The 41,438-nt window shown below is 54.1% G+C and carries 40 protein-coding genes and 2 tRNA genes; 14 read left to right on the plus strand and 28 right to left on the minus strand.

The genetic code is table 11. The features are described from left to right. Positions 1 to 363: 363 nt before the first annotated feature. From C4520_11205 to C4520_11240, 8 genes are all read right to left on the minus strand, one after another. Positions 364 to 1,545 carry a type II secretion system F family protein gene (locus C4520_11205; GenBank protein RJP20529.1) on the minus strand — a complete coding sequence of 394 codons (1,182 nt, stop codon included), beginning with the start codon at positions 1,543 to 1,545 and terminating at the stop codon, positions 364 to 366. A 67-nt stretch (positions 1,546 to 1,612) separates the two neighbouring features. Then, entirely contained in the window at positions 1,613 to 3,166 is a 1,554-nt protein-coding gene (locus C4520_11210; GenBank protein RJP20530.1) for a type II/IV secretion system protein, read from the minus strand. A gap of 28 nt (positions 3,167 to 3,194) precedes the next feature. Next, positions 3,195 to 4,610, minus strand: a complete 1,416-nt coding sequence (locus C4520_11215) for a type II/IV secretion system protein (protein RJP20531.1) — start codon at positions 4,608 to 4,610, stop codon at positions 3,195 to 3,197. After that, positions 4,549 to 5,415, minus strand: a complete 867-nt coding sequence (locus C4520_11220) for a hypothetical protein (protein ID RJP20532.1) — start codon at positions 5,413 to 5,415, stop codon at positions 4,549 to 4,551. The genes C4520_11215 and C4520_11220 overlap by 62 nt, the downstream gene beginning before the upstream one ends. Next, a complete protein-coding gene (locus C4520_11225; protein ID RJP20533.1) occupies positions 5,416 to 6,132 on the minus strand; it encodes a prepilin-type N-terminal cleavage/methylation domain-containing protein in 717 nt (238 codons plus the stop codon). It lies immediately after the preceding gene. Further along, positions 6,132 to 6,710 carry a hypothetical protein gene (locus C4520_11230; protein ID RJP20534.1) on the minus strand — a complete coding sequence of 193 codons (579 nt, stop codon included), beginning with the start codon at positions 6,708 to 6,710 and terminating at the stop codon, positions 6,132 to 6,134. Before C4520_11230 ends, C4520_11225 begins: the two co-directional genes overlap by 1 nt. Before the next feature lie 46 nt (positions 6,711 to 6,756). Further along, a complete protein-coding gene (locus tag C4520_11235; GenBank protein ID RJP20535.1) occupies positions 6,757 to 7,746 on the minus strand; it encodes a GAF domain-containing protein in 990 nt (329 codons plus the stop codon). Further along, positions 7,746 to 7,988, minus strand: a complete 243-nt coding sequence (locus tag C4520_11240; protein RJP20536.1) for a hypothetical protein — start codon at positions 7,986 to 7,988, stop codon at positions 7,746 to 7,748. The genes C4520_11235 and C4520_11240 overlap by 1 nt, the downstream gene beginning before the upstream one ends. A gap of 156 nt (positions 7,989 to 8,144) precedes the next feature. Between C4520_11240 and aroF the strand changes: the two genes are divergently transcribed. From aroF to C4520_11300, 12 genes are all read left to right on the plus strand, one after another. Beyond that, complete coding sequence (aroF, locus tag C4520_11245) at positions 8,145 to 9,164, plus strand: 3-deoxy-7-phosphoheptulonate synthase (GenBank protein ID RJP20537.1); 1,020 nt, start codon at positions 8,145 to 8,147, stop codon at positions 9,162 to 9,164. A 7-nt stretch (positions 9,165 to 9,171) separates the two neighbouring features. Then, complete coding sequence (gene scpB, locus C4520_11250) at positions 9,172 to 9,825, plus strand: SMC-Scp complex subunit ScpB (protein ID RJP20538.1); 654 nt, start codon at positions 9,172 to 9,174, stop codon at positions 9,823 to 9,825. Beyond that, entirely contained in the window at positions 9,822 to 10,541 is a 720-nt protein-coding gene (locus C4520_11255; GenBank protein RJP20539.1) for an rRNA pseudouridine synthase, read from the plus strand. The genes scpB and C4520_11255 overlap by 4 nt, the downstream gene beginning before the upstream one ends. A 117-nt stretch (positions 10,542 to 10,658) precedes the next feature. Beyond that, on the plus strand, positions 10,659 to 10,931 hold the full coding sequence (locus C4520_11260) for a hypothetical protein (protein RJP20540.1): 273 nt from the start codon (positions 10,659 to 10,661) through the stop codon (positions 10,929 to 10,931). Between the two features lie 126 nt (positions 10,932 to 11,057). Next, positions 11,058 to 11,133 (plus strand) — tRNA-Gln (locus C4520_11265). 44 nt (positions 11,134 to 11,177) lie between these two features. Then, positions 11,178 to 11,253: transfer RNA gene (locus C4520_11270), tRNA-Glu, on the plus strand. 106 nt (positions 11,254 to 11,359) lie between these two features. After that, positions 11,360 to 11,671, plus strand: coding sequence for a 50S ribosomal protein L21 (rplU, locus tag C4520_11275; protein ID RJP20541.1), 312 nt, complete (start codon positions 11,360 to 11,362; stop codon positions 11,669 to 11,671). 71 nt (positions 11,672 to 11,742) lie between these two features. Next, entirely contained in the window at positions 11,743 to 12,003 is a 261-nt protein-coding gene (locus C4520_11280; protein RJP20542.1) for a 50S ribosomal protein L27, read from the plus strand. Between the two features lie 76 nt (positions 12,004 to 12,079). Beyond that, positions 12,080 to 13,348, plus strand: coding sequence for a GTPase ObgE (gene obgE / locus C4520_11285; protein RJP20567.1), 1,269 nt, complete (start codon positions 12,080 to 12,082; stop codon positions 13,346 to 13,348). Further along, positions 13,335 to 14,486, plus strand: a complete 1,152-nt coding sequence (gene proB, locus C4520_11290; GenBank protein RJP20568.1) for a glutamate 5-kinase — start codon at positions 13,335 to 13,337, stop codon at positions 14,484 to 14,486. Before obgE ends, proB begins: the two co-directional genes overlap by 14 nt. Next, positions 14,483 to 15,748 (plus strand): glutamate-5-semialdehyde dehydrogenase, encoded by a 1,266-nt coding sequence (locus C4520_11295; protein RJP20543.1) that lies wholly within the window; start codon positions 14,483 to 14,485, stop codon positions 15,746 to 15,748. Before proB ends, C4520_11295 begins: the two co-directional genes overlap by 4 nt. Positions 15,749 to 15,855: 107 nt before the next feature. Then, a complete protein-coding gene (locus C4520_11300; protein ID RJP20544.1) occupies positions 15,856 to 16,872 on the plus strand; it encodes a GNAT family N-acetyltransferase in 1,017 nt (338 codons plus the stop codon). Positions 16,873 to 16,901: 29 nt separating this feature from the next. Here the strand turns inward: C4520_11300 and C4520_11305 are convergent, their stop codons facing one another. Beyond that, positions 16,902 to 17,678 (minus strand): glucose 1-dehydrogenase, encoded by a 777-nt coding sequence (locus tag C4520_11305; protein ID RJP20545.1) that lies wholly within the window; start codon positions 17,676 to 17,678, stop codon positions 16,902 to 16,904. Between the two features lie 312 nt (positions 17,679 to 17,990). On the opposite strand from C4520_11305, the gene C4520_11310 reads away from it, so the two are divergent. Next, on the plus strand, positions 17,991 to 21,332 hold the full coding sequence (locus C4520_11310; GenBank protein ID RJP20546.1) for a PAS domain S-box protein: 3,342 nt from the start codon (positions 17,991 to 17,993) through the stop codon (positions 21,330 to 21,332). On the opposite strand, the gene C4520_11315 is transcribed toward C4520_11310, so the two are convergent. From C4520_11315 to C4520_11405, 19 genes are all read right to left on the minus strand, one after another. Continuing rightward, positions 21,321 to 22,310 carry a TGS domain-containing protein gene (locus C4520_11315; protein RJP20547.1) on the minus strand — a complete coding sequence of 330 codons (990 nt, stop codon included), beginning with the start codon at positions 22,308 to 22,310 and terminating at the stop codon, positions 21,321 to 21,323. The genes C4520_11310 and C4520_11315 overlap by 12 nt on opposite strands. A 100-nt stretch (positions 22,311 to 22,410) precedes the next feature. Then, entirely contained in the window at positions 22,411 to 24,534 is a 2,124-nt protein-coding gene (locus tag C4520_11320) for a glycosyltransferase (GenBank protein ID RJP20548.1), read from the minus strand. Next, on the minus strand, positions 24,465 to 25,445 hold the full coding sequence (locus C4520_11325; GenBank protein RJP20549.1) for a glycosyltransferase family 2 protein: 981 nt from the start codon (positions 25,443 to 25,445) through the stop codon (positions 24,465 to 24,467). The genes C4520_11320 and C4520_11325 overlap by 70 nt, the downstream gene beginning before the upstream one ends. A 95-nt stretch (positions 25,446 to 25,540) precedes the next feature. Further along, on the minus strand, positions 25,541 to 26,350 hold the full coding sequence (locus tag C4520_11330) for a class I SAM-dependent methyltransferase (GenBank protein ID RJP20550.1): 810 nt from the start codon (positions 26,348 to 26,350) through the stop codon (positions 25,541 to 25,543). Positions 26,351 to 26,359: 9 nt separating this feature from the next. After that, positions 26,360 to 27,394: a glycosyltransferase gene (locus C4520_11335; GenBank protein ID RJP20551.1), complete on the minus strand. Its 1,035-nt coding sequence runs from the start codon at positions 27,392 to 27,394 to the stop codon at positions 26,360 to 26,362. 45 nt (positions 27,395 to 27,439) lie between these two features. After that, positions 27,440 to 28,462 carry a glycosyltransferase gene (locus C4520_11340; protein ID RJP20552.1) on the minus strand — a complete coding sequence of 341 codons (1,023 nt, stop codon included), beginning with the start codon at positions 28,460 to 28,462 and terminating at the stop codon, positions 27,440 to 27,442. Next, positions 28,459 to 29,526 (minus strand): glycosyltransferase, encoded by a 1,068-nt coding sequence (locus tag C4520_11345; protein RJP20553.1) that lies wholly within the window; start codon positions 29,524 to 29,526, stop codon positions 28,459 to 28,461. Before C4520_11345 ends, C4520_11340 begins: the two co-directional genes overlap by 4 nt. Positions 29,527 to 29,530: 4 nt before the next feature. Further along, a complete protein-coding gene (locus C4520_11350) occupies positions 29,531 to 30,700 on the minus strand; it encodes a glycosyltransferase (protein RJP20554.1) in 1,170 nt (389 codons plus the stop codon). Then, a complete protein-coding gene (locus tag C4520_11355; protein ID RJP20555.1) occupies positions 30,583 to 31,197 on the minus strand; it encodes a class I SAM-dependent methyltransferase in 615 nt (204 codons plus the stop codon). Before C4520_11355 ends, C4520_11350 begins: the two co-directional genes overlap by 118 nt. Positions 31,198 to 31,247: 50 nt before the next feature. Further along, positions 31,248 to 32,180 carry a class I SAM-dependent methyltransferase gene (locus C4520_11360; GenBank protein RJP20556.1) on the minus strand — a complete coding sequence of 311 codons (933 nt, stop codon included), beginning with the start codon at positions 32,178 to 32,180 and terminating at the stop codon, positions 31,248 to 31,250. Positions 32,181 to 32,229: 49 nt separating this feature from the next. After that, positions 32,230 to 32,922 carry a class I SAM-dependent methyltransferase gene (locus C4520_11365; protein RJP20557.1) on the minus strand — a complete coding sequence of 231 codons (693 nt, stop codon included), beginning with the start codon at positions 32,920 to 32,922 and terminating at the stop codon, positions 32,230 to 32,232. Then, positions 32,919 to 34,163 (minus strand): glycosyltransferase family 1 protein, encoded by a 1,245-nt coding sequence (locus C4520_11370; protein RJP20558.1) that lies wholly within the window; start codon positions 34,161 to 34,163, stop codon positions 32,919 to 32,921. Before C4520_11370 ends, C4520_11365 begins: the two co-directional genes overlap by 4 nt. Next, on the minus strand, positions 34,160 to 35,407 hold the full coding sequence (locus tag C4520_11375; protein RJP20559.1) for a glycosyltransferase: 1,248 nt from the start codon (positions 35,405 to 35,407) through the stop codon (positions 34,160 to 34,162). Before C4520_11375 ends, C4520_11370 begins: the two co-directional genes overlap by 4 nt. Then, a complete protein-coding gene (gene asnB, locus C4520_11380) occupies positions 35,337 to 37,271 on the minus strand; it encodes an asparagine synthase (glutamine-hydrolyzing) (protein RJP20560.1) in 1,935 nt (644 codons plus the stop codon). Before asnB ends, C4520_11375 begins: the two co-directional genes overlap by 71 nt. Before the next feature lie 30 nt (positions 37,272 to 37,301). Then, the gene (locus C4520_11385; protein ID RJP20561.1) at positions 37,302 to 38,585 is read right to left on the minus strand and encodes an ABC transporter ATP-binding protein; all 1,284 of its coding nucleotides are present in this window, start codon (positions 38,583 to 38,585) and stop codon (positions 37,302 to 37,304) included. 43 nt (positions 38,586 to 38,628) lie between these two features. Beyond that, positions 38,629 to 39,030 carry a HEPN domain-containing protein gene (locus tag C4520_11390; protein RJP20562.1) on the minus strand — a complete coding sequence of 134 codons (402 nt, stop codon included), beginning with the start codon at positions 39,028 to 39,030 and terminating at the stop codon, positions 38,629 to 38,631. Next, positions 39,020 to 39,358 (minus strand): nucleotidyltransferase domain-containing protein, encoded by a 339-nt coding sequence (locus tag C4520_11395; GenBank protein RJP20563.1) that lies wholly within the window; start codon positions 39,356 to 39,358, stop codon positions 39,020 to 39,022. The genes C4520_11390 and C4520_11395 overlap by 11 nt, the downstream gene beginning before the upstream one ends. Next, positions 39,355 to 40,209, minus strand: coding sequence for a hypothetical protein (locus tag C4520_11400; GenBank protein RJP20564.1), 855 nt, complete (start codon positions 40,207 to 40,209; stop codon positions 39,355 to 39,357). Before C4520_11400 ends, C4520_11395 begins: the two co-directional genes overlap by 4 nt. A 240-nt stretch (positions 40,210 to 40,449) precedes the next feature. Further along, positions 40,450 to 41,037, minus strand: coding sequence for a winged helix-turn-helix transcriptional regulator (locus tag C4520_11405; GenBank protein ID RJP20565.1), 588 nt, complete (start codon positions 41,035 to 41,037; stop codon positions 40,450 to 40,452). 144 nt (positions 41,038 to 41,181) lie between these two features. Here C4520_11405 and C4520_11410 point away from each other — a divergent pair, with 144 nt between their 5' ends. Then, positions 41,182 to 41,409 carry a hypothetical protein gene (locus tag C4520_11410; protein RJP20566.1) on the plus strand — a complete coding sequence of 76 codons (228 nt, stop codon included), beginning with the start codon at positions 41,182 to 41,184 and terminating at the stop codon, positions 41,407 to 41,409. The last annotated feature ends 29 nt before the right edge of the window (positions 41,410 to 41,438 follow it).

Here is a 41,438-nt window from a genome sequence, read left to right on the forward strand (position 1 = left end):
GCGGTTTCATAAAAGATCACCTCCTCTCATACTGTATTATTATTATATAACAGATTCGGAGAAATGTCAAGTGCTTTTTTTGATCGCGACTTTGCTCAACAAATCTGCTGGTGGGATTACTTAAGGCAACTCAAGAACTTATGTGGGAATTCCCCACCCGGTTTGCGGAATCGCTGGCGCGGTGCGGAAGGCGTTATCGGTCGCGCAAGGATTGAAGAACCATGGGGGAATAAGCTCTGCGTGCCCGGCTCGCCGCGGCGGAATTCGTCGCTTCCTCTGGCGCCTCCAACACAAGAGGCCCCAATAATACGGGTCTCCCGGCCCGTTCCCCCTCCTTTGGGGTCGCTCAGTCGAGCACGCTCTTCAACCGGCGATGGAGGTTATCTGGTCGATCAGCGAAACGTACGGCCAGAAGAAGGAGAGCGTCAGGAACAGAACCACAATACCAAGACCGAGGATCATGACAGGCTCGATCAGCGAGCGCAAGGTATTTACCGCCGTTTCGACCTCTTTTTCGAAGATCTGCGACATTTGCCGGGAAACTTTCTCAAGGGAGCCCGACTCTTCTCCCGTTGCAAGCATGTCGGTGACGAGGGCCGGCACCACCTTTGAGCGGCGCAACGGCTTTTCCAGGCCCTCGCCACGCTCGATGGACTCGCGCACCTGCTGGAGGTCTTTGGCGAATGCGGTGTTTCCCACTGCCTCTTTCGTCAAGTCCAGCGTTTCGAGGATGGAGATGCCGGCGTTCAGCAGCGTGGCGAATGTTTGGGTGAAGTCGGCAACCACTTTTTTCGTCATCACCTCTCCGAAAACCGGCGCGCGCAGCTTGAAGTAATCGATCTGGAACCTTCCGGCCGGCGTTTTTCCGTACGAGATCACCAGCGCCGTCACGCCGACGACAAGGATCAGCCACAGCCACCACAGGTTCACCAGCCCATGTGAGAACGCAAGCGCCACTCTGGTAATAGCGGGAAGCTGAATGTCGAAAGAGCTGAACATGGACTCGAATTCCGGTATCACGACCACCAGGAAGAGAGTCAGAATCGCAAGACTCGCAATCAAGATAACAAAAGGATAAGCCACCGCCGATTGCACTTGTTTCCGCATGAAAGCCTTTTTTTCTCGATACTCGGCCAGATGCGTCATGATTTCGGTCAGCGTTCCCGATGTTTCGCCGGCCCGAATTATGCTGACAAACAAGTGGTTGAAATATCTCGGATGATGGGAGAGGGATTGCCAAAGCGTGTTTCCGGCTTCTATGTTATCGGCTACATCTTTTAGTACGGCGCCAAGGTTCTTATTGGAGGTCCGCATGGCGAGCGTGTTCATCGCGCGGAGCAGCGGGACCCCCGCCTCGAGCAGCATGACCAACTGGCGCAGGAACGACGTTATCTGCTCTTCAGGAACGCGCCGCCCGGCAAGCGAGATGCTTCCGATCCGCGCTAAAACGGATGGCGGAGCCGCTGCTTTGGCTGGCTCGCCCTCAAGTTTGAGGCCGACATCGTCGCTCTGAGTTCTTCCGAGATTGACTTTTTGTTCTGACATCGCTGAATTTCCCCCCTCACGGTAACGTTTACTAAATCTCTACACCAGCGAATGGGATACCTCGCCGTCAGGCGCCGAGTGCCCGCAGCACTTCTTCCACGGTGGTTACCCCTGCGGCTACTTTTTGGGCGCCGCGATCTCTCATGAATTTTACCTTTTCGTCCGCGCTTGTTCGCGCAATTTCATCCACGGAGGCGCCAGCCACTATTTTCGCCTTTATTTCGTCGTCAATTTTCAGCACTTCGAAAAGTCCGACCCGGCCATAAAAGCCGGTATGGTTGCAATGCGGACAGCCTTTTCCTCGGTAAAACGGACCGGCCGCCTCGAGCAGTTGTAATTCCGACAGCAGTTCCCGCGGCGGCTCATAGACCTCTTTACAGTGCACGCAGTTGGTGCGCACCAGTCGCTGTGCGATAACCACGTTCAGAGCGCTGGCAATCATGAACGACTTGATCCCCATGTGCCGCATCGCGGTGATGGTCTCCAGCGCGTTGTTCGTGTGCATGGTACTGAGCACCCGGTGTCCGGTAACGGCGGCGCGAACGGCGATATGCGCCGAATCATCGTCACGTATTTCTCCGATCATCAGCGTATCGATGTCCAACCGCAAAGCTCCGCGCAGCACGCGTTCGTACGACAGATCAGACGCTTTGCTGACCTGCACCTGGTTGACCCCTTTCAACTGAAACTCGACGGGGTCTTCGATCGTCACGATATTCTCGCTGAAATTGTTAAGGCTATTCAGAACCGCATACAACGTAGTCGTTTTGCCCGAGCCCATCGGACCGGTAACCAGCAGCATTCCGCCCTTTCGCTTTACGAATCGGTCGATGACGCGTTGATCGGCCGGATCCATTCCCAGTTCCTCGAGCTTTTTGCCGATGTTCGCCGACCCGATGAAACGGAGTACTAATTTCTCACCGAAATAGGTGGGTACAGTCGCGACGCGCAGGTCGTAATCGCGGGTGCCGATGCGAATCATGAAATGTCCGTCCTGCGGCGAGCGCGTATTGGTGATGTCCATGTTGCACAGTATCTTCAGCCGGCTGACGATCGCCGGTTCTATTCGCCGCGGCAAACCCAGAATATCGTAGAGCACTCCGTCGATTCGAAAGCGCACCCGCAGGATATCTTCCTGAGGATCGAAATGAATATCGGTCGCTCGTGTGTTTACGGCTCCTCCAATGATTACGTTTATTGTTGTCACCGCCGAACTGCCGGCCGATTTCTCTTGAATCTGCTCGATCTCCTGCGCGAGCGACGCCTGCTGCGTCCCGGAAGCGCTCTGCCCGGCGGCGGGCGGGAAATACTGATCGATCATCTCCCGGATCTCTTCGGCGGGAACAAGAACTGGAACAATCTCCATGGAACTGATGACGCGAAACTTTTCCAGGTTGCTGACCAGGGCGGGGTCGCCGAACGCGAGCCGCAGGATATTATTTGACCGGTTCAGCGGGAACACGCGGAAGTCGCGGATCACCTGTTCGGGTACGGCTTCGAGGGCGTCCGGATCCAGTTGATCCGATGCAGCTTCGATATATTCGATTTCCGGTTTCTCCGCAAGCCGCGAAACTTGTTTCTCGGCCAGTGCGTATCCTTTTTGAATAAGAATCTTTTTCACGTGCTTCCCCTGAAAAGACGGCGAATCCTTAGAACCTCAACACCCTGAAAACCTCATCCACGCTGGTGGTTCCCTCAAGAATTTTATTTACGCCTTTCTCGAACAGGCTCTTCATCCCTTCGGAATGTGCTGTTTTGACAATCTGTTCTATCGATCTTCCGTCGATAATCGCCCTCTTGATTGATGGAGTGAGCCGGAGGAGCTCATAGACGGCCGTGCGCCCGAGATAGCCCGTCTTATTGCAGGCATCGCATCCGCTTGCCCGGTAGAGCTTCTCGGGCTTCTCCTTCACTTCCAGTTCCTTCACCAATTCGGGTTCAGGCTCATATGGCTCCCGGCACTGGGTGCACAGCTTTCGAACCAGCCTCTGAGCGAGGATACACAGCAGCGAACTGGTGATGAGGAACGGGCGAACATTCATATTGACAAGCGTATTGATTGCATCCGGGGCAGTATTGGCGTGAATTGTGCTGAAGACACGGTGCCCTGTCATAGCGGCCCTGATGGCGATTGCGGCTGTTTCCAGGTCGCGAACTTCGCCCACAAGGATCGTATCGGGATCCTGTCGCAGAGAGGCGCGCAAGGTGCTGGCGAAAGTAAGATCGATGGCGGGATTGATCTGAACCTGGTTAACCCCCTTCAGTTGATACTCGACCGGGTCCTCGAGGGTGATGATATTATAAGTGCGGTAATTGATGCGCTCGAGCGCCGCATAGAGCGTGGTTGTTTTCCCCGAGCCGGTAGGGCCGGTAACCAGCGTCATTCCCTGCGGCTTCGTGATAATATCTTCGAAAATCACTCGATCGGAATACTCCATTCCCAATTCCTCGAGCTTTGGGATTCCGCTGGTCGAATCCAGGAGGCGCAGCGTCAGTTTTTCGCCGCGAAACGTTGGAAGCGCGGACACTCGCAGATCAAAGCGGTTGTTTCCGCTGGTCATCGAGATATGGCCGTCTTGCGGTCTTCGCGTCTCGGAGATATCCATCTCGCCGAGCACTTTGACGCGGGCCACGATATTGGGCTGGATTCGCTTGGGGATAGTCAGCACGTCGTGCAGCATCCCGTCGATTCGAAGCCGGGCGACCATCCCGCTCTCGCTGGGGTCGAAGTGGATGTCGGTTGCTCGAGAGGTAACGGCCAGATCGAAAATAGCCGAAACCAGAACCACCGGCTGAATATTCTCCACGGAGCCCCCGATTTGCTTGAGAAGCTTCTGCCGCAGCGTCTCGCCGGCGGCGGAAGCGCGCTGTTCCAGCAAGAGCTCCTTTTCCAGCCGCTGCTGAATGGTATCCTCGACTTTTTCCGCCAATGCTGCGCCTTTTTCTGCTGATTCATTCATACCCTGTAACTCCTCGTCATTTTGGGAAGGAGCCGAAAAAACCTTAAATGTTTTCCCAGGACTCAATATGAATCCGTCCATCCTGATGGCGTTTGATGACGGCATTAATCTTTCTGTTGCTCACAGTCCGGACTCCTTGCAGCACCGACCCAACCGATTCAACCCGAAAGACGCTGCTGTTGACAGTTATCAGCGGCAGGGCCGGAGCGACTCTGACCGGCGTCAGGCCTGGCGTCTTCACGAGATCAGCAGGTGCGGCAAAAACGAAATCGTCCGCAGTTCCATCGATTCCATCCACTCCCTTGCGGAATTCAACGATAATCTGACCCGCCTCTGCGTCCATTCCCGGCAGCGCCGCAAGAACATCGGCGCCGGCTGTATTGATATTGACTTTATCCGTTCCGGCGACAGTCCCAAGACTTAACAGCTTCGAGAGCACGTCGGCCTTCAAGTCGGCGGCCACAAAATCGTCGATCGCATGCAGTTTTCTGGAACTGCGAAAACTCAGAACAGCCGCGAGCGCCTCAGTATCGGCTCCCACCAGAGTTCCCAGGGTCTGCGGCGAGGCAGTCAGAACATTGATGCGCGAAGATTCGTCCGTAACGATCAGCCGGTATCCGCCATCGCCGAGCCGCGTCATTTCCGGCGAGGTCCCTGTCCACCAGGGGTCTACGGAAGAATCGGTGAGGGGAGAATCAAGGCTCAGCCGCGAGACTGCATCCTGAACCCCCGCCATCGCGAGATAATGCGCCTGCAACTGCTGGGCGTCGCGAACGGCATATGCGGCTTCCAATCTCATATGAGCAAGGAAGACGCTGCCGAGCAGGCCGAGAATCACCAATACGCCGAGAGCCGTGAGTAATGCTACGCCTTCGCGTCCTCGAACCTTCACGCCGTCCCCTCCCTTCAATCAAATCGCCTGCGCCGCCGGCACATTGACGCTTATCCGAAACGGCGTCGGCTGAGCCGATATGCCTCGAAGGATATACACGGTTATCTCAAGAGCCGCCGGTAACGATGCCGAAGCTGTCGTTCCCTCCTCACCGGGAGTCGCCGGCTTGTTTTCGGGCGGCCACTCCTGGACCCATTCCGGCGGGTTCTGCGAGCTGTCCAGATATTTCACGTCGAGCCCGACGGCATCGGAAAGCAAAGACTCGCACAGTCCGCTCTCGGGCGGCGCGCCAATCGGCGATCGGGTCTGCAGCAGACCTCGCGGCGAGTCATCCCCATCCGGCGACAGCTCCAGTCGGTACTCCATTTTCTGTATCGATCCCAATCCGGCATATCGGCTATCGAAAATCGGAAATCTCAGTTCGTCGGCCGGAAAAACGATGCCGCCTGCTTCATATGAGCCATTCTTCCCCCTGAATTTGACGGCGTCGATCGGGGAGGGATGGGTTTGTCGAACCATATCGGAAATTGTTCCGAGCGCCCGCCTGGTTTCCGGATATTGCGCTGTGGATTTTTTGGCGCGGGCCATCGAGCCAAATGATTTGAAGACACTCGGGATCGCCACGGACATGAAGATGCCAAAAATGGCTATTACAACCAGCAACTCGAGAATTGTCATTCCGGATTTCAACTTCGCTAATCGCATCACCATTCTCTGTTTTCTCCCGCCGTTCATCAGCGAACCGCCAATGCGGTAACTATATGAAGCGCCTCTTTCCCCTGAACGATCTCACTCGAGCCGTCTTCGCCAGGTTGGATCAGGGAAAATCGTTTCCGGTCGTCAGAAAGGAAAAACTCTGGTTCCGATGAAACAGCGCCCCCTTTCACCTCTCTGCTGGTAATCGCGTAAACGTGCAGTGTGATTGTCGCCAACTTCGGGTTATGCGAGGCCGGCAAGATTTCGGCTATCCATCGAAAAGAGCTCACTTCAGAAGAATCCAGCGAGAAGTCGCGGAATCTGCCGGGAAAATCCTGGAGGAGACGCGGCCCGCCAGTTTGGGCGAGGGCCGTCTGCGCCGGGAAATTTCGCAGGATTTCTTCCATTTGATTTTGCGCCAGGATCTGCGCCAATTCGCTTCCTCGAGCCTTTTTCGACAGGTCGAGGCCCCCCATGAAAAACTGGGCAAACCCGGTGACGGCTATCTGGAGGATCAGGAGCGCGATGATGAGCTCAAGGATTGAGAGGCCGCTTGACTCGGAGAGGGGGGCAAAGGAAAAGCGATTACGCGAGGCGGATCGTTCTGTCTTTATCATAAAAGGGACTCCTTAGAAGGGCCGCCGCCCGATCCGGTTCGGCGACTCAGACCTCATTGAGGACGGCGACCGTCCCTATTTTCATTCCGTTTGGATCGATGACGGGGGCGACATCAACTTGTACTTTCTTTCCCCCATCTTGTCCCAATTGTACAACCTCTTTCACCGGCTTCGCTTGATCAAAGGCAGCCTGGAGCAGAGACGAGATGCTTTTGTCCGCTTTCAGTTCCGCTATATCCCGAGTTGTCACTGCATCGCCATTCGAAAAACCGAGCAATTCCCTCGCGATAGTATTGATCATGACCAGCTCGCCGCTCTCGTCCGTCATGAGCGCTCCCGACTTGAGCAGGTCGCAGATGTGTTCCAATGAATATTGAATGGCAGCGAACAGGCGCGCATTTTGCAGCGCAATTGCGGCCGTATTGGCGAATGCGGAGAATATATCCAAATCTTCCTCCGACAGCGGACCGCTATAGCCGGCATTCAGGACCTCGATAACGCCCACGATTTTGTCACGCAGCTTTATGGGCACGCACATAATGGATTTTGTCTCGAATCCGGTAGCCAGATCGATCGCCCTTTCCCACCGCTGATCTCTCTCCGCATCCGATACCACGATCGGTTGACCGGTCAGGGCTACTTGCCCCGCGATTCCCTGCCCCATTTTCAGGCGAAACTCCTGCACCTGCTTTCCTTTTTCACCGAGGGCAATCTTAAAAACCAGCTCGTTTGTGCGGTCGTCCACGAGCATCAAGCTGCTGTCTTTGGCTTTCATTACTTTTGTTGCGCATGCCATCAGATACGTGAGTAATTGATCGAGATCGAGGGTTGAATTGATGCTGCTGCCGACGCCGATCAAGGTTGACAGCCGCTCGATCTTCTCCTCAAGCTTTCTGCGAGTCTGCTGCAGCTCCTGCTTGAGTATCTTGAGCTGATCCTCCCGCTGCGAGATCTCGCGTTTGCAGACTTGAATCTCCTCCTCCCGACTGCGAAGAGTATCTGTGAGGAGTTTGAATTCTTCGTGATCAACGGTCATCAGAGTTTCCTCCAATGGTAGAGGGGCATTCTTTCGGACGCATCCACGAGAGACGCGCCCCGGATGGATGTGATAGGATTGTTACTCGTTAAAGATATGTTCAAACTAATTGCACCAGCCGCGTGCCGGGAGTATATCACAAGGAGAATCAGTAAGTCAAATCCAAGTAACAGGTAGTTCTGCGCATTAATTCCCCCCCCTTGCATTGTACAAAATATGACATTTCTGAACGAGATGCGCAAGCTCCGGACAGCCCTTCCTTGAGCAGGTAATAGCCCCTCGTAACGCGTTCCCGGCGCGAGATCTATTCTTGACAACGAAAAGCTCCACTCGCTATACTAGGCCGAGTGTTCGCAGGTTGGCTTAAGTCATGATATTTCCGAAGGATACGTTTTTTCATGATTATTATAATGAAGCATGAAGCGTCCGAGCGGGATTTGGAGCACGTCATCGAGGTGATTGAGAAGCTTGGATACAAGGCCCACCTGATTCGTGGAGTGGAGCGGACCGTTGTAGGGGCGGTCGGCGATGAACGAGGTAAGGCCCGCCTTGAATCATTGCGAACGCTTTCCGGAGTCGAGAACGTTGTGCCGATTTTGAAGCCCTTCAAGCTCGTTGGCCGCCAGTTGAAACAGGAGAAAACTGAAATCGATGTATCGGGAGTCGTTATCGGAGGCAATGAGATTCAAGTCATGGCCGGCCCGTGCAGTGTCGAATCGCGAGAGCAGATTCTCGAGATAGCGAACGCGATAAGACAGGGAGGCGCCAAAATCCTGCGCGGCGGCGCATTTAAGCCACGCACCTCACCGTACAGTTTCCAGGGCCTCGAGGAGAGGGGGCTCGAAATGCTGGCCGAGGCGCGCGAGCGGACCGGATTGAAAATTGTGACCGAAGTAATGGATCCACACAACGTGGATTTGGTGGCGCGGTATGCTGACATCCTGCAGGTGGGCGCTCGAAACATGCAGAACTTTGCCCTGCTGAAATGTCTCGGAAAGATAGATAAGCCGGTCCTCCTCAAGCGCGGCATGATGTCAACCATTGAGGAGTTTCTGATGTCGGCCGAATACATTCTGTCGGAGGGCAATTATAAGGTGATCCTGTGCGAGCGAGGCATACGGACCTTTGAGACCGCCACAAGGAGCACGTTGGATCTGAACGCAATACCCGTGATCAAGAGTCTGAGTCATCTGCCCGTCATCGTCGACCCGAGTCATGCGACCGGCCGATGGGATCTCGTACTGCCGATGTCGAAGGCTTCGATAGCCGCCGGAGCCGACGGGTTAATGATTGAAGTGCATCCGCATCCGGAAGAAGCGTATTCCGACGGATTCCAGTCGCTCTTGCCCGAGCGCTACTTCGCACTGATGAAGGAAATCAAACCGCTGGTTTCAGCTATGGCCAGAACAATGGGGTGAAAACCGAATGGAAGAACCCGTTACTCCAGAGCCTATTCCTGAAGATGCAGCCGCTCGACCGGAAGAGGAGGCTCCGTCCGCTGAGAAGGAGGATGTTTTACAGACTCCGTCCGCTTCCGAACTGACGGATGACCAGATTCGCTCGATCATGGAGGTGCTCCTGCTTGTCAGCGACCGGCCTTTGTCGGTAACAAAAATCCAGGAAGTCATGGACGGGCTGCAGAAACCAAAGATATATGAAGTCATCGAGCAGGTGCGCCGCCATCTTACGGAGAATGGCTTTCCCTTTCAGGTGAGAGAGGTGGCAAACGGATACCTGCTGTCCACGATGCCGGAATTTGCCCCTTGGGTCAGAAAATTTTATGCGCCAAAGCTGAAAACTTCAAAGCTGTCGCAGGCGGCCTTGGAGACGCTGGCTGTGATCGCGTATAAACAACCTATCACGCGCGCCGAAATCGAGGCCATCAGGGGCGTCAACATTGACAGCACCTTACGGACGCTCGTCGAGAAACGCCTTGTCGAAATCGTCGGTTATAAAGATGTCATCGGCAAACCCGCCACCTACGGCACCACCAATGATTTTCTCCTGCAGTTTGGCCTGAAAGCGCTGAGCGATCTGCCCACAATCGAGGAATTACGCTCCCTCAATTCCGGCCCATGAGACTACAACGGTTCCTTGCGCTCTCCGGTGTCGCCTCTCGCCGGGCAAGCGAAGCCCTTATCACCTCCGGCCGGGTCAGTGTCAACGGCCGGATAGTCACTCGCCTCGGGACAAACGTGGACCCTCAGCGTGATACCGTCGAGGTCGACGGCAAGAGCGTTCAAGAAGAACGCAAACTGTACGTGCTGCTCAACAAGCCGGCAGGATACTTGACCGCCGTCGCCGACGCGAGAGGACGCTCGACGGTTTCAGACCTGGTCGCGGGCCTGCCCGCACGTCTGTATCCCGTCGGCCGGCTGGATATGGATACAGAAGGCGTTCTCCTGCTCACCAATGACGGCGACTTCTCATTCCGGCTTGCGCATCCCCGGTTCGGTGTTGAGAAGGTGTATCATGCGACAGTCGCCGGCAAGCCCGGTGCGGCCGATATCGAGGCGCTCAAGCGTGGAGTGGATATCGGCGGAGTGGTAACCTCACCGGCGAAAGTCCGCATGTTCAAAGCCGGAAGCCGGCATTCGACAATAGAGATCACCATTCACGAAGGGCGAAAGCGACAGGTGAAGCGAATGTGCAAGGCGATCGGTCACCCTGTGATCCGCCTGCGGCGGATCGAGTATGGCGGGATTCGCCTCGGCAACCTCAAGCCCGGACAACATCGACTTCTCACTCACGCCGAAATCGAAAGTCTCCGTCGAAAGACGGAATTGAATGTGTGACCACTCCCGGCAATTTCTTGATTCATATTTCCCAATCCCAGTAGCCGGCTCTCCACAAAGTTGCCACGATTAAGCTAAGGAAAATGAAGTTGAATTGGGATATGTCGGGAGACAAAAATGCTGGATGAAAACCAGCCGAAATCGGACAACTTGAAGACGCAGGGGCTGTTTCTCCTGATCAGGCTGCTATTGTTCTTGATAATTGTTCTCATGGCGATGCTTATTATGTTCCTTCTACTGCGCAATACCGCCTATTCAGTCGGGTTATCCGCAGTTGCGCCAGGAGATGGCGCCTCTCTATCGCATTTTTCCCGATTGCAATTTGGGAGCCAGAGGGAATCAAAAGTTCGGCTCTATCCGGACCGAAACTTCGGTTCTATCCGGACCTAAGATTCAGATGATTACCCGATTTCTCGCGTCACCTCCCCCGGCGCCACAAGTTTTGAACAGTGTTGACAATACCTGTATTTTCTGGTATAGTTGAGCGTTAGGCGGGTAGTCTCGCCTCGGCCTTACTGGGGAGTCGTCGAATTGGCAAGACGCCTGACTCTGGATCAGGAAGCTGTAGGTTCGAGTCCTACCTCCCCAGCCCCAGAGAGCGCTCGTAAAAGCGGGCGCTTTACTTTCTGAGGCAGCGGCCCCTTCGTCTAGTGGCCTAGGACGGGTGGTTCTCAGCCATCAAACGGGGGTTCGATTCCCCCAGGGGCTACCATTTTTTTTGTGCATCCGCTAAAATAGAAGAGAATAAGAAGCTGAAGCTTGATGATACTTCGGGGATAGTCCCCCTCGCGGAACGCATCTGAAAGGAGCTAATTGGCATGTATGCCATCGTGAAGACCGGCGGCAAACAGTATCGGGTTGCCGAAGGCGACATCATTAAAGTGGAGAAGCTCAGTGCCGATATCGGCGAGACGGTTACATTTAGAGATATAGCCTTGCTCGAGAAGGAAGGAACCGCGGTCGCCGACCCGAAGCAACTGGAGGCGGTGACTGTCGAGGGAAAGGTGCTCGGCCTGGAAAAGGCGAAAAAGATCACTACTATGAAGGCGAAGCGCCGCAAGGGCTACAAGAAAAAGATCGGGCATCGGCAGACTCATACCCGGCTTCAGATTACAAAGATTACTGGATAGAAAAGAATCCCCAGGGGGATGGTCCTCTTCGGGAGGACGGCCCTGCGGAATAACCGAGGAGGTGACTTCCATTGGCACATAAGAAAGCCGGCGGCAGCTCGCGCAATGGGCGCGACAGTAATTCACAGCGACTTGGGGTGAAACGATACGGCGGACAAGTGGTGAAAGCGGGCAATATTCTCGTGCGCCAGCGCGGCACGGTGTTTCTTCCGGGAACAAACGTCGGTCTCGGCCGCGATCACACCCTATTTGCAAAAATCGACGGTTGCGTCAGCTTTATTCGAGCAGGCAAGAACAAGCAGAAAATCTGCGTCTACCCCGTGCAAACTTAATCTCCCCCCGGCGCCTCCTCCACGATATCTTCTCAGAGGAACAGGTCGAGGGCGGATGAAGGCCAGCGCCTCGCCTATGTTCATCGACAGAGTAAAAATCAAGGTACAGGCCGGCGACGGCGGCAATGGGTGCGTAAGCTTCAGGCGCGAGAAGTACGTCCCGCGCGGCGGTCCCGACGGCGGCAATGGCGGCGACGGCGGCAGCGTCATCTTGAAGGTGGACCCATCCGTTGCCACGCTGGTCGACCTGAAGTATAACCCCCTCCAACGCGCACAGCGCGGCGAACACGGTAAAGGGAAAAACAAGGACGGCAGGCGCGGAGAGGATATTTTTGTTTCCGTTCCACCCGGCACAGTCGTCCATGACGAGGAGACCGGGGAGGTACTGGCCGACCTCATTCGCGAAGGCCAAACATGTATTGCCGCACGCGGCGGACAGGGAGGCAGAGGCAATCGCAGCCTGGCCAACTTCCACAACCGCCTCCCCCGCTTTGCCGAACTGGGCGAGCCGGGCGAGGAAAGGTCGCTGCGGCTCGAACTGAAGATACTTGCGGATATCGCGATTATCGGGCTCCCCAATTCCGGCAAATCAACTCTTCTTTCAAAAATCACCGAGGCTCACCCCCGAATTGCGAATTATCCATTTACCACGCTTTCGCCGAACCTGGGAGTGGTGGACGCCGAAGACTACAAACGCTTTGTTGTCGCCGATATCCCGGGCCTGATCGAGGGCGCACATAAAGGCGTCGGCCTCGGCCACGATTTCCTCAGGCACATCGAGCGGACAAAGGTGCTGGTTGTCCTTCTTGACGGCGCCGAATCCGATCCGGTCACAGATTACCAAATCCTCACGAACGAACTCCGGCTGCACAACGAGACCCTCACCAGAAAGCCGCAGATTATAACCATCAACAAAATGGACCGCGAAGGCTCCAAGAAAAAATGGACTGCGGCAAGGAAAAAATTGGTAAAATATAAATTCCCGCTGGCGGCGGTTTCCGCTTTAACCGGCGAAGGACTCGATGAATTGGTGCGCCTGATGACCGCCGCTGTCGAGCACGAGAGGGAACAGCGACCCGAGCCGGCGCCTTTGCTGGAAATGAGCAAACGCTACACGTTTCGCCCCGAGATCGGCGTGCGCAAGCGCGGCCGCGTTTTCGAGGTCTCAGGTGATAAGCCGGAAAAATGGGTCATGATGACCGACTTTGAGAACGATGAGGCGGTGAACCACTTGCGGCGCAGACTATCGCACCTGGATCTCGATGCCGCCCTGAAGCGAGAAGGAGCCGAGGGAAAAACTGTCCTGAGAATAAAGGACCACGAATTTGAATATCAACTTGAATGACATCGATCTGCTTGTGGTGAAGATCGGCACCACGCTCATCTCGTCTCCGACCGAATTTCTCGATCGAAACAAGATGCGTCCGATCGTGGAGGACTTGGCGCATCTGCGAAAGCGCGGCGTTAAGATCATTCTGGTCTCATCCGGTGCAATTGGAGCCGGAATGGCCATTCTCGGGCTGAAAAGCCGTCCGAAGCTGCTCCCGCAAAAACAAGCCGCCGCCGCCATCGGGCAAAGCAAGCTCATGCATTTCTATAAGGAACTGTTTAATGAGTGCGACCTGCACGTAGCACAGGTCCTGCTCACGAGAGACGACCTCGACGACAGGCGAAAATACCTGAATGCGCGCAACACCCTGTCGACACTGCTCGGGTATGAATCGATTATCCCGATAATCAATGAAAACGATACGGTCGCCGTAGACGAAATCAAGTTCGGCGATAACGATACGCTGGCGGCCGTCGTCGCCTCCAAGATGGAGGCCGACCTGCTCGTCATCCTCTCGAACGTAGACGGCCTCTATGATTGCGACCCGCGCAAATCGAAAAGCCCAAAACTGATTGAAGAAGTAACGGACCTCTCGGACGACATCCGCAGAATTTGCGGGGCGGCATCGGCGGAAACCTCGGTTGGAGGAATGAAATCCAAAGTGGAAGCCGCCAGGATCGCCTCGTTTTCCGGCATTGCAATGATCCTGGCCAACGGCGAGCGAAGCCATATTCTAAAACAGATATTTGAGAATGACGTCAAGTGCACGTATTTCCGTCCGAAGAACGAGTGGGTCAACGGGCGCAAGCGCTGGATCGCCTTTGGCGCCGCACCGCACGGGAACATCAAAATCGATGAAGGGGCATGCAGCGCCTTGCTTCGGAAGTGCCGCAGCCTGCTCCCTTCGGGAATCATCGACGTGAGCGGCAAATTCGCGCGTGGCGATACCATCAGTATCGTCGACGCCGGGAGCCGCGAGATAGCGCGAGGATTGACGAATTATTCGGCGGACGAAATTCTTCAGATAAAGGGGAGCCACACAAGCAAGATAGCGGAGATTTTGGGCCATAAGGATTACGACGAAGTGGTGCACCGGGATAACCTGGTGGTCTTGGAGGGAAACCGGCCGCAGTCGCAGGAGAAAGAAAAATGAAACAGGATCCACTCGAACAATCGGTGCTCGATACCGCGCTTGCCTCGCGTTCGGCCGCGCGGAAACTCGCCGGCCTCTCCTCACAGGCGAAAAATGAGGGACTGAGCGCGATCGCGAAAAACCTGCGGGCGCGAACAAAAGACATCCAGAAAAAAAATGGGGCCGATATCGAGCGCGCGAAACAGGCGGGGCTGTCGGCCGCTCTCATAGACAGGCTCACCTTGACGGAGAGTCGCATCGAAGCGATGGCCGCAGGGGTGGAAGAAGTCGCCATGCTGCCCGATCCCGTCGGCGAGGTTCTCCGGATGTGGAAACGCCCGAACGGGCTGCGCATTGGAAAGGTTCGGGTTCCCATCGGGGTCATCGGATTCATTTACGAGTCGCGCCCGAATGTCACCGTCGACGCTGCGGCGCTCTGCATAAAAAGCGGCAACGCGATCATACTTCGTGGAGGCTCCGAGGCGATCGAGTCCAATTCAATTATAGCCGACGTCATCGCCGAAGGACTCGGACGCGCCCGTCTGCCGGAAGCGGCCGTCCAATTGATTAGAACAACCGACCGGTCCGCCGTCGGAATCATGCTGAAACTCGACAGATACATTGACCTGATTATTCCGCGCGGGGGGAAATCGCTTATCAAGCGCGTGGTGGAGAACTCGACCATCCCGGTCATCATGCATTACGACGGCATTTGTCACACCTATGTCGACGAGTTTGCCGATCTCGCCATGGCCGACAGCATCTGCATGAATGCAAAGGTGCAGCGGCCCGGCGTCTGCAACGCAATGGAGACTCTGTTGGTGCACGCGGCCGTTTCCGAGAATTTCATCCCGCAGATTGTGGAACGAATGAGGGCAGCCGGAGTGGAGATCCGCGGGTGCGAGAGAACCCGCCATCTGGTTCCCGGCGTGATTGCTGCAACCGAAGAGGATTGGCGGACCGAATATCTGGACCTGATTCTATCTGTGAAGGTAGTCAATTCCATCGAAGAGGCCATCGACCATATTTCCCGCTATGGGTCCGCTCACTCAGATGCAATCGTGACGGAGAATTACTCTCGGGCCCAGCAGTTTCTGGAAGAAGTCGACTCGTCCGCAGTTTTCGTGAATGCATCCACCCGCTTCAATGACGGGTTTGAATTCGGTCTCGGAGCGGAAATCGGCATCAGCACCAATCGGCTTCACTGCCGCGGCCCAATGGGGCTGGAGGAGCTTACTACCACCAAATACATCGTCTACGGAAACGGTCAGGTCCGGCAGTAATAAAACGAGGACGGCACCATGTTTCCTTTGTACGCAGGGCAGAGCAAAAGAAATAACTGCAATCCCATGGCCTTGAGGCGGGATACGGGGGCTATCCGCATTTAATAATGCCAGCATTCATAGTTGAACCGATTGAGCTGGGCAGACATGATCTCGCACAAATTCTTGCCGAGATTGTGCAGGAAGCGTCAAATCAATTGGGGACAAGACAGGCGCGGGCACTGGCGAAGATCTGGAAAGCCCTGATTGAAAAAGGTTCAGGCTTCATTCTGATCAATGATGGCAAGTGTACGGGCATAATCCTCTATACCGCCGAATACGAGCTGCGTTTTTCTTCTTTTTTAAGCGAGTCGAGCGCGCGAAAACTTCCGCAAAACATAACCATTTGCCTCTGCTGCACGATCCGGGGAAAAACCAGTTGGAAACGTGAGCAGGAGACTCTCCTGCTGAAAACGGCAATCTCTCGCCTTCGGATGGAGCCTTCCGTTGAAACGATTGCCGTGCAATGCCCGCCGCTCTACCGCGCCGACATCGAAGGCATTCTCTCTGCAATCGGTTTCATGAATTGTCATCGGATTCGAATGCAGCGTTCGCTTTCGGGCAGGATTTCGGCCGGCGGCGGACCGCCAGGATCCAGATTCGAAGTACCCACCGAGAACGACGCCGATCAATTGGGTGGAATCATATATCATGGGTATTTCTCGGAGATTGATGGCTATCTTTTTCCCGACATTTCCGCAGTCTGTTCCGACAGCGACCTGTTCAAGGAATTTATCACCAATAGGTCCATTCACCTGCCCGCCTCGATTCTTGCGCGCGTGCAGGGACATCCGAGCGGGTGCGTTATCTCGCTTGCAGGAGATGCTCCTTCGAGCGGTTTGATCGGGATAGTGGCCGTTGTTCCGGAGATGAGGCGCCGCGGTGTCGGGAAGGCAATGCTCCTTCGAGTTTTGCGGAACTACCAAGAGATCGGATACGAGCGTGCTTCCCTCGCGGTTACGGTTGAGAACACGCCGGCGGTCTCCCTCTACGAGTCCATCGGTTTTCAGGAAGCCAGCCGGCGCACAAACATCTCCGTTTGGCGGCGCAGCGTGTCGCGCCCTCTGATGAACTTCCGGCGCTGATCAATATCGACCGAGGCGTTTCCCGCTTTTCAGACGCCTTCAAAAGCTCTCGGGCCGCCATCGACGCTGATCATCTCACCGGTCATGTAGCTGGAGGCATCGGAGGCAAGAAACACGGCCGGCCACGCTATCTCTTCAGGATTTCCCCACCGCTTCAAGGGCAGCGATTGAAAATGCTCCTGTGTGGATTCGGGCGTGATGCCCATTTGTTGTTGCACGGCCTCGGTGATGATCATTCCCGGAGCAATGCAGTTTACGCGGATATTGTATTGAGCGAATTCGACCGCGAGTGCTCTGGTCAGATTGATTACCGCCGCTTTGGCGGCTCCGTATGGCGCCATCATGGGGGCGCCATCGCGGCCGGCGATTGAAGCGATATTCACGATGACGCCGCGGTTTTGCTTCTTCATCTCCTGACAGGCAACCTTCGAGAAAAGAAAGACGCCGGTCGAGTTGATGCCGAAAATCGCGTTCCATCCGTTGAGGCTGACATCTTCAATCGGGCAAACGAAACTGGCGCCGGCGTTATTGACAAGGATATCAAGCTTTCCGAATTTCTTAACGGTTTGTTCAACGACGTTCCTTACTTCCTCCTCTTTTCGCACGTCGCACGTCAACGCCAAAGATTTCCTGCCCAATTCCTCGATCTTCTTCGCCGTGTCGCGCAGGTGTTCGGCCTTTCGACTGCAGATTACGACGTTGGCGCCGGAGAGGGCGAGCGCTTCGGATATCGCCCTGCCGATGCCGGTCCCTCCGCCGGTTACAATTGCGACTCGGCCCTCTACGCTGAATGGATTGTTCTTCATAAATTCTCCTGTCTTCTCGACCGCTGAAAAGGCTGAAATGGCGTGTAATGGCGGTCGCGCCAGAACTGTGGTTGGACTGTTTATGGAGGGGACTTGGTACTCCCACCCGCCGGCCGTCCCTCATCATAGTAAAGGATACTGTGCGTGTCAAGTCCAAAATTGGACACCCGCGAACAACTCCTGTCCCAGCAATCGCCGCTTAATTTTCGAGATTAACAGAGCATAAATCCTGCGCGCGAGCGGCGATCAGGCTTTCTGAAAGGGCTCGAGGATAAAAGTGATCCGTCAGGAAGTCGAAATTTGGGGGGATTTATGTGCCACAGGGGCCACATCGCAATGGAGAACGTTGACGCCGCGGGAAGGCTTGGGCAGTGCACGGTTTTATCATTCGGGGGATGGCATACTCTTTGCATAAGTCCTGATCGAGACAGCTATATCCACAGGTCTGTAAGGGGCGAGCATGAGGGCGGAATGCAGATAATCAGCAGCCAAAGAAAAATCTTGTTCTTTCTCGCGCTTTTCATGCTTGGCTCCATGGCCGTGATTGCCCTCGCCACGAAAGAGACACTCGAGCGCAGCCAAAACAAAGCGCTCGAACGCTTCGGCCGCGACCAGTCTGATCTGGCTCGGGCGGCAGCCGCCTCGCTGGAAGACGCTCTTTTACTGCGCATCCGGCTACTTGGCGAAGTCATCCGACAACTTCCTTCGGATCTACCGGCTGAGAAGCTCCCGGCATTCCTGCAGGGGATATTCGATCGAGGGGAGGGATTCTTCTCCGTCGTCTATCTCCTGAACAATGACGGCGGTGTCAGATATGCATATCCGGCCGGCGCCCCCGTAAAGGCCCCGGATGTATTCGCGCGGACTAAAGCGCGCGGCGTCGATTTGGGAATCGAAATCACTGAGACGGGTGACCTGCTCGTGTCGGCGCGGCTCGTGAAGGATACGAACTCAATTCTCATTGCAGTACTTAATAAAGAAAACCTGAGAGAGAATTGCCTCGAAAAACTGAGCAGCCGCCTCGCCCGTGATCTATTCATTTTGTCGGCCGACGGGAGGATCGTTGTCCGTCAGTCGCACCGGCAGGCATCTCCTGATACGACACACAAACATGAAGAGGTCATTTCTCTTGCAGGCATCCACGACGAGGGCGGAATGGTTAGAATAAAACAGGAGGATGATTCAGATTTTGTTGCATACGCGCCGGCTCACCTGCCGGGAAGCCGGCTCTTTCTTGGATTACGGACGCCCCCGGCCATGGTGAAGGGATACCTTGTGGAAGGCTCGCGCTTCATCATTGCTATGGCCGGATCGAGATTGATAGCTCTCACGGGATGTATGTTTCTTTTCTATTTTTTCAACAAGCAGCGCCTCCAGGCGAAACAAGAGACGCTTCAGCTCCGTGAAGAGCAGAAGCTCTTGAGCCGGCTGGAGGAGTCGGAAGAACGGTATAAGACGCTCGTGGAAAACCTGCTGAGCCCGGTTGTCATCTTTCAGGATGACAGAATCCGATTCACCAACCGCATGTTCACCAAGCTCACCCACTACTCATCCGAGGAGGTGACCGCCGAGGGATTCGACCTCCTCTGCCTGGTCCACGAGGATGATCGCGCGCTCGTGCAAGAGAATGTGGCGCGCCTTCTGGACGAAGAGCGCTTGGAATTGCCGCAGGAGATCAGATACGTGAAGAAGAACGGCGAGATCGTCGTTGGCTTGACGCTTTCATCGCTCGTTCATTTCGAGGGCAGGCGCGCCGTCGAAACGGTGGTTATAGATATCACGCGAATGAAGAGGATTGAACAAGAGCTGTTTGAAATGAGGAAGCGGTTGCAGTACCTCCTTGATAACGCGCCGATCATGATCTTTTCACTCGACCACGAGGGGAAATTTTCATACGCTAACAAGGAAACGCTCCGAATCACCGGTTACAAATTGGACGACTGGCTGAACAGATCGTTCGCCCCCATTATTCATCCGGACGACCTCGCGCTGGCTGTGGCGAAATTCGAAGAGGGCCGCAGGGGCATCCCGCGGCGCGACTACAAGCTGCGGATCGTGAATGCAGCGGGGAACCTGCGGGTTCTTCATATTGTCGCCGATGCCATCTGGGAAGACAATCAGTTCAAAGGATCGCTGATTATTGCAAGCGACATAACCGAGCAGCAACGCCTCCAGCAGGCGATTAAAGAGACTCGCGATCATCTCGCAAATATTATCGAGAATGCAGGCGACGCCATCATCACCGTAGACATCATCGGAAACATCGTTTCCTGGAACAAGACGGCCGAACAAATGTTCCATTTCGTTGAGCCGTTCGCCTTCCACAAGCCGCTCTCCTCGCTCTTGAACACCAATTCCGCACGGATGACAAAGCTGATCGACCGCGTGACGCAAGGAGAGACCATTCGGGATGAGGAAATCGAGTGCGTTTGCGAGAGAACCCGGGTGGATACGCTGTTTACATTCTCTCCCATCAGGGATGCGCCGGGCAAGGTTATCGGGATCTCTTGTTTTGCAAAGGATATAACCGAGCGGAGAAACCTTGAAAACCAGCTGGAGCGCGACAAGGAATTCATCCACCAACTCATTGAAAATGCTAACGCCCTTATTGCCGCCGCTGACGAAAAAGGGAAAATTGTCATCTTCAACAGACTGTTCGAAGAGGTATCCGGTTATACCAAAGAGGAGGCGCTGGGGCAGGATCCGCTCGAACTGCTCATCCCGAAGGAATATCGAGAATCGGTTGCTCAGAAGGTGGGCAAGATCCGCGGAAACAAACCGCTCTTGGAAATAGAGATCCCCATTCTCTCAAAGGATGGCCGCATGCTCACGGTCACCTGGAACGCCGCGGCTGTGAATTTGCCCTCGGGGCATGCTGCGGTTGTGGTGGTTGGCCAGGACGTGAGCGAACAGAAGAAGATGCAGGAGGAACTTATCCAGTCGAAGAAGCTGATTTCAATCGGCGAACTCGTTTCCGGGGTGGCTCATGAGCTGAATAATCCGCTCACTATCATTATGGGATATTCGCAACTCCTGATCTCCGAACGGGAACTCCTGGAAAAACATCGCGTAATGGCCAACAAGGTACTGGACGCCGCCACACGAAGCAAGCGGATAGTGGAGAACCTGCTGGCATTTGCGCGGAAAAAGAAGCTTCAGAAAGAGCAAATCAACATCAACGAAATCCTCGAAAGCACGCTGTTGCTGCGGGAGCACAACCTCGCGGTCAACAACATCACCCTTGTCAGGTCTTACGAGGAAAACCTCCCGCAGGTGTTTGCCGACGCCCACCAACTGCAGCAAGTGTTCTTGAATCTCATCAATAACGCTTTCGATGCCATGTTTGAGGCGCACCGGGGTGGAACGCTCGAGGTGAAAACCTTCAGAAAGAATGAAACGCTCTTCATCGAAATGACGGATACCGGACCCGGAGTACCGGAGTCTATTCAGGAGAAGATTTTCGACCCCTTCTTTACTACGAAGGAAGTCGGCAAGGGAACCGGATTGGGAATGAGCCTCAGCTACGGAATCATCAAGGAACACGGTGGCAGGATCTACCTTGACAAAACCCACCAGCCGGGCGCGCGGTTCATCATCGAACTCCCTTTCACCCAGCATGCGCAGGTACTCGAGGCGCAGGCTTCATATATGTAGTTCAACAATGTCGCCATCAGCCAGAACATAATCGACGGAAACACTCTGCCCGGGGAATTCGGAGCTTCCCCACACTTTGGCCATCTTCAGATTCTGCGCAAAATCCTTATGGACGTGCGCGGCGAATTCGAGAAGCGTACTTCCGGCTGTCATAGTGAACGGAGGCGAGGTTGTCTTTGGTTTGCCCGGTTCCTTTGAATAGATGCGGACGATGCCAAGCCGCTTGAAGATTTCGGATTTGAGACGTTCCAGATTCTCTCCCGTCTCGGCAGATACATTCAGCAGCTCGATATCGGAATCCCACATCTCCTTCATGAGCGAAAAAATGATTTCGTCTTCATCAAGATCGCTCTTATTGGCGACGGCAAGAGTTTTCTTGTCGACCCAACCGAATTCCAGCGTTCCGCCGGAACCCTCCCTTGAAAGCCTGATCTTGATTCTTTCCATTATGTGGCGCGTGATATGGAACTGATCGAGAGGATCCTGCGATGCGAGATCAAGGATAACCAGTACCAAATCGGCGGTTCTCACATTATCGCCCGTGGCCGTATCGTAATGTTCCTCGGAGAGAGCAGGCAATTCAACCAGTTGAATAAATATGTCCTCGTACGGCATCATCGCCGGGACCGGCATTCGTGTTGTGTAAGGATATGGCGCGACCTCGGGCCTCGCATTGGTCAGCGAACATAATAACTGCGATTTACCGGTATTCGGCGGGCCGACCAGCGCCACTTTGCCTGCGCCCTCCCGCTTGACGACGAGCGAAACGCCTCCCTTTTTGCGGGCACGCTCGGTTTCCATCCGGTCCTTGAGTTGGGCGATCCGGCGCTTGATATCCGCCTGCATTTTCTCGGTTCCCTTATGCTTTGGAATCGTGCTGAGCATTCGCTCCAGGCATTCCATCTTCTCACTCGATGTTTTAGCCTGTTTATATGCCCGTTCCGCTTCCAAAAATTCGGGGGTTAGATTTGCAGGCACTTGTCCCTCCTTCCTCCTGCTGAATTAATTTTATCACAGATGGGAGGGATTGATGCAGCCGGCAAGGAATGCTGAATTCGGCAGGATTCGGCAGCCGTTTTTAACGACGAAAGATTTCGCGCTTGAGCTTTCTGTAGACTCGCAGGGGGAACCTCGCAAGACCTTTCACCAAGGCAACGTCCCTGAGTTCTTGCCGTACGGCGGAGAGTTCTGCACTAGTTTTCTCAAGGCTATCCAGCATTTTCAATTGAGCGAGCGCTTCGAATACCCGCGTAAAATCTTCAGCGGATTGCGGTTCAAATTCGGCATAGATGTCGGAAGGATTAAGCGATAGATCTTGGCGGGTAGCGACAACGATACGGCGGTAACAAGGCTCTCTATTGTCGGCGGCGTAACAGGAGGAGTTGTACAGCCTGTTCAGCCTTTTCAAGATGTCGGTCCCGGCGGGAAACCGTTCCAGGAAAACGGTGAGCCCCATCATTGTGACCCATCTCGGGAGGTAACCGTTCGGCAGAACCGACACGTGAAAGCCCAGCGCCTCCAGACGGCTCCTCGCTTGTTCAAGAGAGGGAAGCCGATTGGCGATGTGCTCAATCAGCCACGGATTCTCATTGCCATGAAGGCCCTTATAAAATTCATTCACAAAGTTTTCCGCCTCGCTTATCAGCGGCGCTTCGAACGGCGCCGCCAAGATGATTCCATCGCGCGACACCCGCTCCATCTCGTTCAGGAACGCCTCTCGCCGCTCCGACGGGATGTGTTCAAGAACGTCAAAACTGACCGCATAGTCGAACGCTTTCCCCTTGAAAGGAAGCCGCATGCCGTTCCCGAAGACGAAGTCCTCGATCAGGCGGTACCGTTCATTATCGACGGTAACAACAAAATCCTGGATCAGAAATTGTTGGAGGATTCCGTGGCCGCCAATGTCCAGGATCGTGAATTCTTGATCATCTGCCCTTGTGCGGTTAATGAGATCGGCTGCAAGCTGGTGCCTTTGAAAGACGTCAAAATTCAGATCGAGCCGCTCCTTTTCAAGGTTACATTGCCGCTTCGATCTCAGCTCGCCTGTCCGCTCTTCGATAAAGCGAATCAACTTATCCTCGACAACCGCTGGAATGCAGGTCCGCTTGATAAAAGCGATACCGTTTTGGCGAAGCCTCTCACGTAATTCAGCATCCGAGAGCAGCGTATCGATGCATTGCGCAAACTCCTGTGGTGAGTCCGCAATGAAAATATCTTCACCGTTTCTGAGGGCCAGACCCTGCACCCCGATGCTGGTCGTAACTACCGGAAGCCCATACGCGAGAGCCTCGCCTATCTTTCCCTTCATCCCGGCCCCGAATCGGAGCGGAGCGATCGAGATATCACTTGATCGGAGCAAATGTTTGAGGTCCGGGACGTGCCCGAGGATTTTCACATTTTTCGATGCAAGCGCTGCCACGTCTTCGGGAGGGGACGCGCCCGCAATCAGTACCTTCAGAGCAGGCCTTTTCCTGACCACCAGCGGCAGGATCTCAGAGCAAAAGTATTTGACCGCGTCGACATTAGGAAGGTGCTTGAAGCCGCCCACAAAGAGAAGAGTGGACTTGTCTGGCCTCATTTCGCCGTCATGTTGGCATTCGACCGTGTGAATAGTGGGAATCACCTCAATGCTCAGCTCGCTCTCTTCGTTCAATAAGACGTCACGATCAAGCGGCGTCACGGTGAAGACCGCCTCGACGCTTCGACAGACCGCCAATTCCGCCTCTTTTGTCTGAAGCGCCCGTGTTCGCGCCTCCTGAGTCCCCGCAAGATCGGCCCATGTCTGCTCACGCAGAAAGCCGACATCAACCGCATCGTAGACGACATTGAGAAAGGGTTGCACTTCTCGAATGACTCGAAGATTCCGCTCGACCGTATCGAAGAACTCGAGTATCGCGAGCTTGAACCGATGGTTTCTGAGAATCTGTCGGAGGTCGTAATCATGGAGGAAGAGCTTTGCTCCGGCCTCCGTCAACGAGCGCGTATATTTGTCCTTCCGCCACCTCGAATAGAGTTCATGAAAATTCTCGGCCAGAAAAAATACTTCGTAGTGGCGAGCGAGTATCTCGACCATACGATGCAGGCGCGCCCAGCCTGCCTGCTTGTCGAACTCCGGCGCCTGAGGAGAGATAATCAGAATTTTCTCTCTGGCGGCGGCTTTCCGAAAATTTGACGCATTCCGGCTGCCAATTCCATCTTGCATTTGCCGATCTCCTGACACAGAATGAGCACTCCGTCAAGACGCGAACGCTTTCGAACGAGCGTGCGGTCTTTGAGCAATTTCCACGCCAGCAGGACGATGCGCCAGGCGCGCGTTACGCCCAGCCCCAATAATTGCCTGCGGGTTTTCGCGCCGGTGAGTTGCTCGAAGAGAGACTCGGATACGCCCTGCCAATAGAAGCGTTTCAGGACATAACTCCTGGTCATTTTCTCACCATAACTCTTGTGATAGACCACCGCGGCCGGAGCGTACAGAGTGCGAAACCCGGTCAACCTCGAAAGGCGATAATAGAATTCCTTCTCCTCGTTTGAAAGCAGTCCCTGCTTCTTCCTCCCCAGCATCTGGCTGAATCCGCCCAGAGAAAGCAGGACATCCCTTCGCGCCGACAGATTTCCTCCAAATGGATGCTCCGGAAAAACAAATTCCTTGATTTGATCTCCCCTATCGAGCCGATTGATATTTTCGGCAATTCCATTGAACCACTCAGGCTTGGCGCCGATCCAGACGGGCAGTATCTTGCCGCCCACGCTCGCCGCCTGCGGGAAAGCCCGATACACGCTCCATAACTCGTGAAGCCATTGCGAATCGGCTTCGGAATCATCATCCATGAACGCCACTATCTCTCCGCACGCGGCGCGCGCGCCGGCATTTCGGGCCGCCGAGAGCCCTTGCTCGCGCTCCTGGATGTACACTATGGAATGCCTGTTGTACTGATCGATTAGTTGTCGAACGACCTCCGGCGTCGAATCCACGCAATTGTTGTCGACGATCACGAGTTCATACTCTTGCGGGTCGAACTCCTGTTCCAGCACGCTGCGTCCCGCATCGCGCAACAGATCCGCACGATTAAAGGTGCTGATGATGACGGAAATCGATTTCTTCGAATTCGGCATTACCGCCCTTATTTGTCATTCCCACGCAGGCACAAGTCCATCTTCATCGTGTGTCGAGCCCTGCCCCCCGGAGCCGCTGTCTTCAACGTCCTTTCTTATCCTTTCCTCAGGACAACCAACGCCGCGTTTGCGGTCTTTCCGCATAACTGCGCCGACTGCGCCACCGATGCTGCGGCCAGCAGGGGCATAAGGAATCCCAGGTTCCGCTGGAGCCGGAGAGGAAGCCGGAGCCAGAGCCGCTTTTCGCAATCGAACCACCGATTCGTGAAATACAGCTTCTTCACGAGTTGGAGTCCGCTCGGACGCACGATGCGCTCCTCAATCGCGGGATCGTCATAAAGCCGATGCCCCGCGGGTAAATCAAACGGCTCGCGCGCCTCCCTGAACGATTCATCATAGGGAAACGTGAAAACAAGAATGCCGCCGGGCCTCAGAACCCGCCCCAGTTCGGAGACCGCTCTGACGTCGTGGGGCGCGGGGACATGCTCAATCATCGAAATGCAGCTTATCCTGTCAAACGTCCCCCCGGCATAGCTCAGCGAACAGGCGTCCCCTCTTGAAAACGTTATCTTTTCAAGCGCCGATTCCATTCGGAGTTGGGCCGCCATCTCCCATTGATGACGCTCAACATCCACACTCTCGAACGTATCAAGGCATTCGACCTGATATCCGGCGTTCGCGAGGGAAAAAGGGAATATCGAGGCGCCGGAACCCACATCGAGCACCCGTTCACAGTCTTCCAATTGAAGTTCTGCGGCAACAGCCGGATATTCGACATACCGATAGAAGTCTATTCCCGAGAGAAACCTTGGCCTGTTCCCCGCAGCATAAAACAGGTGGAACTCCCATGCCGTCGGGCGGAACGGTCGCCGCTTTGAGGGCAGATTCGGAGTTTCACCTTTCATCTGCAATCGTCAGCTCCTTCCGGTGAAGCTTTCGTGGTTCGCATTCCGGGAACGGCGCTTGAGTCTGCCGCGCGCCGTCCGCGCAAGGCGCGAGCGGAAACGGCGGGATGCCAAAAATTTCCAGACATCCTTGTTCGCCGGATCATTGATCGCCGCCAATACCCAAAGCCTGAAGATGTCTGACAACCTCACCCAGTCCACCCAGACCTCTGCAAGGCGCAATGCAGTTTCGGATCGCATCCTGCTCGCCTGGATGAAGCCTTCGGGTTTCCATGATTCTATTTCTGCGCGCACGCTCTCGATATCTCCGCGCATTAAAGGGTCAAGCCCGTTCTCGGCGCGCATCTTCGCAAACCGGCGCGCCATTTCGACAAACCGGCATTGCAGATAATAATGCCGCCTCGTCGCGGACAACCCATGGAATCGAAGACCGTACAGTATCTCCGGCAGGTTGGTGATCCGGTACCGTTCCAGCACGCGGAGCCAGAGGTCGAAGTCTTGCGCATACCGAAACATTTCGCGATACCCGCCGCATCCGAGTATGCGCTCCCGAACAAACATTGCCGAACCGTGTGCGACGGGCGAATGCGCCCGCTCGATGGCTTCCCTGACTTCTTCCTCGAGACGCGGCATGCTTGAAACCTGGCGCTTCCTTCCAAAGGCATCAATGAAGTGGAACTGCGTGCCGGCGACCGTGTACTCCGGATTCTCTTCGAGAAACTCGACCTGCATGGAGAATCGGTCCAGATGGCTGATATCGTCGGCGTCCATTCGCGCAACGTATTTTCCGCGAGCCTCGCTACAGCCCCTGATCAGGCTCCGCGTCAACCCCTCATTCTTTTCATGTGTTAGAATCCGTACGCGCGGGTCGGAAAATCCATGCAGTATTTCCGCGGTTTCATCCGTCGAGCCATCATCTATAATAATAAATTCAAAGTCGCCGAAGGTCTGGTCGAGCACGCTATGAATGGCCTCGCGCAGGAACCTCGCTCCGTTATACACTCCCATGACAACACTGACTGTGGGCGCAAATTTTTGTGACATCAGTTTTTTCCGTTACGGGCAAATCTAAATCATCTCTCCGGACATTCAGGCGGAGGTCGCTTTTCTCTTATAGAGAATCGCCTTCATATGGAGCAGATCGAGATACCTGGCTTTCTTTTTTTCTTCGCATGTCGTCTCATGCGTTCTTCTGCAGAATTCATAATATCGCTCGGATACTTCCTGTAAGTGCACCGGCTTGATATTCTTTCTGAATGTCTCCAGATTCTGTGCAACTGCTTCAATCGCTTCAATGACGTCCGTTTGATCCGTAAAAAGAATGCCGCCTTCGCCCACCAGCTCCCTGTCGGCTCCTCCGATTCGTGCGACCGCCGGAATGCCGCAATGAAGCGCCTCGAGCAGCGAATTTGAGCATGCCTCATAGACACTGGTAGCAAGATAAATATCCTGGCTTCTTAATATGTCTGCCAACTCCCTGCTGGAGACGGAGCTAAACATTTTAATGTTACGAAATTGGACGGGAGAGTTGCCGTAAAAAGAAAGTATGTACTTTTGGAAATCCAGATTATCATCAAGAAATTGGAGGATATCGAACCCTTTCCTCATATTCGGCGACCAACTGGTGGTAATCAGTCGAATCCTTTCATTCTGGCGCGGCAGCCGGGAAGTCGCCGGATGAAAGATTGCGGGATCAGGCGCATTCGGTATAACGACGACCTGAGGCTTTGGCCTCATGCCCAGCTTCAGGTTTTCTTGCATGCTCCGGCTCGACTGGAAAATTGTTCCGTCACAAAAACTGGAATTGAACAGGTAAATCGCCTTGTCCATAAGAAAATCGGATCCGCGCGCAAGAAGGATCGGCCCGCCAACCCGATTAATAATCGTCTTCTTGAAAAATCTTCGATACTTGAAGCATTCAGTCCCCCGTGCCTCGCAATTGGCCGGATTGCTGTTGAAAATGATGATATCCGCTTCTTGTGGGTCTTCCTCATACACTTCCATTCTGCGAAGCCGTTCTCTCAACGCCCGCAAGAATTGGTTTGCGCCGCCCCATGGGCCATCCACAAACTCGTATAGAATATGAACGGTCGGCTTCCGCGCAGACTTCATTTCGTTGTGCGCCTTTCCTTCGGCCAGCCACGCCTTTCCGATTGAGCTTCGTTCCGAATTCTCTCATACATCTGTTCATACCGGCGCACCGTTTCCGCAATCGAGAACTTTTCTTCCACGTCTTTCCTCCCCTGCCGGCCCATCCGCTCGCGCAGGAGGTCATCATCGAGTAGCCGCAGAGCAAGTTGGCTGAAGTCTTCGGCATCGTTGAATCTCGTCAGAAATCCCGTACGCCCATGTGTGACAATTTCTCCCAGACCGCCAGTATCATTCGCAATCACCGGAACTTCGCACGCAAGCGCCTCGGCCGCCATCCTGCCAAAGCTTTCCGAAGGCGAAGTCACGAGGAGGACCCGCGCCTGATTGAGCAGAAGAGGAATCTTTTCATGTTCGACAAAACCCGTGACGTGGATATCGATTCCCGCATCCTGCAACTCGGATATTTTGCGCCGCACCTCCGCCGAATAATCATCGTCCCAGGGATAACCGCCGATCATCATCGCCCTCAGCGGTCGTATCCGAGCCACACGCGAGCAGATATCCAGGAAGAGCAGATGGTTTTTTGCAGGATGAATCCGGCCGAGGATCGCCAGGTCCCACTCTTTTTTGCAAGGGATGGGCGCAAATGCGGCGGTATCGAATCCGTTATAGATAACCTCGCACGACAGCGGAATTTTCTTCTGTAATGCAAATGAGACCGCAACCCGGTTCGGCGCATATACGGGGGCCGATGTCCGAAATGAAAATTCGGAATGGTAGGTCTCAATGCATTTGAAGAGATACTTTCCAAAGTTTTTCTTGTGCTGCGGCGTGTGATAGCCATCAAGGTGCAGGACGTCGCACCGAACGAGGTCGCGGATGGAGGCAGCCGACGCGCGACGATTCAATCGCAGGTAGAGCCTCTTATCACAAAGAGACTCGTTTTCCCGTTCGGCAAAAAGGTGGTAGTGAACACTGTGCCCCCGCTGAGAAAGGCGCTCCGCCAAATCCACATAGAATATTTGGGCGCCGCCCAAGGCCAAATCCATGAGCGAAAACCCTATTTTTATGGTATCTCCCGGCACTGTTCTATTTTTTCGGCCTTAAGTGATCTTTTACCTTCGCAATTGCCACCTTGCTCTTTTTCATGATGCCCGGAACAATTCGTTTTGGAAGATTCAATTCCTGCAGATATGCGTCCACCATTTGCTGCAGGTCAAGTAAATGTTCCGCCCGGAGGCGGGCTTCCCGCCTATAATGCGCCCGTTCGGCCAACACATTTCTGCATGCGTCAACGGCATTTTTCGTATACGTCGGGCTGAAATAGTCCCACGGTTCGCATTCGAACAGGATTCCACCCCTTCCGACGAGTTCGGCGGTTCCGCCGAATCGCGGAGCAACAATCGCTACGCCACTCATGAGGGCTTCGACTACCACGTTTGGACACGAGTCGCCGCATACCGGATGGAAAAGCACGTCACATCTCTTCAGCGCCTCCGCCCAATCGGGCTCTGCCAGGTCGCCGGCATAGCGCACCTTGACGTCGCTCTGACCGGCTTGAAGGCGCTCGTGAAGCACGACTTCGTTCTCGGAGTCAAGCGCGCCCGCTATCAGAATCTGGTGCGGCAGAGCCAGCTCATCCGAAAGCCGGAACAGAGTCTTCAGTCGATATCGGTATCTCAAGCTGCCGGCGGCGGCGATAACCGGAACGTCATGCGAAGGCCCGGGCATGAAGAAATCTTTGGAAACTCCGTTGTAGACCACGGCAAAATGATTCTCGCGTTTGTACAGCAGGCGGTCAAGCTGAGCCTTGGCCCACTGCGATTGGTAGATCACTTTCGGAGATATCTCGAGCGCGTGCCGGATCAAGTCATTCTGTTGGCGGTGAGCATCGTCCATGAGCTTCCCCATCACGGGAAACCATTCGGGGATATTGCAGCCCGCCACCCGATAGAGGAACGGAATACGTCGTTCAACCAGTTTTTCGATGCCTGCTGTCGCAATGTTGAGATAGGCTGCGTCAAACCGGGTGTTTACATCATGCGTCACGACGTAACCGCGCTCCCGCAGCTCTTGAATGAATCTGGCCGCCCATCGGTTTGGGCCGCCCCTGCCTGTTCCGTCGGTGTTCAGATAAATTTTCATTTGGTCGCCACCACGAGATAAGACCGTGGAAACTGCGCCGGGCCCTTCGACTCGATGAGAACTTCCGCGAAATCCGACAGAACATGCCTCAGCCCCTGATCCGTAATCCTCCATAAATCCGGGACGGTTACCGTCGAATGCAGATAATAATTGAACGGAATCGTCAGCAGCAGCTTCCCGCGCGGCTTGAGAATGGCATGCATTTGACGCGCTGCGCGAATTGGATCGGCCACGTGCTCCAAGACATCAAAACAAAGCAAAAAATCAAAGCGAGCCGTTTCAAAAGTATCGGTCAGCCGGTGAATATCCGCGACAACGTCCACCTGAGGGCTTTTCACACAATCCATCAGCAAATAATTGCATCGATTTGAGAGAATGGTTCTGGGATAATCCCAACAGCCGCCGCCGACATCCAGAACATCCCCGTGAATTTCAGATGCCCACGCGTCGACAAAGCGTATGATGTCGGCTCGAACCAGCGTCTCCCATCTGCCGTTGACTTTCGTGACGGGTGGCCGGATGATAATCGGTAGAAACAATTTGGAGAACACGGAACTCAATTTCCGCAGCGTAAGATCAGATGGTTTGAAAATGGCCCGCATGAAATTCATTGTCTCTCACAATTAATCAAGGCGTTAAGCGATCCGTTATGGCGCCTGAGTCAGTCTCGGTTGTCCTTACCTGATTTAAGCTGCTTTCCCAGCTTTAGGAAAAGCTCATACGCTCCTGGATGTTGCTTGAGAGCGCGCTTGTCATTCATAATCGCGCACCGTTTGAGCAACTCCCCCAGCTTTTCCTTTGGCATCGAATCCAAATCCAAGAAGGTCAAGGGCAACGAAAAAGTGATCTCTTCCGTCTTCTTTGCGATGACCAGCAACTCATTGGTGACAAATGATTTTAGCCATGATGTGCCCTGATATCTTCCTGAAAAATCATACGCTTTCTCAAGCATTTTCCTCAGCCGCTGTCCGATAAGGTATCGAAGCCGACCCGTGGTATAGCGTTCTGGATAATACCGGCTTTCATCGTGGATATCAGTGAATCCATAACTCAGCATGTAAATGAAAAGGGACTTGTAATTCCAGAACGTAATGTGGTGATTGTTCGCGCTCAGAGGAACCCCGCCTCGCAATTCACTGTAGATGCGGTTTCCAATAAAAGAGATATTGGGGGTGGTAATCAACAAATAGCCGCCTTTTTTGAGCACGCTGTGGCAAAAAAAGAAAAATCCATTCGTATCAAAGATGTGCTCGATGGCGTCGGTGCAAACCACCAGATCAAATTGCTCGCGGTGCTTTTCCATTGCTTGTGCACGTGAATCCGGCTTGTCAAGATCAACAAGAAATGCGTCGAACCCGCAGGAGGCTGCATGCTCGACCGACCGCGGCACGACGTCGGCCGCGGTGACGGTCGCCTGAAAATGATCTCTCAGAATGGTCGATAGCTCGTTGTTTCCGCAACACAGATTCAAGGCACGGCCGCCGCGCCAACTCATCTCGTCGAGCACCTCACACGCGGCCTGGAACCAGGGCTTGCTGAAATTGACAGGTCTCAGTTCCGCTATCCTGCGATCATATTCTTGTTTTGCATCCATCTTTCAGTTACCGGAAATTGCGGCTGCCGATGCCTCCTTAAAGATCAGGTTATTGGTTTATCGCCCCTTTTCGAGCAAGGGCAACCAACCCGAGCCCGAACAGAGGAAGCCTCCTGTTCCACCGACTTTTTGGTTGAGAATACACTATCGGCCTTGTGCCGGCGCGAACCTTGATTTCGCGAAAGCCCGCGTCCCGCAGCACCCTCGCCAGCTTCAGCGAATGAAAATAGCCGACATGCGTCTTGTCAGCATTCGCATACCATTGTTTTCCCCGTAACGGATCAAGCACCCGCCAGAGGTCCCAGGCATTGGGTGTCTTGATTAACAATGAACCCCCGGCTTTGAGCACCCGGTAAGCCTCCCGAAGGAACGCTTTCGGATTCCGCAGGTGCTCGATGACTTCGTATGCCGCAATCAGATGGAAGCTGGCATCGACGAACGGGAGCGCCTCATCCAGATCCGATATGCAGAAATGCGCTTCCTTGATGATTTCATGTGCGCGTTCTATGGAATACTTGGACCTATCCAGCGCCACAACCTGCCCGCATCGGCTCAGTAGAAAACGCGTCACCGAGCCCGCGCCGCAACCGGCATCGAGCGCGATCGATTCACGCGAAAATCGGAACTCAACAAGGTCCGCCCACTGCTGCAGTTTCTGCTCAAAGCCTGACGAAAAGACTCTCGCCTGTTCGACAAGGTCATCATAATAATTCGGATCGTACCGCAGTTTCCGAGCCGTCATTTCTCAATCACGCTCTCATAAAGACGCTCAAACTCTTCAATATGAACGATAACATCGTGAGTCTTCACATACTCGCTGCCGTTGCGCACCAGCCGCTCGCGCAAGTTTTCATCCTTGATAATCCGCGCAACCTGAACAGTCATTGCGTCAATGTCTTCAATGGGGAAAAGCAGTCCGTTATGCTCGTGGCTTACCAGCTCCGTCAGGGCCACTACGTCGGCCGCCACAATCGGGCATTCCACCAGCATCGCCTCGAGCAGCGGGAGTCCGAATCCCTCATACCGGGAGGGGGCGACAAATACGTCCGCGGATTCAAGCAGCGTCCATTTTTCGGATTCGGAAACGCTGCCAAGAAACCGGAAATGCGGTGATATTCCCAGTTCCTCGACCTTCTTCATAACCCAGTCGTAGTGACGATTGTTTTTCCAGTTATGGCAGATGAAAAAAAATGTGGCGCCTGGAAATTCCCGGAGGAGGCGAGGCATCGCTTCAATAAAAAGATCGAATCCTTTGCGTAATTTCAACTGCCCGATGAACAGAATCCATGGTCGTGATGCGGTTCGCCATTCGGCTTCTCTCTCCCGCGCGACCTCCGCCAACGACAGATCGAACGGATTTCTGAGAAAGGCGATTTTGTCATCGGGCACATTCAGACTTCGCAGGTACGGATAATTGTGCGCCGAAAGGAAAAGCAGTTTGTCGCTCTTGTAAAGGACGCGATGCCGGCAATAGTTTCTCAGCCTGCCTTTCCAAGTGTCTCCGTACCTGTTGTTCCGAATTAAGAGTTGAGCTGCCCCCTTGATGACCCGCCCATATGTCGGTTCAGCCTTCAGAGGATTGTCCGTAGTCGCCGCCAAGAAATCGTTATGGAGGATTCCCCACTCGGAAAGCACGACCGGAATTTTCATCCAATGCGCCGCCTTGAAAAAATGATAATTGTATGGAGAACTCAGATGAAACAGATGCACCACATCGGGCTTGTCGCTCCTCAGATTCTTCCACGCGAGCGGCCAGAACCGTAAAAAATCTTTCTTTTTCGCGAGCGGATCCATCTGTATCAGCTCCGGGAAGCGGCGGATCGTTACGGAATCAATCGTTTCAGTGGAAGCGTCGTCGTCCAGCTTTGCCGCATAGGCGATTACTTTATGCCCGCGCCTGGCCATCGCCCGGGCGAGCACATAATTTGTGAATGAGCGAGTATGCTCGCGAAAACCGTGCGGCGAAACGTATAATATCTTCATGAAGGAATCGCTTCCTTAAAGATAACGCTGCGGTAGCATCGCGCCACTTTCTTCCCCCAATCCTTTATATCGAAATATTCAGCCGCTCGGTCCGCCGCCCTGGCGCCCATTTGACGCCTGAATTCGTCATCCTTCAACATCCTGGCAACTGCGTCTGCTACAGCCTGCGGCTGCGGCGGCACGATGAAGCCGGTGTCTCCATTCGCGGGAACATATAATTCGCTGTCCAGCTCATCGGAGATGACAATTGGAACACCGAAGCTCATCGCTTCCAGCGTCGAGAGGCTGGGAACAACCAACTCGGCCACGTTTACCAGCACGTCGCTGATCGCGTACAGTTCGTCCATCTCCCAACCGCTCACCCGCCGGTCCACCCAGCGGACATCGGGCCGAAGTCCGTATTCGTCAAGCCGCTTCTGTATCTCGCGACCCAGATTCGAAGCCTCGTTTTTCGGCCCGACAAACAGGAAACAGATATTTGGAAACCGCTCTTTTATCAGCTTCAGGGCGTCAACGTATACCAGCGGCCGCTTGAACGCCATGATGCGGTGGTTGAACAGAATGACTTTTGCATTTTCAGGAATATCGTATTTTGATCGCACCTCATGTCTGTCAATCGTGCGCTGCGCCCTGGCGGGATCGATCGCATTGTAAAGCAGATACGTGTTCCTCTTTTTTCCCGTCGCTTTCTCGGCAGCCTCGAGCAGAGTTTTATCGTGGCAAAGCAGGAGCTTTGCCGAGCGCAGCACGCGCTCCAGCCAGCGCCTGTCGTCGGGCGTGATTGCGCCATCCTTCAGGTAATTCCGTTCGCCGCCGTACATGCTCACAATATACGGCAAGCGGTTGATTCGGGTTGCGAGATATGTGGCTCTGCTTTCCGGCGATTGCCCCATGTGACTGTCGATAAGACGAATGTTATAGTTCCAGCAGATGCGCAACAGTTGCAACGCAAACTTCTGCAGCGACCAGCGCGAGGATTCCAGCACGGGCCGAACACAATGGATTCGCGATTCGTATTCGTTCAGATTCGATTCATTCCACTGAGTCTCGTCAATCCCGTTCCGAGGCGCAAGCACGATCTCGATCTCGTCATCGGCCTGCAGAATTGCCTTGACCTGATCGTGAAGTTGGTTCTCGATGACATTTACAAAAAAAAGCGCTCTATACATTGCATTATTCCGAAGAAGGAAATGGTATGCCGCTTTCCACAGTCCGGGCAAGCGGATTGTTATGCATGAAGGCATCCAGCCACCACTCGAAACAGAGCAGCGACCAAATCAAGAGCCGATGATTCCTCTTGCCCGCGACGTGCTCATTGATAATCTTTGAAATATATGCATAATTCAGGAAATCATAGAGATGAGCCTTTTTCTTCAACAGAACATTTTTGACGTACTCGACGCTTTCGCCGCGGTACCAGGATTCGTCGGGTGGGCTGAATCCCTGTTTCTGGCGCTCGGTTACTTTCGGAGGAAGAAAGTCGGCCATCGCTTTTCGCAAAATCGCTTTCCCATCCCCGGTTTGCAGGTAATAGCGCTGCTTCTTCGCGAACTCATTCTCATCGACCGCCGCCAGATGATCGAAATTCTGCAGCTTGTAGCGCGCGGGAACTTTCATCGCAAAATCAACCAGATCATTGTCAAGGAAAGGAACGCGCACTTCGAGCCCGTGCGCCATCGCGAGCTTGTCCTCGAGCAGGAACAGGCCGTGGAGAAATGTTTTCGCCTCGAAATACAGAGAGGCATCCACGCAACGCTCCGGCTTGTCCAGTGTCATCGGCAGATCCTTGAAAACATCGCAGAAGCCGCCAAACGCATCGTAGCTCGATACCTTCCTCCATGTTTCCGCATTGAACAGCGCCTCATGCTCGCCCGAGGGTACCAGCCGCTGCCAATAGTTGTAATATGAATTCAAATACTGCTGTTTCCCGAATCCCTGTGAGACGGCGCAGTAATAGCGCCAGGGATAGCCTCCGAAAAGCTCGTCGCCGCCCGTCCCCGACAGCGCAACCTTCACGAAGCGCGAAGCCAGCTCCGCAACGTAATAGTTCGGATAACACATCCCGAGACGCAAGTCCTCGAGGTGCCATACCAGCCGCGGCATCACCCACTGCATGTCGCGCGAATTCAGCACCAGCTCAAAGTGGCGAGTCTTGAACTGGCTGGACATATACTCGGAGGCGGCGCGCTCATCAAAACCAAGTTCAAACCCGCTCGCCATCGAGAGGTCGAACCCGCAGGTGAACGTCATCAGGCGCGGCACGTGCCGGCTCGCCAGCGCGACAACTGAGCCGGAATCTATCCCCCCACTAAGATAACTCCCGACCGGCACGTCGCTCACCAACTGCCGTTTGACCGCCGTGCTGATGTGACCGCACAAGCAATCGGCAACATCCTCCTCGGATCCGACTGAATCATCCGACTCGAAATGATAGTCCCAATACTTTTCCATGCGGACGCGGGGGCTGCCCTGGATGTCCGAGATCAGCAAACGGCTCGCGCTGGGCATCAGGCGGATTCCCTCGAACAACGTCAAATCCGAAAGAACGTTCTGAAACGTGAAGTATTCCGAAAGAGCATCATAGGACAGTTCCGGCCGGACCGCCGGATTGGCGAGTAGCGCCTTGATCTCGGATGCAAAAAGAAAATACGGTTGGCGATGGTAATAGTAAAGCGGCTTGATCCCGTAACGATCTCTCGCCAGCATCAAAAGCCGCTTTTTCTGATCGACCAGGGCAAAAGCAAACATCCCATTGAGTTGCATCACGCACTCAGGCCCCATATCTTCGTATAGATGAAGGATGACTTCTACATCGGATTTCGTTCGAAAAACGTGTCCGGCTTTCTCCAGTTCGCTCCTCAACTCCCGAAAGTTGTAGATTTCGCCGTTACAGGAGATATGGACGCTGCCGTCCTCATTCGCCATCGGCTGTCCGCCGGTGGCAAGGTCGATAATACTCAACCGCCGGTGGCCAAGGCCGATATTTCCGAGAACGATACTGCTCCCCCCGTCTGGCCCCCGATGCGTGAGCGTGTCAGTCATTCGTGCGAGTACGCCGGCATCAACCGGCGACTGATCAAGTGTTGCATATCCGACTATTCCACACATATTTTAGTCCGCCCCTGCCATAGGCCGGCATCATCCTTTACCGGGTTCATCAACCTTTGTCGGTTCCCCGACTCTCTGTAAACTCCAATTCGAATCGCAACTTAAAATGGCTCGCGCGAATTTGCGCCCATGAATCCTGAACGAGGTGAATCTCCTTACTTTGACGAGCATCTCACATGTTTCTATTTCTCGAATGCCGAAATCCAGTCGATAGATGCCCGCCACGAGCGGAGGCTTCCTGATGATGACCTTCAACTGATATTCGCCCGCCTCGAGCTTGTCGAACTCGATATGATCGTCATGGCTGATCAGCCAGATGATCGGCGTGTTCCGGTCGTCCAGCACCGTGAGAGCAAACTGGGGCTTCCTGATCTCGCGCCACGTCTTGAAATGAAACTTCAAAACGATGTCGTCGCCCGTGCAGATTTCGGAAGCGCTCCCGTCTTCCCGGCTGCTGATCTCGATTTTTTCGAGCTGCGCATGGTCTCCGAGCGAGAGCGCACCCGGAAGCGCTGGCCGGCCGCTCTCCCTCTCGCGGCTCCGCTGCTTGATCTCATCGGCCAGAGATTGATAGCAGACGACGCCCTCCTCGACGTCACCATGAAAATAAATCTTCCCGCCATTCAGGATGATCAGGTCCGAGCAGATGTTTCGTACATGGTCCAGATGATGACTCACAAACAACACACCTTCGACGGATTCCCGTAGTTCCTTCAACTTCCGGAGACATTTGTTCTGAAACGTGAGGTCGCCGACAGACAACACCTCGTCGATCAGCAGGATGCGCGGGCGGATGTTGACCGCTATCGAAAAGCCCAATCGAACGTACATGCCTGACGAGTAGAACCGCACCGGCGTATCGATGAACTCGCCGATCTCGGCGAACTCGATGATCTCATCGAGCTTGCGGTCGATCTCCTTCTTCTTCAGCCCCACAATCGTGCCGTTCAAATAAATGTTTTCGCGGCCCGTCATGTCCGGATGAAAACCGGCGCCCGCCGAGATCAATGCGCCAATCGGGCCCTTGATGTAAACCGCGCCGGCATCGGGAGGATAGATGCCGCCGAGCACCCGAAGCAGCGTCGATTTGCCGGCGCCGTTCACTCCGATGATGCCGAGCGTGTCGCCCCTCTTGACCTCAAAATTGAGATCGCGCAGCGCCCAGATTTCGTGCTTCCTCAGAATGTCGCGCCGCCGCGGAAACCCCAGCATGCTGAACAGCACATCGGCGCCGCCATACAGCATGCTCTTGCGCTGATTGATGCAGAATTTCTTCGAGAGACCTTCGCACTTGATGAGTATATCGCCGTCCACTATATCTTCTCCGCCACGAGCGGCTCCAATCTAAACATGAATGTCAAAGCCTTCCGCGAGCCCATGCAAGAGTTAATTCAGCTATGCGGATAGCTTCTTGCATATCTTCTTGAGTTATTTCCGACCAATTTCCCGGATACCGAGTTGCCACCGCGTATGGAGTCAGGGAGCCTGCTTCCCTGACAACCTCTGGTAGTTCTATGCCGTTGCTTTCAGCGATCTCTAGTAGCTCTTCGAGGTCATGGGTCAGAGGAAATTCGATGTTCTCCGACAAGAGAACTGCCTTTATCGCTTTTTCGGCCGATTGCTGGGCGTGAAAACACACCTGTTCGCGTCGAATGGAACAATCGTCGGCCGCCAGGCGCGCCAGTTTTAAGTCGCTCTCTGCATGATCCATCCATTCCTCCGGCAAGCCCGGCGCCTTCCCCGGCTCTTTAGGATTCATATACCACTTCTCCTTTGCGCAGTGCTTCGCGGTAAATCATGCCCGGCTGGTCCTTCAGTTGCTCCCACTGTGTCCGGGAGACAACAAGTATATCCATGGGCATCGATATGCCGCGCAACGCCCGGCGGATGCGCACACTCTCTTTCCGTGGGTCCTGAACGTCATCGTCGGTGATTATCAGGATATCCAGGTCGCTGTTGATGGTGACAGCGCCCCTGACGTAAGAGCCGAACAGGATGATTTTGAGCGGTCGTACCACCTCGATAATCTTCCGAACAGCCAGCTCGACTTTCTCGGGGGTTATCTTCCAATCATAGGCTTCCATCATATCTTCTCCGCCACGAGCGGCTCCGACACGTAAAACAGCCGCAGCGCCACCAGGAACAGCACAAGCGTCAGCGCCGAAACCAGCAGATAGCTGCCGAAATTCTCAATCGAGCCCCTGGTCAATATGTCGCGGCACGCGCTGATCAAATAACTGAGCGGGTTGTACCTGACGAGGAACTTCAGGAACGGATGACTGAAATCGGTCGTGTAGATCACCGGCGTTATGTACATGACCAGCCCGATCACCTTGGCTGCAATGTTACCGGCGTCCGTAAAAATGGCCGAAAAAACCGAAATGATCAGCCCCATCGCGGCCCCAAGGAAAAAGAGAGGAAGCATCACCAGCGGGAAAAAGACCGCCTGCCACGGCGGCGCCACCTCGAACACCAGCATCACGATCACCACAATCGCCAGCGTCATCACGAAATTGGCGAAAACCAGGGCCACCTGCTTGACCAGCAGCACCTCGTGCTCAAAACGTATCTGTTGCATTAACGTGCCGACAGAACCGAGCGTCTTGCTCGAAGAATCGAAAAACGCCATGAACAGGCCCCACATCTGGCTGCCCAGCAGCACGAAAACCGGGTACGGCATGCCGGTATCTCCCGGGTTCAGGATGCCAATATAGTTCATGAAAACCCACGTGATGATGCCCAGGATCGGGCCAAGCAGAATCCAGACGTAGCCTAAAATCGAACGCCGGTAGACGATGAAGAAGTCGCGCCGGAACATCTGCCAGATAAGCTCGCGCCCCTCAACCACATTCCGAAACATCACAAGGCAGGTTCTCACGAAACTCGCTTTCGCCCTCTGATTCGGGTAATACACATCGTGTCCAGTATCCTGATTCATTCCCACACACCCCGAAATATAAGGACAGTCCCCATACTTATATCCATAACCATAATTGAATCAATAACTTATATTAATGGACCTTTTTCAACCAGCACAGCTAGAAAATATGGGGACAGAGACCATATTTTCACCGTTAATATATGAGTTCTCGTAAATATTTACCAACTTCTTGTTAATCATGAGGCATCTTAATATAATAACAATAAAAATATGGTCTCTGTCCCCATATTTTCTCGTTTATGCGTCGAGCAGCCAGCAAAGCTTTTCGGCGCCGACGCCGACCTCGGCCAGTAACGCCGCTATCTCTTCGTGCCCATCCAATTGAGCTACCAGCACCTTATCGAACCTGAGATTTCGCAGGACAATCCGCGGGACAACCGGATGCTCCTGGAAACGCGGAGCTTCGAAATCGTCGTCCACAACTGCAACTATATTGATATCAAACTCTTCCATTAGCAGCAGGCACAGTTCCGCCAGCTCTCCCGTCCCGTAAACAACGACATTTCGCTCGCCCGACTGCTCCAAGTGCTTGAGTTTATTCTTGATATCGTCGGTCGCGCTCTTGAAGTACTTGTAGGAGATAAGCGCAAATTCATAGGTGAGCCTCGTCTTTTCCGCGACCCCGCGCGGAGTGATCAGATACTTGAGGCGGCGCGGCTTGATGCCGCCGATCTTGATGTAGCCTTTTCGGGCGAGGCGTCTCATATACAGGTTGACCAGACCCGCGGCCATCCCCAATTTATTGCTCAAATGTCGCTGGTTGATATGCTCACTTTTTGAAAGTTCATGCAGCAGTTCCAGCTCTTTTATCGATTTTTGGTCCATATTTCAAGGCGATTTTACGAGTTCAATTTTTAAACCAAATGATAGCATTAAAATGCGGAGAAGTCAAGAAGGAGGGGACGGAGGAGATGGAGCCTATTTCTCAACAAACATCTCGCAGTTCTCGGGAGGTACAGGATCAATCCCGTGGCGGAAGAGGACGCGGAGCGGATAGACACAACAGTTTCTTCAAAGGTATGCGAACGTGCGAGCTGGTGCTCACCTATCAATCCACGCAAAATAATTGAAATTATTTTGATGATGAGTGATATGATGCGTGGGACGCATCAGAAGAAAACCAGAGATAAGAGACTGTCCCGTAATTATTACAAAAAATATTTAGTAAAATATATTGATATTCACTTGATTCTCTGATATACTACTTCCAACTTAGGGAGGCAAGC

It is taken from the genome of Candidatus Abyssobacteria bacterium SURF_5, assembly GCA_003598085.1.
Lineage (GTDB): Bacteria > Abyssobacteria > SURF-5 > SURF-5 > SURF-5 > SURF-5.

Coding starts and splice junctions, on each gene's coding strand:
- aroF (RJP20537.1), top strand. CDS start 8,145: ATGATTATTATAATGAAGCATGAAGCGTCCGAGCGGGATTTGGAGCAC.
- C4520_11295 (RJP20543.1), top strand. CDS start 14,483: ATGAAACAGGATCCACTCGAACAATCGGTGCTCGATACCGCGCTTGCC.
- C4520_11355 (RJP20555.1), bottom strand. CDS start 31,197: ATGAATTTCATGCGGGCCATTTTCAAACCATCTGATCTTACGCTGCGG.
- C4520_11260 (RJP20540.1), top strand. CDS start 10,659: ATGCTGGATGAAAACCAGCCGAAATCGGACAACTTGAAGACGCAGGGG.
- C4520_11255 (RJP20539.1), top strand. CDS start 9,822: ATGAGACTACAACGGTTCCTTGCGCTCTCCGGTGTCGCCTCTCGCCGG.
- scpB (RJP20538.1), top strand. CDS start 9,172: ATGGAAGAACCCGTTACTCCAGAGCCTATTCCTGAAGATGCAGCCGCT.
- C4520_11310 (RJP20546.1), top strand. CDS start 17,991: ATGTGCCACAGGGGCCACATCGCAATGGAGAACGTTGACGCCGCGGGA.
- C4520_11350 (RJP20554.1), bottom strand. CDS start 30,700: ATGGAGGATTACGGATCAGGGGCTGAGGCATGTTCTGTCGGATTTCGC.
- asnB (RJP20560.1), bottom strand. CDS start 37,271: ATGTGTGGAATAGTCGGATATGCAACACTTGATCAGTCGCCGGTTGAT.
- rplU (RJP20541.1), top strand. CDS start 11,360: ATGTATGCCATCGTGAAGACCGGCGGCAAACAGTATCGGGTTGCCGAA.
- C4520_11360 (RJP20556.1), bottom strand. CDS start 32,180: ATGGATGCAAAACAAGAATATGATCGCAGGATAGCGGAACTGAGACCT.
- C4520_11225 (RJP20533.1), bottom strand. CDS start 6,132: ATGAACGGCGGGAGAAAACAGAGAATGGTGATGCGATTAGCGAAGTTG.
- C4520_11230 (RJP20534.1), bottom strand. CDS start 6,710: ATGATAAAGACAGAACGATCCGCCTCGCGTAATCGCTTTTCCTTTGCC.
- C4520_11320 (RJP20548.1), bottom strand. CDS start 24,534: ATGCAAGATGGAATTGGCAGCCGGAATGCGTCAAATTTTCGGAAAGCC.
- C4520_11335 (RJP20551.1), bottom strand. CDS start 27,394: ATGTCACAAAAATTTGCGCCCACAGTCAGTGTTGTCATGGGAGTGTAT.
- C4520_11325 (RJP20549.1), bottom strand. CDS start 25,445: ATGCCGAATTCGAAGAAATCGATTTCCGTCATCATCAGCACCTTTAAT.
- C4520_11340 (RJP20552.1), bottom strand. CDS start 28,462: ATGAAGTCTGCGCGGAAGCCGACCGTTCATATTCTATACGAGTTTGTG.
- C4520_11300 (RJP20544.1), top strand. CDS start 15,856: ATGCCAGCATTCATAGTTGAACCGATTGAGCTGGGCAGACATGATCTC.
- C4520_11215 (RJP20531.1), bottom strand. CDS start 4,610: ATGCCGTCATCAAACGCCATCAGGATGGACGGATTCATATTGAGTCCT.
- C4520_11405 (RJP20565.1), bottom strand. CDS start 41,037: ATGGACCAAAAATCGATAAAAGAGCTGGAACTGCTGCATGAACTTTCA.
- C4520_11390 (RJP20562.1), bottom strand. CDS start 39,030: ATGAATCCTAAAGAGCCGGGGAAGGCGCCGGGCTTGCCGGAGGAATGG.
- C4520_11305 (RJP20545.1), bottom strand. CDS start 17,678: ATGAAGAACAATCCATTCAGCGTAGAGGGCCGAGTCGCAATTGTAACC.
- C4520_11400 (RJP20564.1), bottom strand. CDS start 40,209: ATGAATCAGGATACTGGACACGATGTGTATTACCCGAATCAGAGGGCG.
- C4520_11395 (RJP20563.1), bottom strand. CDS start 39,358: ATGATGGAAGCCTATGATTGGAAGATAACCCCCGAGAAAGTCGAGCTG.
- C4520_11205 (RJP20529.1), bottom strand. CDS start 1,545: ATGTCAGAACAAAAAGTCAATCTCGGAAGAACTCAGAGCGACGATGTC.
- C4520_11365 (RJP20557.1), bottom strand. CDS start 32,922: ATGACGGCTCGGAAACTGCGGTACGATCCGAATTATTATGATGACCTT.
- C4520_11375 (RJP20559.1), bottom strand. CDS start 35,407: ATGCCTTCATGCATAACAATCCGCTTGCCCGGACTGTGGAAAGCGGCA.
- C4520_11370 (RJP20558.1), bottom strand. CDS start 34,163: ATGAAGATATTATACGTTTCGCCGCACGGTTTTCGCGAGCATACTCGC.
- C4520_11235 (RJP20535.1), bottom strand. CDS start 7,746: ATGACCGTTGATCACGAAGAATTCAAACTCCTCACAGATACTCTTCGC.
- C4520_11330 (RJP20550.1), bottom strand. CDS start 26,350: ATGAAAGGTGAAACTCCGAATCTGCCCTCAAAGCGGCGACCGTTCCGC.
- obgE (RJP20567.1), top strand. CDS start 12,080: ATGTTCATCGACAGAGTAAAAATCAAGGTACAGGCCGGCGACGGCGGC.